The sequence below is a fragment of the Pseudosporangium ferrugineum genome (assembly GCF_003002065.1).
Classification (GTDB): Bacteria; Actinomycetota; Actinomycetes; order Mycobacteriales; family Micromonosporaceae; genus Actinoplanes; species Actinoplanes ferrugineus_A.
The window spans coordinates 1-57,671 of the sequence record NZ_PVZG01000027.1 but is presented as its reverse complement, the minus strand read 5'-3'; the positions used below and the strand labels follow the sequence as shown (position 1 = coordinate 57,671).

32 protein-coding genes (1 of these 32 running past the window's edge) are annotated in these 57,671 nt (G+C 70.5%); 16 read left to right on the top strand and 16 right to left on the bottom strand.

Translation table 11 applies throughout. The features are described from left to right. Both CLV70_RS34710 and CLV70_RS34705 read right to left on the bottom strand, forming a co-directional pair. Nucleotides 1-381 carry the 5' portion of a reverse transcriptase domain-containing protein gene (locus tag CLV70_RS34710; RefSeq protein ID WP_245908677.1) on the bottom strand. It extends 264 nt beyond the left edge of the window, so the window shows 381 of its 645 coding nt (coding positions 1-381); it begins with the start codon at nucleotides 379-381; the stop codon falls past the left edge of the window. Between the two features lie 798 nt (nucleotides 382-1,179). Next, on the bottom strand, nucleotides 1,180-2,043 hold the full coding sequence (locus CLV70_RS34705; protein ID WP_106130860.1) for a transposase family protein: 864 nt from the start codon (nucleotides 2,041-2,043) through the stop codon (nucleotides 1,180-1,182). A gap of 48 nt (nucleotides 2,044-2,091) precedes the next feature. Between CLV70_RS34705 and CLV70_RS34700 the strand changes: the two genes are divergently transcribed. Then, nucleotides 2,092-2,382, top strand: coding sequence for a hypothetical protein (locus tag CLV70_RS34700; protein WP_106130859.1), 291 nt, complete (start codon nucleotides 2,092-2,094; stop codon nucleotides 2,380-2,382). A gap of 82 nt (nucleotides 2,383-2,464) precedes the next feature. On the opposite strand, the gene CLV70_RS34695 is transcribed toward CLV70_RS34700, so the two are convergent. The 14 genes from CLV70_RS34695 to CLV70_RS34630 all read right to left on the bottom strand — a co-directional run bounded on the left by CLV70_RS34695 (nucleotide 2,465) and on the right by CLV70_RS34630 (nucleotide 28,749). Beyond that, nucleotides 2,465-2,980 carry a hypothetical protein gene (locus CLV70_RS34695; RefSeq protein WP_146164272.1) on the bottom strand — a complete coding sequence of 172 codons (516 nt, stop codon included), beginning with the start codon at nucleotides 2,978-2,980 and terminating at the stop codon, nucleotides 2,465-2,467. Between the two features lie 85 nt (nucleotides 2,981-3,065). After that, a complete protein-coding gene (locus tag CLV70_RS34690) occupies nucleotides 3,066-3,932 on the bottom strand; it encodes an alanyl-tRNA editing protein (RefSeq protein WP_106130857.1) in 867 nt (288 codons plus the stop codon). A gap of 83 nt (nucleotides 3,933-4,015) precedes the next feature. Continuing rightward, nucleotides 4,016-5,197, bottom strand: coding sequence for an FAD-dependent oxidoreductase (locus CLV70_RS34685; RefSeq protein ID WP_106130856.1), 1,182 nt, complete (start codon nucleotides 5,195-5,197; stop codon nucleotides 4,016-4,018). Further along, nucleotides 5,194-5,445 carry a phosphopantetheine-binding protein gene (locus CLV70_RS34680; RefSeq protein ID WP_106130855.1) on the bottom strand — a complete coding sequence of 84 codons (252 nt, stop codon included), beginning with the start codon at nucleotides 5,443-5,445 and terminating at the stop codon, nucleotides 5,194-5,196. The genes CLV70_RS34685 and CLV70_RS34680 overlap by 4 nt, the downstream gene beginning before the upstream one ends. Then, entirely contained in the window at nucleotides 5,442-6,185 is a 744-nt protein-coding gene (locus CLV70_RS34675; RefSeq protein ID WP_106130854.1) for a hypothetical protein, read from the bottom strand. The genes CLV70_RS34680 and CLV70_RS34675 overlap by 4 nt, the downstream gene beginning before the upstream one ends. After that, the gene (locus CLV70_RS34670) at nucleotides 6,182-7,720 is read right to left on the bottom strand and encodes an AMP-binding protein (RefSeq protein WP_106130853.1); all 1,539 of its coding nucleotides are present in this window, start codon (nucleotides 7,718-7,720) and stop codon (nucleotides 6,182-6,184) included. Before CLV70_RS34670 ends, CLV70_RS34675 begins: the two co-directional genes overlap by 4 nt. Further along, entirely contained in the window at nucleotides 7,720-8,349 is a 630-nt protein-coding gene (locus CLV70_RS34665; protein WP_106130852.1) for an FMN-binding negative transcriptional regulator, read from the bottom strand. Before CLV70_RS34665 ends, CLV70_RS34670 begins: the two co-directional genes overlap by 1 nt. A gap of 18 nt (nucleotides 8,350-8,367) precedes the next feature. Continuing rightward, complete coding sequence (locus tag CLV70_RS34660) at nucleotides 8,368-9,645, bottom strand: lysine N(6)-hydroxylase/L-ornithine N(5)-oxygenase family protein (protein WP_106130851.1); 1,278 nt, start codon at nucleotides 9,643-9,645, stop codon at nucleotides 8,368-8,370. Then, nucleotides 9,638-11,692: an amino acid adenylation domain-containing protein gene (locus tag CLV70_RS34655; protein ID WP_106130850.1), complete on the bottom strand. Its 2,055-nt coding sequence runs from the start codon at nucleotides 11,690-11,692 to the stop codon at nucleotides 9,638-9,640. Before CLV70_RS34655 ends, CLV70_RS34660 begins: the two co-directional genes overlap by 8 nt. Further along, the gene (locus CLV70_RS34650) at nucleotides 11,679-16,955 is read right to left on the bottom strand and encodes a non-ribosomal peptide synthetase (RefSeq protein ID WP_106130849.1); all 5,277 of its coding nucleotides are present in this window, start codon (nucleotides 16,953-16,955) and stop codon (nucleotides 11,679-11,681) included. Before CLV70_RS34650 ends, CLV70_RS34655 begins: the two co-directional genes overlap by 14 nt. A 23-nt stretch (nucleotides 16,956-16,978) precedes the next feature. Further along, nucleotides 16,979-23,569 carry a non-ribosomal peptide synthetase gene (locus CLV70_RS34645; RefSeq protein WP_106130848.1) on the bottom strand — a complete coding sequence of 2,197 codons (6,591 nt, stop codon included), beginning with the start codon at nucleotides 23,567-23,569 and terminating at the stop codon, nucleotides 16,979-16,981. Next, on the bottom strand, nucleotides 23,566-24,579 hold the full coding sequence (locus CLV70_RS34640; protein ID WP_106130847.1) for a TauD/TfdA family dioxygenase: 1,014 nt from the start codon (nucleotides 24,577-24,579) through the stop codon (nucleotides 23,566-23,568). Before CLV70_RS34640 ends, CLV70_RS34645 begins: the two co-directional genes overlap by 4 nt. Further along, nucleotides 24,576-25,607 carry a TauD/TfdA family dioxygenase gene (locus CLV70_RS34635; RefSeq protein WP_106130846.1) on the bottom strand — a complete coding sequence of 344 codons (1,032 nt, stop codon included), beginning with the start codon at nucleotides 25,605-25,607 and terminating at the stop codon, nucleotides 24,576-24,578. Before CLV70_RS34635 ends, CLV70_RS34640 begins: the two co-directional genes overlap by 4 nt. Beyond that, on the bottom strand, nucleotides 25,600-28,749 hold the full coding sequence (locus tag CLV70_RS34630) for an amino acid adenylation domain-containing protein (protein WP_245908679.1): 3,150 nt from the start codon (nucleotides 28,747-28,749) through the stop codon (nucleotides 25,600-25,602). The genes CLV70_RS34635 and CLV70_RS34630 overlap by 8 nt, the downstream gene beginning before the upstream one ends. Nucleotides 28,750-29,188: 439 nt before the next feature. Between CLV70_RS34630 and CLV70_RS34625 the strand changes: the two genes are divergently transcribed. The 15 genes from CLV70_RS34625 to CLV70_RS34560 all read left to right on the top strand — a co-directional run. After that, nucleotides 29,189-32,326 (top strand): non-ribosomal peptide synthetase, encoded by a 3,138-nt coding sequence (locus CLV70_RS34625; protein WP_106130844.1) that lies wholly within the window; start codon nucleotides 29,189-29,191, stop codon nucleotides 32,324-32,326. A 1-nt stretch (nucleotide 32,327) separates the two neighbouring features. Next, nucleotides 32,328-38,612: a non-ribosomal peptide synthetase gene (locus tag CLV70_RS34620; RefSeq protein ID WP_106130843.1), complete on the top strand. Its 6,285-nt coding sequence runs from the start codon at nucleotides 32,328-32,330 to the stop codon at nucleotides 38,610-38,612. 4 nt (nucleotides 38,613-38,616) lie between these two features. Next, entirely contained in the window at nucleotides 38,617-39,603 is a 987-nt protein-coding gene (locus tag CLV70_RS34615) for a pyridoxal-phosphate dependent enzyme (RefSeq protein ID WP_106130842.1), read from the top strand. Beyond that, on the top strand, nucleotides 39,596-40,585 hold the full coding sequence (gene sbnB, locus CLV70_RS34610) for a 2,3-diaminopropionate biosynthesis protein SbnB (RefSeq protein ID WP_106130841.1): 990 nt from the start codon (nucleotides 39,596-39,598) through the stop codon (nucleotides 40,583-40,585). Before CLV70_RS34615 ends, sbnB begins: the two co-directional genes overlap by 8 nt. Nucleotides 40,586-40,611: 26 nt before the next feature. Continuing rightward, complete coding sequence (gene lysA / locus CLV70_RS34605; RefSeq protein ID WP_106130840.1) at nucleotides 40,612-41,952, top strand: diaminopimelate decarboxylase; 1,341 nt, start codon at nucleotides 40,612-40,614, stop codon at nucleotides 41,950-41,952. Beyond that, the gene (locus CLV70_RS34600) at nucleotides 41,952-43,469 is read left to right on the top strand and encodes an amino acid adenylation domain-containing protein (protein ID WP_106130839.1); all 1,518 of its coding nucleotides are present in this window, start codon (nucleotides 41,952-41,954) and stop codon (nucleotides 43,467-43,469) included. Before lysA ends, CLV70_RS34600 begins: the two co-directional genes overlap by 1 nt. Beyond that, on the top strand, nucleotides 43,466-45,187 hold the full coding sequence (locus tag CLV70_RS34595; RefSeq protein WP_106130838.1) for an ABC transporter ATP-binding protein: 1,722 nt from the start codon (nucleotides 43,466-43,468) through the stop codon (nucleotides 45,185-45,187). The genes CLV70_RS34600 and CLV70_RS34595 overlap by 4 nt, the downstream gene beginning before the upstream one ends. After that, nucleotides 45,184-46,959 (top strand): ATP-binding cassette domain-containing protein, encoded by a 1,776-nt coding sequence (locus CLV70_RS34590; RefSeq protein ID WP_106130837.1) that lies wholly within the window; start codon nucleotides 45,184-45,186, stop codon nucleotides 46,957-46,959. Before CLV70_RS34595 ends, CLV70_RS34590 begins: the two co-directional genes overlap by 4 nt. Beyond that, a complete protein-coding gene (locus CLV70_RS34585) occupies nucleotides 46,956-48,359 on the top strand; it encodes a condensation domain-containing protein (protein WP_106130836.1) in 1,404 nt (467 codons plus the stop codon). The genes CLV70_RS34590 and CLV70_RS34585 overlap by 4 nt, the downstream gene beginning before the upstream one ends. A gap of 45 nt (nucleotides 48,360-48,404) precedes the next feature. Next, nucleotides 48,405-54,287, top strand: coding sequence for a non-ribosomal peptide synthetase (locus tag CLV70_RS34580; protein WP_106130835.1), 5,883 nt, complete (start codon nucleotides 48,405-48,407; stop codon nucleotides 54,285-54,287). Between the two features lie 65 nt (nucleotides 54,288-54,352). After that, nucleotides 54,353-54,565, top strand: coding sequence for an MbtH family protein (locus tag CLV70_RS34575; RefSeq protein ID WP_106130834.1), 213 nt, complete (start codon nucleotides 54,353-54,355; stop codon nucleotides 54,563-54,565). A gap of 105 nt (nucleotides 54,566-54,670) precedes the next feature. Then, nucleotides 54,671-54,916, top strand: coding sequence for a hypothetical protein (locus CLV70_RS39975; protein ID WP_158277897.1), 246 nt, complete (start codon nucleotides 54,671-54,673; stop codon nucleotides 54,914-54,916). Nucleotides 54,917-54,938: 22 nt separating this feature from the next. Beyond that, on the top strand, nucleotides 54,939-56,345 hold the full coding sequence (locus tag CLV70_RS34570) for an NERD domain-containing protein (RefSeq protein WP_106130833.1): 1,407 nt from the start codon (nucleotides 54,939-54,941) through the stop codon (nucleotides 56,343-56,345). Between the two features lie 526 nt (nucleotides 56,346-56,871). Further along, nucleotides 56,872-57,189, top strand: coding sequence for a transposase (locus CLV70_RS34565; protein WP_158277896.1), 318 nt, complete (start codon nucleotides 56,872-56,874; stop codon nucleotides 57,187-57,189). Next, the coding region (locus CLV70_RS34560) for an IS3 family transposase (protein WP_146164271.1) at nucleotides 57,186-57,671 on the top strand (486 nt) is incomplete at its 3' end. The genes CLV70_RS34565 and CLV70_RS34560, both read left to right, overlap by 4 nt.

Sequence of the window (57,671 nt, the reverse complement as noted above, 5' to 3'; positions counted from 1 at the left end):
AATGCCTAACTTGCGGACTTTCCCCGACCCACCCGGTTTGGCGATGGCGCGTTCACGCACCGGCAACGGCCGGAACGTGCCGTCCTTCAACGAGGTCCGCACGCCGTCCAGGAAGCCCGGCACCCCGATGCGCTCTTCCACCATCGCGACGGTCCACCCGTCGACTCCCGGCGTGTTCGCGCCCCGGTTGCCCGCGACCCGAGCGAACGCCATCACCAGCGTCGCCGGGTCATACACGAAGTTGAACAGGTCATCGAACCTGCGGCCGGGATCGGCCGCCGCCCAACGGTGAAGCTTGGCCTGCATCTCCGTTACCCGACCATACGGACCAAGGACACGTCCGGCCGGAGCACCGCCATTCGGCGGCGCGTCTTGCGGCATTGCAGTCTCCTTACTCCTCGAAACCGCTGCCGTCCTTCCCCTTATGCTGGGCTTTCCCCAGCTCCGAGTACTACGACGGCTCCGCCCCGCCCCGGACCGATCAGCCGACGATGAGCCCAGCCCAACCGTCGCCCTGGAAAGGCGACGTCAGGCGGAACCAGGACGGTTCCCGTGTTCGCTGCTGTTCGCTCGACGAAGGAGGAGTCCGACTCTGCCCCAGCAGCATCGCTGTGAGTACGCCGCAGACTTTCCTCGCAGCCTCCCGGTCACCGGTTTCACGACTCCCGGGAGTTCACCGACCACCACAACGGCGGCGGCTCCGCGCTGCTCCCGACCCGCATCCACCAGGTTCGAGTCGGTAAAGCGTTGAGGGGCTTTACAACATCGGTTCCTCGCGTACTCCTCTCCGTCCCGCTCACCGGACCCACGCCATCTGGCAGTGCTGACGCACCCCGGCTTTGTCAGGGCTGCTCCCACCCAGCTCCAGCACCTCCTGGACCGGGCTGCCCTCAGCTCCTATCCGACCGCTGCGACGACCGAACGGTGGAGGTATTTCACCCCCACTCAAACAACAGCGCCTCACGGCGCACGAAGCCGGTGCTGAACGCCTTCGCCATCACCTTCGGTGACCGCTGGCCGGCCGCCGAGACCTACTAACCGAGAGCCGGAAACACCAATCCCGGTACGGACCCGATCTTCCTGCTGTCGGCGTACTGGTGAAAGTGTCCAGTTAGGTACGCGTTCATCCGTACGCGGCTGGACACTTTCGCGCGTACCCCGACACCTGCCGACCTGCAGTTACTGAGGTGATCTCATCGAGCTTCGGGTAGGTAGCGATATTCGAAGTGTGTGAGGTGTGAGGTGGAGTGCGGCTGCGACGATGTCGCCGATTCTTGTCGGGCTGATGGTGTTGTACTGCAGCGTTTTCCAGCGACCGGTCAGCATCGCGAAGCCACGCTCGCCTTGCCAGCGCAGGCCGCGCAGCAGCCGGTTCACGGTGCGGTTAGCGACGGAGAGGGGTTTGCCGTCGGAGGGCTGCCGGGTCGGGGTCTTGATGCCGTGACCTGCGCCTTCGTAGCCGGCGTCAGCCAACGTGGGTAGGTCGAGTTCGGCGCCCGCCCAGTTCAGGGCGGCGGTGACACCGAGTTCCCGGGCACAGCTCAGGTCGTGCAGATGGCCGGGCAAAGCGTCAGCCGTCCAGATGGGAAGGCCGTCGGGGCGCATGACCGCCTGGATGTTCGCGCCGAAGTCGCGGTGCTTTCCTGAGTACCAGGCATCGATCGTTTTGCCTTTGACACTGGTGGCGGTCTCGGCCAACCGGTCGCTGTCGAACAGTTTCCCGTCCAGGATCACGAAGGCCCAGCCCTCGGCGGCGGCGCGGCGCAGGGCGTCGTGCAGGTCGGGATGCTGGGCGGCCAGGACCGCGATGCCCTCAGCGATGTACCGGTAGGCGGTCGCCCGGGCGATCCCGAACCCGGCACCGAGTAGCGCGGTGTCCTCGGCTTTACGGAACCAGGCCAGGATCATCAACGCCTGGTAGTAGCAGGTCAAGGCCCGTGTCCGGCGGCGTGTCCCCAGTCGGCGGCGTTGCGCTGCGAGCAGCCGCGCGAGGTGACGCACGAGTTCCCTGGGCACGTCGAGCATGGCAAGATAACCGATCACGTGGAGCCCTCTCGAAGACCTGTCTCTGTCGCAAGAACATGTCTATCGATGGCTCCACGCCTGTATCCAGCACTGCCCGGCCTGTCACGTTATGCCCGTGTCGATCAGATCAGGCGGCTTTCTATCGCTGAGATCACCTCACTGGCTGAACTGGATCAAGCCGAGTTCGCCGCCCTGCGCTACTTCGCCCTCAACGGCACCGACCACCGCTCACACACCGAACAGGACGCCGCGATCGACGACTACATCCGCTGGCACAACCAGCGAGCCCGACCCAAAACCGGCTACGCCACCGACTCCAAGATCCGCCACCCCGATTACCCGTTGAAGGCGGCATGACGGGGCACTAGTACATGGAGCGGGCGTCCAGGGTAAAATCCGGCTCGCCTCGCGAGCGAGCACGGTCGTCGGTCCGCGGAAGTCAGGTGAACATCCCCGGTTCGCCGGCTCGAAGGTTTGTCATGGGCGTCTCAGCCTCGATGACACAGCGAGTGGATGTGGCCCCCCAGCGTTCAACCTCCGCCGTTAGCATGTCCTGCGCGGCGACCATGCCGTCCGTCGAAACGGCAGTCGCGGACAGCCGCTCCACAGCAAGCACCATCGACTCGGGCAGGACTGCCGCCTGGGCGTTGATGTGCGGCAAGGCCTCGTCGCCCACGTCATTCAAGCTGTAGCGGAAGAGGCTGGATTGCGGCAGGTGGACGTCCGGACTTCCCGGTCCCCCGCTGGGAGCCAGCCGGTCCACCCGAACGGCGCCGTCGAAGGAGCGCCGGTCAAACATCAGAACTGTTACTCCGGCGATTTCCCGGACCCGCTGCATTGTGTTGAGAAGGGAACGAGCCGCTTCGGTTGGAACTTTTTCTGCCACAACGAATCTCACTTGGGCATCGGGAAACTCGGCAGTGACGCTCCGGTTGAATGCGATGGATACGCTCACTTGAATTCCTTAATGGGTTCCACAAGCCATCGACTTCAATCGAGCGGTTGGTCCCGCATCCGACGGCTTCAGGAATGGTCCCGGGTCAGGGGAGCTGACGTTCAGCGTCCATCCGGAGCTCCGATCCGTCGTCGGACAGGATCAAGGACACCTTGGTGAAGCCGATCTTACCCGTACGGGTGACGTGGGTTCCGCCGCAGGGGACCCGGACCGCCCCGTCCGACAGCCCGCAGCAGAAGGTCCGCATGGCGTCGACGCCGGGGCCTTCCGTTTCCACGCCGACCGGTGCGTCCTCGGCCACCCAGCGCTCCATCACAGCGTTGATTCCGGCCTGCAGCTCGGGAAGCTCAGTGGCCAGCCGGTCGGCCGAGAAACCCTTGCGTCGCAGTGACTTCCCGAGCCGGTAGTGGTCGACGCTGCCGGTCGGCTGGATCCGGGACCGGGTGATGGCCAGTTTGTCGAAGTCCGGGTGGCCGAGCGCGTCCTGCTTGACCGGCTTCGTCCAGCGTCCGGCCAGCTGCCGGTTGAGTGCCAGGCCGACCAGCTCGCACATGGTGTGCCCGGCCGACACCCCGTGCCGCCATATCGGATCCACCTCGAGCCCGACCCGCTCGCCGGGCATCGCGCCGGGGTCGGCCGCCACAACGTGCACGACATACCAGTTCCAGTCCGGGTCGCCCCGCCGCACCTCGATGTCGTCACCCGTACTGATCGGGACCGAGCCGTCCCGTGGCGCCGCACCGATGACGCAGTCCTCGACCGCCAGGGCCTGACCGCCGACGGTGAGCGTACCCCGGTCGGCCGGCTGGTCGGGCCAGGTGTGGTCGATCGGGTGGAACGGGGTCGTGGCGCACACGATGCCGTGCCGATCGCCGACCGGGACCGTCAGGCGGATCGTGGTCTCCTCGGTGAGTTCGCCGGCAGGGAAGGTGACGAGGGTGTTCTCGGGCATGGTTCCTATCCGAGGTCTGGACACGGCCGGGCGGAGGTGAGCTGGGGGGGGATGACGGCTGCGCGCGGCGCTGCGGGCGAGGGTCAGAGCAGATCGAGCAGTTCCGGGTCGTCGAAGAACTCCGCCGCGTCGAGGATGCCGAGCACCATCGCGAAGTAGCGTTGGGTCGCGCGGGGAGAGTTTGCCACGGTGCGTAACAGGTCGATCCGGGCGGGGTGCAGCGAGAGCCGCGCCAGGTCCAAGGTGCTGCGATAGGTCGAGCTCGTGGCCCTGTCCCGCTGCGAGCCGAAGCGGGCCGTCGCCGCGTCCGTCGTCCCGTGGTCGTCGAGATCGATGCCCGCCAGTTCGGTGGCCAGCAGGTCGGCCTGCAAGAAGGCGCTGGTGATGCCGCTCGCGGTGATGCTGTCCACATGGTGGCCCGCGTCGCCGACCAGGACCCAGCCCGGGCCGGCCGCCTGCCGGTAGAAGTTACGCTGATCACCGGTGCCGCGGATCCGGTCGGTCGGCACCGTGTCCGCCACCTGGTCGTACAGCTCGGGTGCGTGGCGGCGGATGGCGTCGAGATGCGCGGCGAGCGGATCGCGGCGGATCTGGGCGAACTCCTGCTGCGGGAAGTACGTCGACACGATCGTCACATCGTCGTGGGTCGGGATCCTGGCGATCCAGCTGCCGGGGCGCTCGTGGAAGCCGAAGCCCGTGCGCAGCCCGCTCCACGACGTGAAGTAGACACAGCTGGCCAACGGGTCACTCACCACCGCCGGAGCGCCCACCATCTCCGCGACGGCCGAGCGCATGCCGTCGGCGCCCACCACCAGCCGGGCGGTCAGGTCTCCACCGTCCACCCGGACGCCGGTCACGCGGTCGCCGGAGCGCAGCAGCTCGCGGATCGAGGTGCGGTCCATCACCTCGGCACCGGCCTGCTGCGCGGCCTGCACGAGCAGCCGGTCGAGGACGCCTCGTCGCGGGGCGTACGCGGCGTCCGCGCCGGGCGCCCGCGGTGTGGCCCCGGCGATCCGCACCTCCCCGACGTCGTACTCGATCGTGTCCAGCGGCGGGCACCCGGAGGACACGACCGCGTCGAGCACGCCCCAGTGGGCCAGGAACGCCACCCCGCTGGGCCGGATGTACAGCGTCGACATCGTGTCCGAGCCGACCGCGGCCCGATCCACCAGCAGCACTCGGCGGCCCTGGCGGGCCAGCAGCAACGCGGTCGAGGCGCCCGCGCACCGGGCGCCGACCACGATGACGTCGTACGCCGGGCTCATCCGCGGGCCCCGGCGAGCTCGTCGACCGCTGCGGCGAAGTCGGACAGCACCGGGGTATCGATGATCAGCTGGACGGTGCACTTCACCGACCAGGCCCGCCGGACGTGCACGACGACCTTCGTGGCCAGCAGCGAATCACCGCCGAGCTGGAAGAAGTCATCGGACCGGGAGATCACGTCGAGACCCAGCACCTGCGCCCAGATGGCGGCGATGGCGGTCTCGGTCTGGGTGAGGGCGGCGGCCTTCATGGGGCTACTCCGGTTCTTTTCCTCGAGCGGAGGAAGTCGACGGCGGCGGCAGCGGCCGCCGGGTGACGAGCGATCTGGTCGGGGGTCGCATCGACCCGCATGGTCGTTTCCGCGGTGACGCCGAGCCAGCTCAGGTCGTCCGGCCACCGGGGAGAAAGAATTTGGAGTACGTCGCCATGCGCGACCGGTTCGTGGTGATGCGCGGCGACCAGGCAGGTGAGCCAGCGCTGGTACATCGACAACATCTCGGCGATGGGCTCCTCAGCCTCCGCCATGTCGTAACCGTCGGCCAGGAAAACGGCTCGGGCTCGGGCGGACAGGTCCTCCTCGATCGCGGACAGCAGCACGTCACCGCGGCCGAGCAGCGCCATGACGTCGATCGGGTTCGCGCCCAGCGTCGGATCGCCCTCGGTGACCTGCTCCAGGACCTCGGCGTACGCGGCAGCGATTTCCCGGGCACCGCTGGCCTGCGGGTCGACGAGGACCAGTGGGAGCGGCGGCCCGGGGGCACCGAGCTGGGCGGCGATCGCCGTGCCGAGCGAGGCGGTCGCGCACAGGGCCACCACCGCCTCCGCGTCACCCGGCAGGTCCAGACGGGCGGTGTACGTGGCGGTGTCGGCTGCGGCCGGCAGCGCTCCGGCCAACACGTAATGGCACGTGAAGCCGTGGCCCTCCAGCCCCATGTCGCTGAGGCGGGCCTTGGCCCGTCGTCCGGGGTAGTCGAGGATCAGCAGGGTCACGATGCCCGTACCGTCGCGAGCAGGGATTCGGCGACCGCCTTGCGATCGATCTTTCCGCTCGGGGTGCGAGGCAGGGACGTCACCGCCTCGATCGTCACGGGGATCGACTGCGCAGGCAGCAGTTCGGCCAGCGCGCGACGCAGCTCGTCAGCGTCCAGCGACTGACCGGCGGCCAGCGTGACCACCGCTCGCAGCTGGCGTGACCCGGCCGCCACGTCCACCGGCACGCAGACCGCCTCGTCGACGCCGCGCTGCTCCACCAGGCAGGCGTCCACCTCCAGCGGGTTGACCCGAACGCCCCGGATCTTGACTTCCTCGTCGAGCCGGGAGAGGAACTGCACCTGCCCGTCCTCGATCCGGACGAGGTCGCCGGTATGGAAGACCCGGGTGTTCCCCCGTGGGGTGGGCGGCACCGGGCGGTAGCGTTCCGCGTTGAGTTCCGGCTGGTTGAGATAGCCGACGGCGAGCGGGGCGCCGGCCACCAGCAGCTCACCGACGTGTGGCTCGGCCGGGTCGAGCGGGGCGACCAGCAGCTCGCACCCCGGGAGGGGCCGGCCGATCGGGGGTAGTGCCGGCCAGCTCGCCGGTGGTCCGGACAGGGTGTGCACGGTGACCATCGCGGACTCGCTCTGGCCGTAGTGGTTGTTGAAACGACAGTCCGGCATCCGCCCGAAGAACTCGCGGATCGCCGGCGAGCAGAGCAACTGCTCGCCGGCCACATTGACCTCGCGCAGCGCGAGTCGGTCGAGGTCGTCGTCGGCCGCCGCCAGCGCCAGCATCTGCAGGGCGACGCCGGGCAGGAACAGCCGTTCGATCCGCTCGTCGGCGAGCCAGTCGAGCAGCGCGATCGGATCTCGCCGCAGCAGTTCCGGCATGACGAAGACGGTCCCACCACCGTAGAGGGTGCCGAGCACCTCCTGGAACCACACGTCGAAGTTCATCGGGGCGAACTGGGCGGTACGCAGGTCGGGGCGGATCGAGTGCGCCGCCTGCCACTGCGCCATGTTGTCGATGCTGCGATGCGGCAGCGCGACACCCTTCGGACGACCGGTCGAGCCGGAGGTGTAGATGACGTAGACCGGCCGCTCCGGATCGCAGGGCAGGTGGAGCGGTTCCGCGGCGGCATTCTCGCCCGGTCCGGGGATACGCAGCGACGGCACGGCGCCGGCGAAGTTCGGCCGGTCGCCGGTGTGCAGCAGCAGCGCGGCATCGCAGTCGACCAACATGTGGACCAGGCGCCGGGTCGGATATTCGGCGTCTAGCGGGACGTAGGCGGCGCCCACCGAGGCGGTCGCCAGCATAGCCGCGATCACCTCCGCACTGCGCCGTCCGGTGACCGCTACCCGGTCACCGGCCGTCACCCCGGCCGCGACGAGCTGCCCGGACACCTCGGCGACCCAGGTGCTCAACTCGGCGTAGTCCAGGGTGCGGTCCCCGTCGACGACGGCCGGGCCGGTGCGGTCACCGAGCCGTCGGGTCACCTCGCCCAGGCAGGCGGCGGCGATTGGCTCGGTCCAGAGTGAGGTCACGGTCATCAGGCACCACCCATCAGGGCGGCGATGGCCGGTCCGCCCGGTTGGCCCGGCTTCGCCAGGCGGTCGGCGATCCGGCGGCGTACTGGGGCCGGCTTGTCCTGGCTGAGCTTGAAGGTGCCGTCTGCGGTGGCCACCTCGAAACGGAACGCGCCGACGCCGGCCACGATGGACCGGAAGTAGTCCACCGACCCGTCCTGGACCCAGCCGTCGCCGAAGCTGTGCTCCAGCAGGAGGGCGGTCCGCCGGACCACGGCCAGCGTCTCCTCGGTGGTCGTGACGAGGCGAACCACGCCGGTCACGTGAACCGCCACGAAGTTCCACGTAGGTGCGGCCGGTGCGGCCGGATAGTCGGCCGGCGTGATGTATGCGTGCGGTCCGACGAAGATCAGCTTGGCCGTCTGCCCGTCGGCGAGTGCACCCCATTGCGGGTTGGCCCGGTTCAGGTGACCGAGCAGAACGGCGCCGACCAGTTCGCTGTCGCTGTCGCTGTCGCCGGCCGGCACCACCGGCAGGTGGGTCGCGAACGGCACGTCCGGCCCGCCGGTGACCAGCAAACCCAGCGGATGGCCGGTGATGACCGACCAGAGTTGGGCCGCGGACTCGGCCCGGTAGTCGGATGGGACGAACATGATCCTCCTCGGGGGCGATCAGAGCGAACGGATCGCGGCGAGGATCTCGCCGGCCCGGACCGCGACGTTGGACAGGAGCCCCGCGGAGAGCCCGTGGCTGGGCTCCGCGGCCGCACCGTGGACGTAGATTCCGCAGCGGATGCCGTCCGAGGTGATCACCCGGTAGTCGCGGGCCAGCGCAAGATGGCCCCTATCGTCGGTCTTGCATTCATCGGCCAGATCGCCGAGCAGCTGCCGCGGGTCGGACGGCCGATAGCCGGTGGCGTAGACGACCGCCTCGGCATCGATCTGCCGGACGGTCCCGGTGGGCAGGAACTCGACATCGAGGCGCACGTTGTCGTCGGTGACGGTCTGGCGGGTGATACGCGAGGCGTGGTGGAAGTGCAGTCGGCGGCGACCGGCGATGTGCTCCCGATAGGCGGTGCCGTGCAGGGAACGAATCAGATCGAGGTCGACAACGGAATAGTTGGTGTTCGCGTGATAGCCCATCAGGGCGTCCCGGACCTCGCCCGGAGCGTGGTAGAACTCGTCGACGGAGTCCGGGTCGAAGATCTGATTGGCGAACGGGCTGTCGTCGGACATGCTGTAGCCGAAGCGGCCGAAGATCGCATGCACCTCGGCCTCCGGATGGGTGGCATGCAGGTGCTCCACCACCTCGGCCGCGCTCTGGCCCGCCCCCACCACGGCGAACGTGCGCGGCCTGGTCGGCGTTGGTGCGGCGAGCCGGGTCAGCAGCTCGGCACTGTGCCACACCCGCGGGCCTGGCTGCACGCCGTCCGGGAAACAGGGCGTCATGCCGGTGCCGATCACCAGGTTGCGGGTGCGAAACGTCCGGCCGTCGCCGGTCCGCACGAGCAGCTCGTGGACGACGTCGTCGGTGCGCTCCGGCGTGACCGACACGACCTCCGTGCCGTATCGGACATCGGCCGGCAGCCGGTCGGCGGCCCACTCCAGGTAGGTGTGGAAGTCGATCCGGTAGGGATACAGCGTCTTGCTGTTGATGAAGTCGGTCAGCCGGCCGACGTCGTGCAGGTAGGACGCGAACGTATAGGGGCTGCTCGGGCTGCGCATGGTCGCGAGGTCTTTCAGGAACGACACCTGCATGGTGGCGCCGTGGAGCAGCATGCCCCGGTGCCATCCGAACGACGGCTGCCGCTCCAGGAACACGCACTCGTCGAGCAGGGTGCGGCCATCCACCCCTGCCACCTCGCCGGCCGCGATGGCCAGCGCCAGGTTCGCCGGGCCGTAGCCGACCCCCACCACCTGCCGCACCGTCGCTGAATCGGTCTCACTCATGGGAGGAATCTCCGTTCATCGCTCTCGATGTCGTGCCCCGGGATCGTTCGTAGGCGGCGACCAGCCGGGCTCGGTCGACCTTGCCGGTGGCGGTGGCCGGCAGAGCGTCCAGCGGCACCAGCAGTTCCGGCGTGGCGTACCGAGGGAGCACTTCGGTCAGGAGCCGGAGCGCGCCGGCCAGCGGCTCGCGCGAGCCGACCACGAAACCCACCAACCGGTCGCGGCCGCCGCTGTGGATGATCTGCGCCGCGGCGGCCCGGGCGCCGAGCCGGTCGAGGAGCGCCGACTCGATCTCGCCGAGCTCGATGCGATGGCCGTTGATCTTGGCTTGTCGGTCGTTACGCCCGTGGAATTCCAGATTGTCGTCGTTGCGCCAGCGGACCAGATCCCCGGTGCGATAGACCCGCCGGCCGAGCGGCCCGGCCGGGAGGAACCGCTGGGCCGTCTGATCCGGATCGTTCAGATAGCCCTCGGCCAGACCCGGCCCGCTGATCAGCAGTTCGCCCACGGCTCCGCGCGGCACCGGCCGGAGCTCGTCGTCGACCACGAAGAATTCGAACCCGGGCAGTGGCCGGCCCAGCGGCGGGGTCCGCGGCCAGCCCGGAGCGCAGTCCATGACCGACACCTGGACGGTCGCCTCGGTCGGCCCGTAGCAGTTGAGGAAGCGACGCCGCTCGGTCGCCCAGCCCTCGACCTGGCGGCCGTTGAACGCCTCGCCGCCGGCGGTGACCAGTCGCAGCCCGGGCAGCTCGGCCGGATCGACGAACGGCATCAGCGACGGCGGAAGGTCGGCCACCGTGACCCCTTCGGCCCGCAGCAGCTCGGTCAGCAGATAGGGGTCGAGCCGGTCGTCGTCGGTGGCCACACACATGCTCGCACCAGCGCCGAGCGTGGCGAAGGTCTCGAGCGCGGACACGTCGAAGTACAGGGGCGCCAGCGCGAGCACGGTGTCATCCGGCCGGAGCTGATAGACCTCGGCCGTCGTTTCGCACAGGTGGGCCAGGGCCCGGTGCGAGACCTCGACGCCCTTCGGGACGCCGGTGGTGCCCGAGGTGAAGATCACGTACGCCGATGCGCCGAGGCCCGCCGTCGTCACCGGGCCGGTGCCCATCTCGGCGTCGATCCCCGCATCCACGTCGGTCGGAACGCCGGTCAGACCGGCCGCGAGCAACAGGTCGGTCGCCGTCTTCTCTGCGTGGACGAAGACGGCGGCCCTCGTCGCCTCGATCACCCGGCGCAGCCGCTCCACCGGCCATTGCGGATCGACCGGCACGGTCACGGCGCCGGCCAGGAGCGGGCCGAGCATCGCCACCACGCCGTCCACCGACCGGCCGGTGGCGATGAGGACGTTCTCCCCGGCGCTGACCCCGGCCACCCGCAGGCTGTGGGCGAGGGCGTGCGCGGCGGACCATATCTCGGCGTACCGGTATGTCCGGCCGAGGTGCCGCACGGCCGGAGCGTCCGGGGTGCGACGGACCCAGCTCTCGATGCGGGCCAGCACATGCGGCGGATCGGGTGCGGCCGGACCGCCGGAGGCCAGCGCGATCAGCTCGCCAGTGAGCGGGCCGGCCGGGTCCGCCCCACCCTGTTCCAGCGACCGGGCCCAGGACGCCATCGTGCGTTCGCCGTACCAGTCAGTGCAATGCACCAGGTCCCAGCCGTCGCCGTCCCGGCTCAGAACGACTGTCGAGCGCGCCTCGGCGAGCAGGCTCGCGGTCTGCCCCCCGGTGCCGTCGATGACCACACCACCCCGCAGGTCGCCGGGTGCCGCGGCAGCCCGCTGCACGACGGCGGCGCCGCCCGGCGTCAGCTCCACCTTGACCAGCGCCGCTTCCTGGTAGTGGTCCACCACGCCGATCGTCGCCGACTCGGCCCGCACCCAGCGGCTCAGGTGGCCGCCGACCGCCTCGGTCACCGTCGCGACATCGGCCGGCAACGTCAGCCGCATCCGCGCGACCCGTCCGGCCGTGGTGTTCGGGACGAGGTCGTGCGGCAGTGCGGTCGCGACGAGCGATCCGGCCGCCGCCAGCTCCTCAATGGTCGTCATGCGGCACGTCCACTTCGGCGATCGCCCGGGCGAGACGGTCGCGCGCGTCCACCGACATCTGTGGCTCCAGGGCGGCCGCGAGGGAACGGGCCGTCGGGTGGTCGAACAGCAGCCGCACCGGCACCCGCTGCCCGATCAGCTCGGTCAGCAGCGCGGCGAACTGCATGGCCAGCACGGAATAGCCCCCGGCCTCGAAGAAGCTCTCGTCCGGGCCCGGCGCCGGCCGGTCGAGCACCTCGCCGAACAGCGCGGTGATCAGCTCGGCGAGCGGGTCGTCGAGCTCGGCGGCGGGCGTGTCGGACTCCACGATCAGCCGCGGCCGCTGGTGGTGCGGCAGCCGGCTACGCAGGTATTCGTCGAGACCGTCGCGCCCGGTTGCCGATCCGAGCTGTACCTCGGCGATCAGCTCGCCGCCCGCCACCGCGACCGTCGAGGCGTTGACCTGTGGCGCGGCCGCCAGCTCGCGGCGCACCAGCTCGACGTCGACCCGGCTGCCACCGATCCACAGCTCCTCCTCCGAGGTACTCACCGGATCCCATCGGCCGGCACGGCGGCGGCGGCCGAGCCGACCGGTGGCGGCCAGCGATCCGTCCGGTCGGCGCTGATACACCTCGCCCACGGCGCCGGCCGGAACCGGCCGCTCGCCGTCGCGGATCGACGTCTCCGGGTCGGTGGCGTCGAGCGTCGCCGCCGAGGGCAGCACGTGCGCCATGATCGGGCGATCGGGTTCGGCCAGCAAGGCGGCGGCCAGGGCCAGCCAGTCGTCGGTGATGGCGCGGACGGTGTCCTCGTCGAACAGATCCCGCCGGTAGAAGAGGCCACCGGCGACCCCGGCCGCCGTCTCCTCGAGCGACAGGTCCAGGTCGAACTTCGTCGTGGTGAGGTGGCCCGGCTCTGCGGCGACGGCCAAGCCCGGCAGTACGGCCGCGTTCCGAGCCGGCTCGTCCAAGGCGAAGCACATCTGGAACACCGGGTTCTGCAGGCTGTGCCGGGCCGGAGCGAGATTCTCGACGATTCGCTCGAACGGCAGATCCTGGTGGGCGTACGCGTCGACGGCGGTTTCCCGTACCTGGTCGAGCAGGTCACGAAACGTCGTGTCGGCGTCGATCCGAACGCGCAGCGGCAACATGTTGACGAAGAAGCCGATGAGCCGCTCCACCTCGACCCTGGTGCGGTTGGCGCTCGGCACCCCGATCACCAAGTCGGCCTGGCCTGTGTAGGTGCGCATGACGGCGCCGTAGGTGGCGAACAGCGTCATGAACTTCGTCGCGGCGTGTTCCCGGCCCAGCTCGGTCAGGCCGGTGACCAGCTCGTCTGGCACGGCCACCGGCAGGTAACCACCGGCATGGCTGGTCCGCGCGCCGAACGGCCGGTCGGTCGGCAGGTCGGCGACGACCGGGGCGTCGGCCAGCCGGCGCACCCAATAGGCGGCCAGCGCCTCGCCCAGCTCGCTGCGGACCAGGTCACGCTGCCAGACTGCGAAATCGGCGTACTGCACCGGCAACGTCGGGAGAACGGCCTCCTCGTCGGCCAGCCGGGCGGCGTAGACCGCCGAGATCTCCTCCAGCAACACGTGCCCCGACCAGCCGTCGGTGGCGATGTGGTGAAGGGTGACCAGCAGCAGGTGCTCGTCGTCGGCGAGGGTGACCACGGCGGACCGGGCCGGCGGATCGCGCCAGAGATCGAACGGGCGGTGCGCGTCCGCCTCGACATAGTCGGCCGCGGCGCGCTCGGCGTCGGAGCGGCCCCGCAGGTCCAGCACGGTCACGGGTTGCGTGGCCGGCGCGCTCACCCGCTGCCGGACCTCACCGTTGACGTGCGTCAGCGTCGTGCGCAGCACGTCGTGGCGGCTGCGTACGGTGTCCCAGGCGGCTTGCAGGGCCGGAAGCGACAACTGGCCCCGCAACCGCAGCACCGTCGGCACCAGATAGGTGGCAGTTCCCGGGTCGACCTCTTCGTGGAACGCCAGCTGCTGCTGCGGATAGGACAACGGATGGGCCGCATTCCACTGCCTCGGCCCCGCGGTGACGGCCGGAGCGGTCGGCAGGCTGTCCCTCTCGCGCCGGGCGCGCTCGATCTCGGCGCTCAACGCCGCGACCGTCGGCGCCTGGTACAACGCGCGAATCGGCAGCTCCACGCCGAGCGCGTGTCGGACCCGGGCGACGATCTGGGTCATCAGCAGCGAACTGCCGCCCAGCGCGAAGAAGTTGTCCTCCGGACCGATCTCGGCCATGGCCAGCACGTCTTGCCAGATGGCGACGACCATCTCCTCGGTCGAGGACAGCGGACGCCGTTGCACGGCACCGACCCGCTCGACCGGCTCCGGCAACGCGCGCCGGTTGAGCTTGCCGTTGGCGTTGAGCGGGAACTCGTCGAGGACCACCACCAGCGCCGGAACCATGTACGCCGGCAGTGTCTGCCGGAGGTGCTCACGCAGCGTCGCGTCGGTAGCGCGCTCACCGGCCCGCAGCGTGGCATATCCGATGAGGCGAGCGTGCCCGGCCGGCCCCTGGTGTACGAGGATCACCGCCTGGTCGATCGCCGGGTGGGTGCGCAACGCGGACTCGATCTCACCCAGCTCGATGCGGTACCCGTTGACCTTGACCTGGTTGTCGGCCCGCCCGATCACCTCCAGGACGCCGTCCGGCCGATAACAGGCCAGGTCACCGGAGCGGTAGAGACGGTCACCGGGCCGGTCACCGAACGGGTTCGGCACCAGCCGGTCGGCGGTCAGGTCGGCGCGTCGGTAGTACCCGCGGCCGACCGCGGAGCCGGCCACGTACAGCTCGCCGACCACGCCCACCGGAACCGGCTCGAGGCGGTCGTTGAGGAGGTAGATCTGGGTGCGGTCGGCCGGCCGTCCGATCGGCACGATGCCGGTCAGATCGTCGCCGACCTCGACGCCGTCCAGCGTCGTGTTGTCGATCGAGGTCTCGCTCAGCCCGTAGGCGGCGATGATCCGGGTGTCCGGGCGGCACAGCGCCCGGGCACGGAGGTAGTCGCCGGCGTACCAGATGTCGCTGCCGGCGATCAGCAGGTCCAGGAAGTCCAGCCGGCCCCCGACCGACTCCACGTGGTCGACCAGGGCGGCCAGGATCGGCGTGATGAACTCGGCGCTGTTCACCTGTTCGCGTTGCATCAGCGCATACAGCTGGTCCGGGGCCATCACCACCTCATGCGGGCAGACCACCAGCGTGGCCCCGGTGAACAGAGCGCGGGTGGTGTCGGCGATGAAGATGTCGAACGCGTGGCTGGTCATCTGCAGATGCACCCGCATCGGCGTGTCATCGAGGTAGCGCCGTTGCCAGAACGTCACGTAATGCACGTAGTTGGCATGGGTCAGCATCGCGCACTTGGGCGTTCCGCTGGAGCCCGAGGTGTAGAACATGCACGAGAGATTGGCGGGGGTGGTACGGCTGACCGGCGCGGTGTCCGGGTGCCGGGCGATCTCCGCCGCGTCCCGGTCGACGCACAGTTGGCTGGTCACCCCCGGGGGCGTCAGCTTCGCCACCGATGCGTCCACGACGAGCACGTCGACCCGGGAGTCGGCGAGCATGAAGGCGACCCGGTCGGGCGGATAGCCGGGGTCCAGCGGCACGTACACGCCGCCGCTCTTGAGCACCCCGAGGAACGCCACGATCGTGGCCGCCGTGCGGCTCATGAACACGCCGACGCTGGTCTCGGTCCCGACACCGCGAGCCTGCAGCGCGTGGGCCAGTTGGTTGGCCCGCCGGTCCAGCTCGGCGTAGGTCAGCCGGTCCTCACCGGCCACCACCGCCACGGCGTCCGGGGTGGCCCGCACCTGTGCCTCGAAAAGGTCCTGCAGGCGCGCCTCCGGGATCGGCGGTGTCCCGGTGTCGTTCCAGTCGACGAGCATGGTGGCCCGTTCGGCAGGGGTCAGCAGGCCCAGCTCGTCGATGCGCCGGTCCGGTCCGGCCATCGCGGAGCCGAGCACCTGGGTCCAGTGGCCGACGAGCCGGGCGGCGGTGGCCTCGTCGAACAGGTCGGTGCAGTATTCCGCCTCGACCCGGGTCCCGTCGGCGCTCTGCACCACGTCGAGGCTGAACTCGAACTTCGCCGAGGTCCGCTCGTGGTCGATCGCGTCCATCGGGTGGGCGGCCAGCCGGGGCACGCCCAGCACATCGTCGTCGAGCAGGCCGAAGGACACCTGCGCCAGCGGCGCGAAGCTCGGATCCCGCTCGGGGCGGATCGCCTGAACGATCTGGTTGAACGGCACGTCACCGTGCTCCAGCCCGCCGGCCAGTCGTTCCGAGACCTGCTCGACGAGCTGCCGGAAGGTCAGGGCACCGGTAGCGTCGATCCGCACCGGGATCGTGTTGATGAAGCAGCCGATGAGCGAGTCGTACGCAGCCTCGGGCCGGCCGAGGAGGGGCACGCTCACCGCGAAATCGTTCTGCCCACTGTGCCGGGCCAGCACGACGGCATAGCCGGCGAGCAGGACTGCCGGCAAAGACGTGCCGGCCGCCGCGGCGAAGTCGACCAGCCGGTCGATCAGTTCGGCGTCCACCTCGGCCGTGAGGACGGCGCCGCGGTAGGACTGCACGCTCGGACGCGGGTGCGTGGTCGGCAGTTGCAGCCGGGCGGGCGGGTCGGCCAGCTCGGCCTGCCAGTAGGCCAGCTGCCCGGAGAGGTCGGCCGACCGCTGCCGCTCCACGAATGCCGCGTAGTTCACCGACAGCGGGGCCAGGGCCGGCGAGTCACCGGCCGTGTAGGAAGTGTACGCGGTGTTCAGCTCGTCGAGCAGCACCCCGCGGGAACCGCCGTCGAACACCAGGTGATGGCAGACCACCACCAACAGGTGGTCACCGGGAGTGACCTCGACGATGGCCACCCGCACGAGCGGCCCGGCGCTCAGGTCGAATGGCGCCTCGGTGACCCGGTCGATCAGCGCGGCCAGCGCCGTCTCCCGCGCCGGGCCGTCCAGCGCCGCCAACGAGTGCCGCTCCACCAGATCGTCCGGGACCTGCGGCTGGATCACCTGGACCGGGACGCCGTTCTCTTCGGGGAAGCTGGCCCGCAGCGGATCGTGCCGGCTCACGATGTGCCGCACGCTGGTCTCCAGCGCGTCGGCGTCGACCCCGCCGGCCAGCCGGAACAGCATCGGGATGTGATAGAGCGACGTGCCCGCCTGCATCCGGTCGGCGAGCCAGATCTGTTCCTGGGACAGCGACAGTGGCAATCGCCGCAGTGCAGGTCGCGCCCGGCGCGGTATCGGCCCGGCCAGGACGGTGTCGGTGCTCATGATTGCTCCTCCGGAGATGGCGGTCACGCGTCGGCCAGGGCCAGCAGCTCGCGCATGTTGCGCGCGACCACACCACGGGTGCCGGGGTATCGGTCGAGGTCGGTCATGCCTTCCATGCACGCGCGCCAGGACAGCGCGCGCATCAGGAAGCCGGTCGGCTTGGCCAGGTCGACGGCTGCCGTCAGATTGCGCACCGCGTCGTCGCCGCCCCACCCGGTGAGGTACGCCCCGATCAGCCGGGTCTCGATCTCGGCTCGATCGGCCCGCCCTTCCAGGGCGTAGTCCCGGCGCACCGTGGTCAGCGAGCTGAGCGGGTTGCCGTACACGCTCTCCGCCCAGTCGAACAGAACGAAACCGCCGTCGGTGACCGCGATGCAGTCCCGCCAGAAGTCGGTGTTCTGGACCACGTCCGGCAGGCCGAACTCGGCCAGCTGGGCACACCGGTCGGCGAACCACGGCACACAGGCAACCAGCCGGCGCCGTTCGTCCGGCGTCAGCGCGCTCGGGTCGTCGGGGCTGAGCACACGGTCGTCCTCGGCCAGGCGGGCCAGCAGCTCCGGCAGGACGCCGAGCCGGCGGTCGGGCACCCCCAGCGCGAGCACGTCGGCGCCGGTGTCCACTAGGTCGCGCTGCATACCGGCGTAAGCCGAGACCACCTCGGAGTAGAGGTCCAGCTCGGTCATCTCACTACCGATCTCGCGGTAGGCGCCGATGTCCTCGGTGGCCAGGAAGCCCCGGGCGGCATCGATGGCGAGCACCCTCGGCACCCTGCCCGGGAACGTGCGGTGCAGCAGGTCGACCAGCGCCGGTTCGTGCCGGAACGGGACCGGGGCGGCCTTGAACCAGATCGTCCCGCCGTCGGTCGCCATGCGCGCGGTGTACGAGTACGGCGAGACGATGAACTGCTCGACCGGCCCGGTCGGCCGCCGGCCCGCGCCGGCCGCGACCTGGTGGAGCCACTCGGCCATCTCGGAGCGCCACTGCGGCTTCCCCCACTGCCCGGTGCGCAATTCGGGGCCGCCGGGCTGCCGGCTCGCCGACCAGTCGTCCAGTGCACGCCGGTGCGCCGGGACGGCCAGCGGCAGCGCGCCGAGGTCGGCTGCCGGGATCCACCGGGCGCCGGCCGGGTCCGGAGCCGGTCCGTCACCGGCCGGTGCGGCCAGATAGCCGTACGGCGTCGCCCAGTCACCCAGCTCCCACGCTCGCGCCTCGACGACCACCGGCAGTCCGTGACGCTCCCGCAGATCACTGACCACGCAACCGGCCTCGTGCCGGGCATGCGGTGGCAGCGTCCAGCCCGCTTCGGTCTCCACCATCAGGACCCGGTCGCCGTCGGCCGTGACCGAGTAGCTCTCCGGCTCGGACGTGAGCCGCTCCTCGATGAGCGCGGAGAGCCGGGCCGGCCGGGAGTCGCGGACGACCTCGGCAAGGCTGATCGGCACCCCGAGCCGCTGACGCAGGCGGGTGGTGAGACGCAAGGCGAGCAGCGAATCGCCGCCGTCGTCGAAGAAGGACACGTCGCCCCGGGGTTCCCGGCCGAGCACCTCGGCCCACACCCGTGCCAGGATCGGGTCGATCGCCGACGCTGTTGCGTGCTCGACGTCCGGCTCCGGCCCGGCCGGCGCGGGGAGGGCCGTCACCGCCGTTTCGGGCAACCTGGTCTCCGGCTCGGCGGCGAACCGGGCCAGCGTCTCGTGATACCGCTCGGCGAAGCCGGCCGCACGGTCGGGTGGCCAGATCTCCGCGTCGAACTGCAGCGTCAGGTTGAGCCCCGGCTCGGTGTCGATCGCCACGTCCACGGCCAGAGCAAAGGCCACGTCGACGGTCCCCTCGCGGGTCGCGACCACGCGCGTACCGTCCTCGGTGCTCGTCCGCACCGACGAGAAGTCGGTGAAGTTGAAGAACACGTCGAACAGCCGCCCGCCGCCGGTGGCTGCCTCTATGTCGACCAGCGGCACCAGGTGGCGCCCCATCAGATCGCGCTCCGAGCGCCACGCCTCGGCGGCCAGCTCGGCCGGTGTCACCCCGGCGGCCGGCAGCCGTACCGGAAGGGTGGTGATGAACAGCCCGAGCGCGAGGTCCGCGCCCTGCTCGCCGGGACGCTGCCCGACGACCAGACCGGTGACCACCTCGGGCGACCCGCCCTCGGCGCCGAGCGCACGAGCATGCGCGGCCAGCAGGACCGCCTTGAGCGGCACCTCGTGCCGCGCCGCGAACGCCCGCAGGTCGGCGGTGAGCCCGGGGTCGATGCGGCGGCTGAGTTGTGCGGTCATGTGCGGCGGCCGTCTGCCGGCCGGCGCCGTGCCGCTCACCCCGGCCAGCACCTCCCGCCAGGCCTGCACCGCATCCGGCTTCTGCCGGGCCTGGCGCTCCAGTTCGACGAGCCGCCGGGGCGACAGGGCCGGCCCGGCGACCGGCGGCGTCGCCCCGGTCCGGGCGGCGGCGTAACGCTTCAGTAGTTCGGCCAGCATCAGGTGGAGGCTCCAGCCGTCCATGGCGGCGTGGTGGTGGGCCACGATCAGCTCGAACTCGTCGCCGGACAGGCGCACCGCGCGGAACCGCAGCGGAATGTCGGCGGTGGCATCGAACGGACGGCCGCGCTCCTCGTCGAAGGTCGCGGCAGCGCGTTGCTCGCGCTGCTCCGGGGCCAGGTCGCTGATGTCCTCGACGGTGGTCTGCACGGCGACCGACTCCCGGACGAGCTGCATCGGTTCGGAGAACGTCGCGAGGTCGAAGACCGTACGGACGGCGGGGTGAGCAGCGGCCAGACCGTCCACTGCCACCCGCAACGCGGCCGCGTCGAACGGCGCCGCGACCCGATGCCCGGTCACCACGTGATAGCTGTGGTGCTCCGGGATCAGCGTCGAGTGGTAGACCATGCCCTGCTGGAGCGCCGTCATCGGGTAGGCGTCGACCACACCGGCCGGAACCAGCTTTCGATCCTTGCTGTTCAGCAGGGCGAAGGCGGCCTCGGCGACCGGCTGTGCCTGCTGCTCGTGCACACTTTCCCGTACCAGCTCGCGTACGGTCTGGTAGCGGAAGATGTCGCGCAGCGGGAAGGCCAGGCCACGCTGGACGGCCGCCGCCCGCGCGCGGATGGCCCGGATGGAGTCGGCGCCGGCCTGGAACACGTTGTCGTCGACGCCCAGCCGCGGGACACCGAGCGCCTCCTGCCAGATCTCGATCAGGAGCTGCTCGGCCGGATTGGTGGGCGGGGCGTAGTCGGTGGCCGACTCGGTCTCCGGGTCCGGCAGGGCGGCGCGGTCGAGTTTGCCGTTGCGGGTCAGCGGCAGCCGGTCGATGGTCTCGATCGAGTCCGGCACGAGGTAGGCGGGCAGTTGCTCGGCCAGCCAGTCGCGCAGTTCCGGACCACGAACGGCGGCCGCCGGAGCCGGAGCCGGGGCGGTGGCCGAGCGATAGGCCGGGCGGAACGCGTGCAGATTGAAGCGGTCCGTGCCCACCAGGAGCTCATCCTGTTCGAGCAGGACGGTGAACCCGTGCTTCTCGAGCATCTCGGCGATCTGCCGTCCGCGGCCCGCGGTGGGACCGTCGGGGTCCTCGTGGACCTCCATGGCGATCTGCTGGACCAGGGGCCAGTGCCGCTCGTCGAGGCCGAGCAGCACGTCCAGCTCGGCCCGCTGCACATCGATCTTCAGCAGGTCGATGCGGTCGACGCCCTCCTCGTCGATGACCTGGGACAGCCGGCGCAGCCGGCACCGCTGCTCGATCGGGTCGAAACGCTCGGCCAGGAGGTCGTCCAGGTTGGACAGCAATTCGTCGTCCCCCATACGGCCGGACTGGTCCCGGGCGTTGGTCAGATAACGCCGGACCACCCGCTTCTCGGCCTGAGGATCGGCGTACGCGTGCTCGCCCGACATCATCGAGTAGCCGGGGTAGTAGGCGAACGTGGTGTCTCGCTCGATGTCCGAGAGGCCGTGCGCGAATATTCGCACGTTGCCCTCGAGCGGGGCCACATTGACCCGCAGCGCGTCGAACACCGGGGCGACCGGCTCGAAGGCGTAGATCCGGGCGTCGGCGACCAGGCTGGTCACGAACAGCGAGAACATGCCGATGTTGGCGCCGACGTCGAAAACCACGGCGCCGGCCGGCAACGTGACGCCGCCGCGCAGGTACGTCTCCTGGGTGAAGATCTCGTCGTAGAGGTATCGGGTCTCGTGCGGGTTGATCCCGGCCAGCCGGTCCGGGTCGACTGCGCGCGCCCGCGGCACCGCGTATGCGACGAGCCGGCGGCTACCACCCTCGCCGTGGGTGGTGACCGCGGCGGTCCGCACCGACGGATGCTTGCGCAGCGCCGCGACGATCTCGGCCGGCTCGATCCGCGTACCGCGGATCTTGATCTGGTCGTCGGTGCGGCCGAGATAGTCGAGCCGGCCGTCGGGCCGGAGCCGGACCCGGTCGCCGGTCCGGTAGGCACGAACCGGAGTGCCGCCGGGATCCGCCAGGGTGACGAACCGGGCGGCGGTCGCCGCCTCGTCGCCGAAGTAGCCGTCGGCGAGCTGGCCACCGGTGATCAGCAGCTCGCCCGGCGCGCCCACCGGCAGCGGCCGGCCGGCCGCGTCGGCCACCATGAAACCGACACCGGGCAGCGGGCGTCCGATCGTCGGCGAGGTGCCGGCCCGGACGGTCGCGAACGTGCTGTCCACGGTGCATTCCGTCGGGCCGTACAGGTTGATCGCGCGAACGTCGTCCAGCCCGGCAAGCTCGGCCCAGAGCGCCTCGTCGATGGCCTCGCCGCCGATCAGCAGGAGCCCGGGCAGGGTGTCGCCCGGCTGGTGCGCCTCGAGCAGAAGGCGAAGGTGCGACGGCGTGCAGTCGAGCACATCGATCCGGTGCTCGGCCAGGAATCGCAGCATGCCGGGCGGGTCCTCGCGGACGCCGGCCGGCACCGGGCACAGGGTGTGCCCACTGGCGAGCTGGATCAGCTGCTTGACGGACGCGTCGAAGGTCGCAGGCGCGTTGACGCTCACCCGCAGCGGACCGTCCGTCGCGGCATAGACCGTGGTCGCCAGCGCATGATGCAGCCGGGCGACTGCCCCGGAACTCACCAGCACCGGTCGCGGGACCCCGGTGGAGCCCGACGTGAAAATGATGTACGCCGGGTCGGTGGGCGCCCGATCGACAAGGTGACGGGGGCGAGACGGCTCGCTCACCCGCTTGACGGGGAAGGACTCGTCCCCGATGACAGCGACCGCACCGGCCTGCGTGACCAGCGCGGCGATGCGGGCGGCGGACTGATCCGGGTCGACCGGAACGTAGACCGCGCCCGCTCGCATGACGGCGAGGAAAGCCACGACCGTGCGCCAGCCGCGGTCGACCAGCACGGCCACCCGGTCGCCGGCCGCGACGCCGCGCGTGGCGAGTTCGCCTGCCAGGTCGGACGCGCTCGCGTCGAGTTCGCCGAAGGTCAGCGACGTCTCGCCGTCGATCACCGCCGGACGGGCCGGGTCGCTGCCCCGGACGCCTCGCTCGAGTAGTTCCTGAATGGTTGTCGACGAGGGCGGCGTCAGGGTCGGGCCGTGGCCGAGCTCGGCCAGCGCCGCGGCCTCGGCGGCGCCGAGAGCGGGCGGGCCGGGCTCGTCGTCGAGCAACGCGACGAGCGTGCCGACCACGGAGTCACACAACCAGGGGGCATACGTACCGGCGTCGGCCTGAACACGCAGCGTCATCGTGTCGACGCCGGTCACGCACTCCAGGTGCGGGGCGCCCAGGCTTGCCGGACCATCGACCTCGATCTCGTCGTCGCCGGTGACCGAACCGGCGAACGTCGCGATGAGATCGGTGGGCTCGGCCACCGGGGACACAGCCTCGATACCGGCCGGCTCGGTCAGCGTGACCGCCTCGTAGCGGCCGAGCGAGCCGAGGACCGCGCGCGTTCCCTCGAGGCTCCGCCCGTCGTGATAGCGACCGACCATGAGGGTGGCATCGGTGTCGGCCGCGTAGCGGGAGAGCACCCGGATCCACGCCGCCAGCACCAGGTCGTCTGCCGTCGTCTTGTCATCGGCGGCCCGCTGCTGGAGGCGGTCCACCAGGACAGGGTCGAGGACAGCCTCGGCGCTCCCGGCGGGGCCGTCCGGCGGCAGCACAACCGGCGCCCGCGTGCCCGGGGCGGCCGCCGCGGCCGCCGCGGCCGCCGGAAGCTGCTCCAGCTCCCATTCCGAGATGTCGATGAACTGGAGACGGTCCTCGTCGTTGTCCGGCCGGTCGGCGCCGAGCCGAGCGCGCAGCTCGGCCCCGAGAAGCCGCAGGCTCTCCGGGTCGAGCGCGAGCGGAGAGGCGAGAACGGTCAACCGGCCCGGGGTGAAGACCGCGGTGACCGGGTGCCGCAGCCAATCCGCGTCGGCCGCCGGCTCGGCCGTGCCCACCGGCGGCCGGTGCTCGTCGGGCACCTGCTGAAAGGGCTCGTGCCGGCCGACGGTGAAGCGCAGGCGCAGGGCTTCATGCCGGTCGCTCAGCTCGTCGAGAACCCGACGCACATCGGCGAGCGTGGTCGCCGACGGCAACCGGTATCGGGCGCGGTGCCCGGGGCCGGCGGCCCGGCCGGAGGCGAGCCACTGCCGCTGACCCGGCGAGAGCCGGAAATTGTCTGCCGTCATCGCGAGAACCCTGAATTCACGTAGAGATCCGACATGGCTACCAGCACCCGGCGGTCGCCCTCGAAGGGCTCCCGGCCGTGCGTGGCGAGGAAGTTGTCGACCAGCAGGACATCGCCCGCCCGCCAGTCGAAGCGGACCGAGTGGTCGCGGTACAGGTCGCCGATCATGCGCACCACCTCGTCCTCGATGACCGCACCGTCGCCGTAGTAGGCGTTGCGGGGCACCCCGGCCAGGCCGTACTCGCCGACCAGCGCGGCTGCCACATCGGACGGCAAGTTGGTCAGATGGAACAGGTGCGAGTGGTTGAACCAGACCGTCTCGCCGGTCTCCGGGTGCACCGCGGTCGCCTGGCGAACCGCGGTGGTGCGCAGCCCGTCACGGCCGATCCACGCGAACTCGGTGTGGGACTCCCGGCAGTACGCCTCGACTTCGGCCCGGTCGGTCGTCTGGAACACCTGCTGCCAGGGCAGGTCGAGCTCGGGACTGTAGTTGCGGACGTAGCGCACGCCGTGCCGGACGAAGCGCTCGCGGATCTCGGCCGGGATGAGCGGCAGCACGGTGCGTTCGCTGGCCAGCGGCGTCGCGCCGAGCCTGGTGGCCGCGACGTCGCAGTAGAAGTAGAGCAGCGTCGGCCAGTTGTGGGCGTACGACATCTCGTGGTGCAGCGGGATCCACTGGTCGGCGGCCATCTCGGTGGAGGTGAACACGCCCGGCGCGACCTCCTGCCGGGGCGCCGCCCGCTCCAGGTAGTCCAGCAGCACCGGGCTGACCGCCCGTGCCGACGATCCGAAGCCGGCCGGTCCGTCGACCGCGAAGCCGCGGAACAGCACGGCGCCGTAGCGATGAAGGTCGGCCCGGATGGCGGCGTGGTTGTCGGCGATCCAGCTCCGCAGCTGACGTGCCGGGGAGGTGGACTCGACGACGAGCGCGAAGTCCTCGGCGAGGGTGGAACGGCGGACCTGACTTGTGACGCGGGTCGTCCGGCGCATCGGGCCGGTGCTCGTCGTCATGCGTTGCCCACGACGAAGCGGTAGGAATCGCTCATCGCGGCGAGGATGCGCCGCGGTCCGGTGAACGGGTCACGGGCGTGCGCGGTCAGCATGTTCTCCACCACGAGGACATCGCCGGTCTGCCAGTCGAACGAGCGGGTCTCGGCTCGGTACGCCTCGTGCAGTTCGGCCAGCGTCGACCGGTCGATCGGCGATCCGTCGCCGTAGGAGGTGTGGTACGGAATCCCGTCCTCGCCGAGCGAGTCCCACAGGTCCTGCCCGACGCCGGACGGCATCGAGAAGATGTTGAAGAAGTGCGCGTGGTTGAACCAGGTCGACTCACCGGTGATCGGGTGACGATGCACCGCCGGCCGCACCTGAGCGGTGCGCAGCCCACCGTCTGCCGTCCACTCGTAGGTGATCCCCTCGCGGGCACAGTGCTCCTCGACGACCCGGCGGTCGTCCGTCTGAAAGGCCTCGGACCAGGACAGGCTGATTCCGTCGACGTAGTTGCGGGTGTACCGCACCCCCGTGGCGGCGAAGCGGTCCACCGTCTCCCGGCTCAGCCGGGCCAGCACCTTGCGGCTGTCCACCAGGGGAGTGCGGCCGCCGGTGGTCGGCGGTGTGTCGCAGAAGAACGAGATCCGCATGGGCCAGTTCAAGGTGTACGACTGTTCGTTGTGCGGCAGGATGCTCTCCGCGGCCGGGTGCTCGGTCGAGGTGTAGACCTGGCCGCCGATCACCTCGGTGCGCGGGGACGAACGCTCGCCGTAGCTGAGCACCTCGTCGGAGAAGGCTGCGATCGCTTCGTGGAAGGTAGCCGCGTCGGGCACCGCGAAGCCCCGGAACAGCACTGCACCGGACGACCGGACCAGTTCGTCGGTCGTCGCGCGGTTCGCGGCCAGCCACTCGGCCAGCGACAGCAGCGGCTGACGGCAGCTCACCAGGGCCGGGAGCGGGCCGTCCAGCCATTGCTCGCTGACGGTGACAGCCGCTCGCTGCCGTTCACGCCGGGCCACCGGTTTCAGATCCGAGGCGGTGTCAACCATTCCTTCTCCTCCGTGCTATTGGTTGCCGCGTTGCGGCGGCGGCCTGGACCGCGGCAATGGTCTGTTCCGGATCGTGGGCGGTGGACCGCAGCACCGTCTCGAAACGTCGATGCAGGTGCGCGATGCCCTCCCGGCGGAACCGGCGGGCCGGGGCGGTCCAGACCGCCTCGATGGCGTCGCCGTCCGCCTCCAGCCACAGGGTCAGGTCGAGCCGGGCCTTCGCGGCCGGCACCTCACGGCCGCGCAGCCGGACCCCGCCTTGGGCATAGACGGGACGCGCGTCGGCCTGGACGCCGAACGCCACCTGGTACAGCGGATTTCGGCCGGGCACGCGGACCGGCCGTACCCGCTCGACCAACTGCTCGAAGGACACGTCCTGGTGGCGGGTGGCGAACAGTGCGCTGTCGCGCACGCGGGCGACCAGCTTCGAACAGGGGTCGGCCCGGTCGAACCGCACCCGGACCGGAACCATGTTGACGAAGCAGCCGACGTGCGGCTCGTCAGCGACGTCGGTGCGCCCGGAGAAGGCGGACCCGATCAGCAGATCGTCCCGGCCGCACCAGCCGCCGAGCGCGACGCCGAAGGCGGCGAGGCCCACCATGTACAAGGTCGCACCCTGGGCCTGGCCGGCCGCCCGGACCGCCGTCGCCAGCTCGGGATCGAGTGTCCGGCGGTACTGAACGGCGTCGTTGCCCTCCGCCTCGCCGTCCGTCCGGTCCGCCGGCAGGTCGAGGACGGCCGGGGCATCGCGTACCGACGAGGCCAGCCGTTCGGCTGCTGTGATCGCCGCCTCGGTGCGCGCGCGGGCCGTCCAGCGCCGGGCGCTCGCTGCGATCCCGCCGGGTAGTTCGCCACCGTCCTCGCCGGACAGCAGCTGGCCGAGGTCGTTCACCAGGATCGCGAGCGACCAGCCGTCGAAGATGATGTGATGCAGGGTCAGCACGAGAGCGACCGGCACGTCATCTTTGGCCAGGATGCCGGCTCGCCACGGGCCGGGCCGGGCCAGCGGAATGGAGCGGGCCGAGTCGGCGGCAGCGAGCCGGGCGGCGCGCTCGGCGAAGTCGTCGGCGGGGCCGATCTGCTCGACCCGGGGCCGACGGGCCGGGGCCGGGGCGACCAGCTGGGCCGGTTCGCCGGTGGGGCCGGCGACAAAGGCCGTTCGTAGCGCGGTGTGCCGACGGGCCAGCCGGTCGAGCGCATCGGTCAGTTCCGCCACTGTACCGACGCCGTCGACCTCGACCACCACATTGATCAGGTATGCGGTGTCCTGCGGATCCATCTCCTGCAGGACCCAGAGCCGCCGTTGGGCGCCGCTGAGCGGGGCAATGTGGTCGTCGTCCGCCGGGTCGTCCTCAGCGGCCGCGGGCGGGGCCGACCGGATCGAAGCCGTGGCCGCGGCCAGGGTCGGATGCTCCAGCAGCAGCGTGTACGGCACGGACCGGCCGATTGCCGCGCCGACCCGCGCCGCGAACCGTAGCGCGGTGAGCGAGTCGCCGCCGTCGGCGAAGAAGTCGGAGTCGGGCGCGGGCACGGTGCAGAGCAACTCCCGCCAGACGCGCCCGACCGCAGCCTCCACCGGATCGCCACCTTCCGCGGGTGCCTCAGCGACGTAGCGCGGTGGGGGCAGAGCAGCCCGGTCGATCTTTCCGCTCGGTGTCACCGGCAGGCGGTCACACCAGACGAGCAGGGTCGGCACCATCGCGGAAGGAAGGAACGTACGCAGGTGGGCGAGCACGGCGGCATCGTCGGTCGCGCCGGGCCGGTCGGCGACGAGATAGCCCGCAAGCCGAAGATCGCCGGACGGGCCGGTCACCACCGTCGCGCAGGCCGTCCGCACCCCAGGTACGCGATGCAGCGCGGCGCTGACCTCTCCCAGCTCGATCCGGAAGCCCCGCACCTTCACCTGGTCGTCGGAGCGTCCGATGTATTCGAGGACGCCATCCGCCCGGCGCCGCACGCGGTCGCCGGTGCGGTACATGCGAGCTCCGGGGGTGCCGACGAACGGGTCGGGCAGGAAAGCGGCGGCAGTGTCGCTCGGCCGGCCCAGATAGCCGAGCGCCAGTCCGTCGCCGGACAGATACAGCTCCCCGGGTTCGCCGTCGGTGGTCGCCCGCAGGTCGTGGTTGAGCACATAGCCACGGGTGCCCGGCAGCGGGTGGCCGATCGGCGGTTCGCCCGGCGCCCCGGGCACCAAGTCGGCCCAGGTGCTGTAGGTGGTGTCCTCCGACGGGCCGTAGAGGTTGCAGACCCGGGTAACTTCCGGCAGCCGCCACAGCGCCTCGGCCAGCGTCGCCGGGAACCGCTCGCCGGCGAGGCAGACCGTCCGCACCGATCGCGGCAGCGCGCCGCTGTCGATCACCTCTCGTACGGCCGAGGGAACCGAATTCACCAGCCGCGCGCCCGCGGTCTCGTCCAGCGAGACGAGGTCGAGCACGTTGTCGACCAGAACGAGCCGTCCGCCGCCGGCGAACGTCCCGAAGATCTCAAAGATCGAAAGGTCGAAGCAGATCGAGGTGGACGCGAGGACCCCGTCCATGTCCGCGGCGAATGTGCCGGCGGCCCAGTCGGCGAGGGCGCGGGCCGATCCGTGCCCGATCAGGACGCCCTTCGGCCGTCCGGTCGACCCCGAGGTGTAGATGACGTAAGCCGGTTCCGCGTCGGTGGTGTCTCTCGCTGGAGGCGGCTGCGTGACGGTGGTGGTCAGGACTTCACCGCCGGTAGCGGAGCGTAATCGAGGCTGGCCAGGCTCGTCGTCCTCGAAAACCACTCGCGCTCCCGAATCGGCCAGCATGTAGGCGGTCCGGTCCGGCGGATAGGCGGGATCCAGAGGCACGTAGAAACAGCCGGCTCGGAGTATCCCGTGGAGCACTCCGATGAGCGTCGGGGATCTGGCCATGCACACGCCCACGGCGGATCGCGGCGGCAGTCCCATTTTTGAAACGGCCGCTCGGGTGTCCTCGGCAATGGCATCTATCTCGGCATAGCTGTAAGTCGAACCACGCCAATGCACTGCGGGGCGGCCAGGATCCTGTGCCGCCCAAATGGCGAGGTTTTCGTGTATCAGCCGACCGCCCGGGTCTTGTCGAGATTTGACAAGAATGCAGGTCGGCGTATTTGTCCAAGGCAGCGCAGCGCCCACCATCGGCATCACTTCTCCCCGTTGAATTTCACTCTCGCTCAGCGAGACCCAGGCACCATACCTCGGCCTCCGCCTTTTTGCTACCCGGCATCGGCGCCTCCGCTGCATGGTCGCTGACCTGGCTGTATTGATGACTGTCTAGCTATATGCAGGACTAGATAACTGCACGGCGATGGGCGAACGAAGACCTAGGTCAATGCCTAGTCGCACCGCCTCGTAGCAGGAGAATCGGCTCGGCGAGCCCGCCCCGCGTCCCTAGTCGGACCCGCTGTCGGCGGCGCGGCAGCCGGGAGCGCGGGGTTGCGAACCCCGCGCTCATCACCTAGGGTTGACGCCGGAATGCTCCAAATGGCACATCACCAGAGAGTCCGTTGATCGCGAACCGGTGTCAATTTCCGGAAGCGATTTGGATTGACGATCAGGCGTGCGTTATTGCGTTCTGATGTTGGTATACACGGGGAGATATCGGAATGAGAAGTGCCGCCGGATGAGCGTTGCCTCGTCCATAGGAGCTCTCTTCGTCGGCCAGGTGACTCGATCGCCAGAGGCTCTTGCAGTAACTGACGGTGGAGATGCTCGGCTTACCTACCGTGAGCTTTACCATCGGGCCTGTGATGTGGCCAATGAACTGACACGTCAGGGTGTTTGCCCCGGGCATCTGGTCGGCACGGTGATCGACCGGTCGATTGACGCGGTCGCGGCGATAGTCGGTGTGACCCTCGCCGGCGCGGTGTACGTGCCGCTGAGCCCTCGGGAACCGGCGGCGCGACTGCGCCGGATCCACGCACTGGCCGGTTTTCGGCACATGCTGGTCGGGTCGGCCGCGGCCCGCGATCAGGTCGCGGAAGCACTGTCCGGCCGCTGCCCGGTCACCGACGTCACCGGCATCCCGGCCGGATCCCCGCCGGTCGAGCCGGCCACGGGCTCCGCCTCCCGGCTCGCCTACGTCATGTTCACCTCGGGTACCACCGGCACGCCCAAGGGCGTGATGGTTGAGCACCGCGGGGTCGTCCGGCTGGTCACCGGCACCGACTATGCGCCGTTCGGTCCCGACCAGCGGATCCTGCACGGTGCCGCGCTGGAGTTCGACGCCGCCACCTTCGAACTGTGGGGTGCGCTGCTCAACGGTGGCAGCCTGCACGTGATCTCCGACGAGGCGCTCGTCGTCCCCTCCGCGCTCGGTGCACTCCTCCGCGCCCGGCAGGTCACCATGGCGTGGTTGACCGCACCGTTGTTCCATCAGATCGTCGACGAGGCGCCGGCCGAGCTGGCCACCCTCAACACCTTGATCACCGGCGGCGACGTGGTGTCCGCGGCGCACGTCCGGCGGCTGCGGGCGATCAATCCGGAACTGAGGCTGCTCAACGGGTACGGTCCCACCGAGAACACAACCTTTTCCACTGTGTATCCGGTGCCGGCCGAGGTGCCCGACCCCCTGCCGATCGGCCGGCCGATCCGCGGCACGACGGCCCTGGTCGTCGATGACGGCGGGGCCCCCGCGCCGGACGGCACCGAGGGCGAGCTGTGGGTCGGTGGCTCCGGCCTGGCCCGCGGCTATCTCGGCGACCCGGTCCTGACCGCGGAGCGGTTCGTGGTCCGCGACGGCGCCCGCTGGTATCGCACCGGCGACCGCGTGTGCCGGCGGGCCGACGGCGTGCTGCTCTTCCACGGCCGCACCGACGACCAGGTCAAGATCTCCGGACGCCTCGTGCAGCCGCGCGGGGTGGACGCGGTGCTGCTCCGGCTGCCCGGTGTGCGATCGGCGTGGACCCGGCTGTTCGACACCCCGGGGACGGGCCCGCGACTGGTGTCGTACGTGGTCGGTCCGGTCGAGCCGCAGGCCGTCCTGGCCCAGCTGCGTGCCCAGCTGCCGCCCTATCTGTGCCCGCAGCGCGTGGTGGTGCTGCCCCGCCTTCCGCTCGGGCCGACCGGCAAGGTCGACTGGCGTGCGCTGCCCGATCCCGGCCGTGGCGACACGGGGACCGCTCCGGCCGACCGGCCGGGCCGCGTTCCCGACAGCGACCCGAGCACCACGTTGAGTGCCCTCGCCGGCTTGTGGGCCGAGATCCTCCGGGTGCCGGCGTCCGACATCGGTCCGGCGTCCTCGTTCCTGGGACTCGGTGGGGATTCTCTGGCCTTCGGCCGTCTGGCCGGCCGCATCGCCCACCGCCTCGGCGTCGAGGTGCCGCTCGGCGCACTGATGGGCGCCCGCGACCTGGCCGAGATGACCAGCCAGATCGACCGGGCGGGCGTCGCCACCCGGCCGGGGCCCGCGCCCGCGCCGCCCACGGCCGGACTGCACCCGGCGCAGCGCGCCCTCTACACGCGGTGGCTGACCGATCCGGATTCCCTGGCGTACAACATCCCGTTCCGGATCGACCTGCGTGGACCGGTGGACCCGGACCGGGTGCGCGACGCGTTGTCAGCGGTGGTTGCGCGGCACGATGTGTTCGATGGCCACTTCGAACTGTCCCCCGAGGGGCCACGCCGGGCGGTCGGCGAATCGGCGCCGCCGGCGTTCGAATATCTTCCCCGGCCGGCGGCCGGGGACGACCCGCCGTTCTTCCGGCCGTTCGCGCCCGGCGACTCCCCGCTGGTGCGGGCCCGGCTCGTCCGGCTCGGCCCGGAGCGGCACGAGCTCCACATCGATGTTCACCACGTCGTGTTCGACGGGATCTCGCTGCGGCTGTTCGTCGAGGACTTCCTCGGCGAATACGCCGGGACGACCCGGCCGGCGCCCGCGCCGACCTACCGGGAGGCCACCGCCTGGCATACCCAGCGACTGGCCGCAGACCCGCACGGCGACGCCGCCTTCTGGACCGGCGTGTTCCGGGACCCGCCACCACGTCTCGCCCTGCCCTACGACCGGCCGTTGCCGGCTCGGCGCGACGACCGCGGCGGGGTGGTACGGCGGACCCGGCCGGTCGAACGATCGGCCGCCGTCGACGCCCTCGCCCGCCGCCGGGGAACCACGCCGTTCACCGTGCTGTTCGCCGCGTACGTGACGTTGCTGGCCCGCATCGCGAAGGCCACCGACATCGCGGTCGGCGTGCCGATGCACGGCCGGGTCGATCCCGCCTTCGAGCGCACCGTCGGCATGTTCGTCAACACCGTGTGCCTGCGGGTGGACGTGCCGGTCGGCGCCACCGTGGCCGAGCTGCTGGCCGAGGTCGACCGCCGGCGCCGCGCCGCGCTGGACCACCAGGCGTACCCGTTCGACGTGTTGGTCGACCGGCTGGGCCGGCACCGGGATCCGGCGCGTACGCCGCTCTTCGACGTGTTCTTCGCGCTGCACGCGATCCCGATGTATGAATTTCGGTCCGGCGCGCTGACCGCCTCGGTCGACCTGCTGCCGACCGGGCACGCGCGTTTCGACCTCAACCTGCAGGTTCATCCGATGCCCGACGCGCTGATCGTCGACCTCGAGTACGCGTCGGCCGTCTTCGACCGGGACCACGCGAGCCGCCTGCTCGACGAGTATCTGGCCGTGCTGGACGAGATCGTCGACGACCCGGACGTCGTGGTCCACCGCCGCCTGCCGGTGTCCGATCTTCCGGCATTCGATTTCGAGGACTGTTGAGATGACGATCGATGCGGCCGGCGGAGTGTCGGCGCTCTCCCGCGACCGGCTGCCCGACGGCGGTCCGGCTCGGTTCGCACACCTCGAGCATGTCCACGACGATGGGGTCTGCGCTGCGCTGACCACGCTCACCCGGTCCGATCGCGCCCTCGCGCGGTTGGTCGCGCTGGCCGCCGCGGCTGTGACCGCGGCCCGGGCCACCGGAGCCGGCACCGTGTCCGTGCTCGCCGCCGGCCCGCGTCCGGGTGACCCGGTGATGGCGATCAGCGTGCCCGTGCCGGCCGGTGACACCTTCGCGGTCCGGCTCGTCGCGCTCAGGACGGCGATGCTCGAGGCCGCTCCCGGTCCGGCGACCGCCGACTTCGCGGTGTCGGTCGACGGCGAGATGACGTCCGACGCGGCCGCGAACGCCGGTGCGGTGGCGTTGTTCGAGGTGGGGACCGGCGATACCGCCCGTGTCCGCCTCACCTACCGCTGCGATCTGCTGACCGAGGACACCGGCCGCCGCCTGCTCGACGGTTTCGCCGCCGCGAGCGCGGCCGCCGCGCTCGACGTCCAGACGACGATCGGCGCGGTGCTGGCGGCCACCCCGGAGGAACTGATGGTCGTCGCCGCGGCCAACGACACCGCGACGTCGTTCCCCGGCGATGCCGTGCTGCACGGGTATCTGCGCGCGGCGGCCGAGCGCAGTCCCGGCTCGCCTGCCGTCCTCGACGACGGTCTGACCTACGGCGAACTCGACCGGCGGGCCGACCAGCTGGCCCACCGGCTGGTCGGATGCGGCGTGGGCCGGGGCGACGTCGTCGGCGTCAGCGTGCCCCGATCGGCCGGCTTCATCGTGGCGGTCCATGCCGTGCTGCGGGCCGGCGCCGCCTACCTCCCGCTGGACCCGGCAGCGCCGGTCGCGCGCCGGGAGACGATGCTGCGTCAGGCCTCGGCGCGAGCGGTGGTGACCGGTGCGACCGGCACCGGACCGGCGCCGGCGGGCGTCGTCGAGGTTCCGCTCGACGACGAGTCGATCTGGACCGGGCCGGCCACCGCCCCGGCGGTGACGGTCGGACCGGACGACCTGTGTTACGTCATTTTCACGTCCGGCTCCACCGGACGCCCCAAGGGCGTCGGCGTGAGCCACCGGGCCGTGGTCAACCGCCTGAACTGGATGCAGCGGATGTTCCCGCTGACCGGCGACGACGTCATTTTGCACAAGACCTCGACGAGTTTCGACGTGTCGGTGTGGGAGCTGTTCTGGTGGTCGATCGCCGGAGCGGCGGTGGTGACGCTGCCCGAGGGCGACGAGCGCGACCCCGCCCGGATCGCTGCCCGGATCGCTGCGGACCGGGTGACCGTGACCCACTTCGTGCCGTCGATGCTGGGCGCCTTCACCGGTTATCTCGAATCGGCCGGCGGAGGCGACTCGCTCGGCTCGCTGCGGTGGGTCTTCGCCAGCGGCGAATCGCTGACCGCGCGTCAGGTGGCGGGCTTCCGCGACACGGTCGCAGCCGGCGGCGACGCCCGGCTCGTCAACCTGTACGGCCCGACCGAGGCCGCCATCGACGTGACGGTGCAGGACACCACCGATCTGCGGCTGGACCGGCCGATCCCGATCGGGCGGCCGATCGACAACATTCAGCTGTACGTGCTCGACCCGACCGGCGCACCGGCTCCGCTCGGCGCTCCGGGTGAGTTGCACATCGGGGGAGTTGGCCTGGCCCGCGGCTATCTGGGTGACCCGGCCCTCACGGCCGCCGCGTTCGTACCCCATCCGTTCGGTGCCGGCGAACGGCTCTATCGCACCGGCGACCTCGCCCGGTGGACCGGCGACGGCACGCTGGAGTTCCTGGGCCGGATCGACCACCAGGTCAAACTGCGCGGATACCGGATCGAGCTCGGCGAGATCGAGCACGTCGCGGCCCAGGTGCCGGGTGTAGGCCAGGCGGCCGCCGTCGTGCTCGGCGAGTCGGACGCCGCCCGGCTCTGCCTCTATCTGGCGGCCGAGGCGTCGGTGGTCGGCGCGGTCCGAGCCAAGCTGCTGGCCACGCTTCCGGCGTACATGGTGCCGGCGTCCATCGTGGCCGTGCCGGCCATCCCGACCGGCCGCAACGGCAAGCGCGACCCGTCCGCCCTGCCCCGCCCGGCCGCGGAAGCGGTCTGGGAGGCGCCGCGTGACGACCGGGAACGGCTGCTGGCCGAGATCTGGCAGGCCGCCCTCGGAGTGGAGAAGGTTAGTATCCGGGACAACTTCTTCACCCTGGGCGGCGACTCGATCCGGTTCATCTCGGTGCTCGCCGCGCTGCGGTCGGCCGGGCTGGACCTCAGCTTCCAGCAGCTGTTCGCCCATCCGACGATCGCCGAGCTGGCCGGGCTTCTGCAGGTGAGCGCGGCGGCCGAACCGGTGGCCGTGCCGTACCGGCTCGTTTCCGACGCCGACCGCGCCCAGCTTCCGCCGGGCGTCGAGGACGCCTACCCGTTGAGCGTGTTGCAGGCAGGAATTCTGTACGAGTGCGCGGCCGGCGACGACGATCTCTACCACGACGTCGCCACGTTCCGGGTCGCCGGAGAGCTCGACCCCGATCGGTTCACCGCCGCGGTCGACGCGCTGGTGGCGCGGCATCCGATGCTTCGGACGTCGCTGCACCCGAGCGGATACAGCCAGCCGTTGCAGCTGGTGCACCGGGCCATCGCCCGTCCCCTGACCATCGTCGACCTGCGCGACGCCCGGGCGGACGTCGCCGACCGTTCGGTGGCCGGTCTGGCGGCGGCCGAGCTGGCTCGTCCGATCGTGCTGGAGCGGCCGGGCCCGTTGCGGATCATCGTGCACCGGTGCGACGGCGAGTACTTCGTCCATCTGAGCTACCACGCCGCCGCCCTGGACGGCTGGAGCGTGAGCACACTCGTCCGGGATCTGTTCGCCGCGTACGCCGGAGCTGGTACGCAGGCGCCCGGCGGTCCCGGCTACGACCGCTTCATCGAGCTGGAACAGGCGGACGAGCGCGACCCGTCCCACCGCGACTTCTGGTCGGGCCTCCTTGCCGGTGGCGCACCCAGCCAGTTGCCGCGCCTGGTGGCCGACCCGGAAGCGCCGTCCCTGGTGATGCACCAGGCCGTTGTGCCGGGCGCGTTGTCCGACGCGGTCGTGCGGCTGGCCGGGGACCTGCGCGTACCGGTGAAGTCGGTGCTGCTCGCCGCGCATGCGGCCGTGTTGTCGTTCGTCACCGGCGAGGACGACGTGCTCACCGGCTACGAGCACAGTGGCCGCGTCGAGGAGCACGGCGGCGAGTCGGTCGCCGGGCTGTTCCTCAACACCGTGCCGTTCCGGGTGACGGCCGACGGCGCCTGGCGCGACCTCGTCCAGGCGGTGTACGCGGCCGAGTCGCGCCTGCTGCCCTATCGCCGATACCCGATGGCGCGCATGCTCCGTGACCAGAACCGGCGCGAGCCGCTGTTCGAGACGGTCTTCAACTTCACCCACTTCCACGTCCTGCGCGAACTGCGCGACACGTGGGGCATCGAGCCGCGCCGCACGGCGATCTTCAGCCGCACCGGCTATCCGTTCCGAGCCGAGTTCTGGCAGGACGCCGTCGCCGACGACGTGGGCTTCGCGCTCCACTACGACGGCCAGCAGTTCACCGCCGGTCAGATCGAGCGGTACGCCGGCTATTACCTCCGCGCGCTCGAACTGATGACAGCGGCGCCGGAAGCCGGCATCCGGTCCATGACGCTGGTGAGTGCGGCCGAGCAGCGCTTTCTGGCCGGCGCCCGAAGCGGTCCTCGCGTGCCGCTCGGCGACGAGACGGCGGTCGACCTGATCGCCCGGTGGATCCGGGAGCGGCCGGGGGAGGTGGCCGTCTCCTGCGGCCCGGCGTCGCTCACCTACGCGCAGCTCGATCGGCGGGTCGATCAGGTCCAGGCGCTGCTCGCCGGCGCCGGGGTGAGCGCCGGCGATGTGGTGGCGGTCCCCATGCGCCGCGGCCTCGACTGGGCCGTCTCGGTGCTGGCGGTGCTGCGTCGTGGCGCGGTCTATCTGCCGATGGATCCCGACGACCCGATCGAGCGGCTGCGCGGCATGCTGGACCGGGCCGGTGGCCGGCACGTGCTGACCACCGCCGGGCTGGGACAGGCCCTGACCGGATTGGGCGCTCAGTGCCTGTTCGTCGAGGACGCTCCAGTCGATGTCCGGGTGGCGGCCCGCCCGGTACGCCCGGACGACATCGCGTACATCATCTTCACCTCGGGCTCGACCGGCCGTCCGAAGGGCGCCGTGGTGAACCACCGCGGCATGCTCAACCATCTCCGGTCCAAGGTCGAGGACCTTGGGCTCACCGGCCGCGACCGGATCGCCCAGCTCGCCCCGGCCTGCTTCGACATCTCGGTCTGGCAGCTGCTGGCCGCGTGGCTGGTCGGCGGCCGTACGGTGATCTACCCGGACGACGCGGTCCGTGACCTGGGCGCCTTCGCCGATGGGCTGTCCGCCGACGCCGTGACCGTGGCCGAGACAGTGCCCTCCTATTTGGACGCGCTGCTCGAGGCGGCCGCGCCCGCGGGCTGGCCCGACCTGCGCTACATGGTGGTCACCGGCGAGGCGCTGCCGGTGCAGCTGGTGTCGGACTGGTTCTCCCGCTACGAGATCCCGCTGGTCAACGCGTACGGTCCGACCGAGGCCTCGGACGACGTGACCCACCACGTGGTGCACGGACCGGTCCGGGGTGACCGGGTGCCGGTCGGCCGGCCGATCCGCAACACCGCCATCCACGTGGTCGGGCCCGACGGCCGGCCCATGCCGACCGGCTCGTTCGGCGAGGTGTGCGTCACCGGGGCCGGCGTCGGGTACGGCTACATCAACGACCCGGCCCGCACCGCCGCGGTGTTCGGACCCAACCCGTACGACGACCTGTCGCCGGTGCTCTACCGCACCGGTGACATCGGCCGCTACCTGCCCGACGGCACGATCGACGTGGCCGGGCGCGACGACCACCAGGTGAAGATCCGCGGCTATCGCATCGAGCTGACCGAGGTGGAGTCGGTGCTCGCCGCCCAGCCGGGCGTGGCCAACCCGGTCGTCATCGTGGCCCGCAAAGGTGACCAGCCGCGCCTCGTCGCCTTCCATACCGGACCGGCGGGCGACGACGACCCCGGGGTCATGGCCGGTCTTGCCGCCCGGCTGCCGCACTACATGGTGCCGGACCGGCTGGTCGCCCTGCCCGCGTTACCCCTGACCGCCAACGGCAAGATCGATCGGGCGACGCTGACGCTCCGGGCTCCGGCGCCGGCGCGGGTGGCACACGAACCGGCCGCCACGGCGTACGAGGCCGAAGTGATCGCGCTGTTCGCCGAGGTGCTCGGGCTGCCGGCCGACCAGGTCGGCGCGACCGACAGCTTCTTCGACCTCGGCGGTCATTCGCTCGCCGCGATGCGGGTGGCGGCCCGGCTCGGGGGTCTCGGGCACGTCGCCGAGTTGATCCGCCATCCGGACGCACGGTCGTTGTGCCGCCGGCTGGCCCGACCGCACGAGAGCGCGCTGCTGGCCGAGGTGCCCGGCGTGTCCGGTGACAGTGGCACCGGCCGTCACGCGCTGGTCTACGTGCCGTTCGCGGCGGGTGGTGTGGTCACCGCCGTGCTGCTTGCCCGGGCGGCCCGGGCCCGACCCGACCCGGTGCCCACCTACGCGGTCGATCTCCCGGCCCGTGCCGCGGGCGACGAGCAGACCCACCCGGGAGTTGCCGCCCTGGCCGACCGCCTGGCGGCCGAGTTGTGCGCCACCGCCGCGGACCGGATCACCATCGTCGGTCACTCGGCCGGCACGGCCCTGGCCCTGGCCACCGCGCTGGCCCTGCAACGGCTCGGCCGCCCGGTCCGGCACCTGATGCTGGTCGGCAAGGTCCTCGGCGAGGCGGACCGGACCGGCGCGGTCGACGACATGGTCGGGCTGGGCGACACCGATGCGGTCGGCTGGCTGGTTCGCAACACCGGTTTCGCCTGGGCCGAACACCTCTCCGCCGCGGACCGGCGGGATCTGGCGACAGCCCTGCGAGCCGACGTGGTGTCGGCCCGGGCCTATCTAGCCACGGTGCTCCGCGACCCGGCGGCTCACCGGCTGACCGCTCCGACCACCGTGGTGCTCGCTTCGGACGACCCGGTCACCGCAGGTCGGGAAGCGGCCGCCGCCGATTGGGCCGAACTGGCTGCGGACCTGCGCACCGCGGTGCTCGAGGACGGCGGCCATTACCTCCAGTCCACCCGTCCGGAAGCGCTCGTCGAGCTGGCGCTCGCGCAATTCGAGGGGAAGTGACGCGATGCTGGTCGGATCGCTACTCCAAGGCGCCCTTGCCCGGCACTATGCCGAACTGCCCGGTTTCCTGCCGCACGCGAACACCTTCGTCAAGCTCGAGGGTCTCACCGTCACCGGCTCCATCAAGCACCGCACCGCACTGTCGATGCTGGACGCGCTGGAGAGCGCGGGCCGGATCAGACCCGGGTCCGAGCTCATCGAGTCGACCTCGGGCAACCTCGGCGTCGCGCTGGCCTCGATCTGCGCCGCCCGCGGATACCGGATCACTCTGGTCACCGACCCGAACGCCAACGCGCAGAGCGTGCGCTACATGCGTGCACTCGGTGCCGAGATCGTCATCGTCGGCACCCGCGGCGGGTACGACGGCTACCTGCACAGCCGGATCGCCTACATCGAGCGGCGCCTGGCTGAGTCGCCCACGCTCGTCTGGCCCAACCAGTACGCGAGCAGGGCCAACATCGACGCCCACCGGCTCGGTACCGGCGCCGAGATCGTCGCCGAGTTCGGCCGGCCGGACTGGTTGTTCGTCTCGGTCGGCACCTCGGGGACGCTGATGGGGCTGGTCGCCCACATGCGGGAGATCGGCGCGGCCACCAAGGTGATCGGCGTCGACGTGGTCGGCTCGATCGTCTTCGGCGGCGCCGCCGGCCCCCGCTGGTTGCCCGGCGCCGGCGCGAGCCGCCGGCCGGAGATCTTCACCGACGACGGCTCGTTCGGCAAGATCACCGTGCCGGAGGCGGAGGCCGTCCGCATGTGCCGGCGGGTGGCTCGACGGCACGGCCTGCTGCTCGGCGGGTCCACCGGGCTCGTCCTGGCCGCGGCCAGCGCCCTCTCGTCGTCGATCCCGCCCGGCAGCACGGTGCTGGCGGTCTCGCCGGACATGGGCGAACGCTATCTGGAGACGGTCTATGACGACGGCTGGGTGAGCCGGAACTTCGGCCCGGACCTGCTAGCCAACGAAGCCCTGGAAGGACTTCCCACCCATGACTGACTTAATGGCGATACCGCGGGCGGTCGTCGACGCGGCATTGCAGAACAACGAGAAGGCAGTGCTGACCCGCGTCGAGCAGGCCTACCGCGCCCATGCGGCCGGCCGGACCGTGAATCCCGACAGCCACTTCCTGCGGTTCCCGGCCAAGCCGGACTCGCGGATCATTGCGCTCCCGGCGTTCATCGACGGCGACGAGCCGGTCGCCGGCATCAAGTGGATCTCCAGCTTCCCGGCCAATCACCGGCGCGGGCTCGATCGCGCCTCCGCCGTCCTGATCCTCAACGACTACGAAACCGGATATCCCGTCGCCGTCCTCGAATCGGCCGCGATCAGCGCCGCCCGCACGGCGGCCTCAGCCGCCCTCGCCTGCGAGCGCCTGGGCGGGGCAGCGGCCGACACCGTCGGGGTCGTCGGCTGCGGAGTGATCGCGCGCGCCACGTTGCGTTTCCTGGCCGAGGTCGGCGTACCGATGAACGGCGTGACGGCGTTCGACCTGGACCGGTCCGCAGCCACCGGGCTCGCCGCGGCGATCGAGGGGCCGAGGGCCCGCACGAGCGTGGCCGCCTCGATCGACGAGGCCCTCGCGGCGGACGTCGTGGTGCTCACGACCACCGCCGGCACGCCGCACATCGGCCCGGACCAGGCCCTGCGGCCCGGGCAGATCATCCTCCACCTGTCGCTGCGCGACCTCGCCCCGGAACTGCTGCTCCTGGCCAACAACGTCGTCGACGACATCGATCACTGCCTCAAGGCGAACACCTCGCCGCACCTGGCCGAGCAGCTGACCGGCAACCGCGACTTCGTCAACGGCGACATGGCCGCCCTGCTGGACGGCTCGGTGACCCTCGACCCCGAGCGGCCCACGGTCTTCTCCCCGTTCGGCATGGGGATCCTCGACCTCGCCGTCGGCGCCTTCGTCCTCGAGGACGCCCGGCGGCGCGGCCACGCCACCGTTCTGCCGAACTTCTTCGCCGGCGCCTGAAAACCCCGTTCAGCCAGAAGGAAACTATGTTCTCCATCGACACACCCGCGCCACCGCACGGTGCCAATGGGCTCGAGCCCAAGCTGTGGTCGCGGCACACCGTCCGCCGCCCGGACGGCGTCGTCACGATCGGCGGCGTCGCCCTGACCGACGTCGCCGAGCAGTACGGGACGCCGGCGTACGTCTACGACGAGGCCGAGTTCCGGCTCCGCTGCGACGAGTTCCGCCGCGCGTTCCACGACTTCGACGTCTACTACGCGGGCAAATCCTTCCTGTGCCGGGCGGTGGCGCGCTGGGTGGCCGAATCCGGAATCGGTCTTGACGTCTGCACCGAGGGCGAGCTGCGGCTGGCGCTGTCGGCGGGGTTCCCGGCAGAACGGATCGTCCTGCATGGCAACAACAAGTCCGCCGTCGAGCTCGAACTCGGGGTCGAGCATCGCGTAGGCCGCATCGTGGTGGACTCCTTCGACGAGATCGAGCGGCTGAGCACCCTGGCCGCCGATCGCGGCGTACGCCCTGCGGTGCTGGTGCGGGCGACGGTCGGCGTACGACCGGACACCCACGACAACATCGCCACCGCCCACGAGGACCAGAAGTTCGGCTTCTCGGTCGCGTCGGGCGCCGCAGCGGAGGCGGTCGAGCTGATCCGTGCCGGCGGCGTCCTCGACCTTCGTGGCCTGCACATCCACCTCGGGTCGCAGATCTTCGGCACCCGGGAGTACGAGTTCGGGATCGGGTGTGCCGTCGCGTTGCTGGCCGACCTGGCCAAGACCGGCGACGAACTGTCAGAGCTGAGCCTGGGCGGCGGGTTCGCCATCGCCTACACCCCGGACCAGACGGCGTTGCCGGTCACCGAGCTGGCCGAGCGGCTGAGGAGCTCGGTGGGCGACGCCTGTCGCGCGGCCGGGATTCGCGTCCCCCGGCTCGCCATCGAGCCGGGCCGGGCGATCAGCGGGCCGTCCGGCGCCACCGTCTACCGCGTCGGGACGATCAAACACCTGCCCGGACTCCGGACCTACATCGCGGTCGACGGGGGGATGAGCGACAACATCCGTCCACCGCTGTACGACGGCGTCTATGTCGCGGTCGTCGCCGGCCGTGACGTGGATGGCGACGACACCCCGGTGCGGGTGGTCGGCCGGCACTGTGACGCGGGGGACGTCGTCGTCCGCGACGACGTCCTGCCCAGCGGGGTGCGCCTGGGCGACCTGCTGGCGGTGCCGGGAACTGGGGCCTACTGCCGCAGCCTCAGCAACAACTTCAACCACGTGCCGCGCCCGCCGGTCGTCGCCGTCCTCGACGGCCGGGCCCGGCTCATCGTCCGGGGCGAGACGTTCGACGATCTGTTCGGGCTGGACGTGGGTTGATGGGCGCGCCTTCCTCGCTTCCCGCCCGTTTCGCGGCGGCGCGGAACCTGTACCCGGACCGCCCGGCCGTCGTCCTGGGCGACCATGTCCTCTCCTATGCCCAGCTCGACGAGGCCGCTCGCGCGCTCGCCGCCGAGTTGGTCGGCCGCGGCGTCCGCCGCGGTGAGCTCGTCGGGCTTCAGGTGACCCGGTCGGCCGATCTGCCGGTCGCGATCCTCGGCATCATGATGGCCGGCGCGGCCTACCTGCCGCTCGACCCGCAGGTGCCGATCGCGCGGCTGCGCCTGATGGCCGAGGAGGCCGAGGTCCGTTGCCTGGTCGGCACGATGACCGACGACCTCGGGCCGGGCATCGCCCACCGGGTGCCGGTCCGGGGCCACCCGGCGGATCCGAGGTTCCGGCCGGTGGACCTCGGGCCCGGGGACCGCGCCTATGTCATCTACACCTCGGGGTCCACCGGGCGGCCGAAGGGCTGCGTCATCACCCATGGCAACGTGCTCGAACTGCTCGACGCGGCGCTGCCGCTGTTCGACGTCGGCCCGGAGGACCGGTGGAGCCTGTTCCATTCGGTCAACTTCGACTTCTCCGTCTGGGAGCTGTGGTCGCCCCTGATCACCGGCGGCGCACTGGTCGTCGTGGACGCGACCGCCGCGCTGGACCTGGAGGAGTTCGTCGACCTGCTGGCCGCCCAACGAGTATCGGTGCTGTGCCAGGTGCCGTCGGTGTTCCGGGCGCTCGCCCGGGCTCACGAGGGTGCCGGTCGGCCGGCGTTGGCGTTGCGCTACCTCATCTTCGGCGGCGAGGCGGTCGACCTCGACGTCGTCGCAGCCTTCCTCGACGGATTGCCGGGCGACCGCCCGGTCGCGGTGAACATGTACGGGATCACCGAGACCACCGTCCACGTCACCTTCAAGGAACTCGACCGGGAGACGCTGGCCGGGACCGTCCGATCGCCCATCGGACGGCCGCTGCCGCACCTCGACGTCACGCTGCGCGATAAAGCCGGCGTTGAGGTGGCGGCCGGTGAGGTAGGCGAGATGTGGGTGTCCGGCGGCGGGGTCGGCGCGGGCTACCTGCGGCGCGACGATCTCACGGCGGAGCGGTTCGTGACCGTCGACGGCGTGCGGCACTACCGGTCCGGCGACCTGGCTCGCCGGTTGCCCGGCGGTGAGCTCGACTACGCCGGCCGGGCCGACCGCCAGGTGAAGGTGCGCGGGTTCCGCATCGAGCTGGGCGAGATCGAGTCGGCCCTACGTCAGTGCACCGGCGTACGGGATGCGGTCGCCGACGTGCGCACCGGGCACGACGGCAACTTCCTCATCGGCTACCTCGTGGCCGACAACGATGTGGACGTCCGCCGGATCAAGGCCGAGTGCGGGCGGCTGCTGTCCGCACACATGATTCCCAGCCGGTACCAGCGGATCGCCGAGATCCCTGTCACGGCCTCCGGAAAGCTCGACCGCGTGGCGCTGGCCACGGCCGCCCACAGCCCCGCCCGAGGAGAGGAAATTCGATGACCCGGCACCGCGAACTCTTCCGCCGGTACGTACGCCCGCAGTGGCCGCGGCTGATCGTGCTGACCGTGCTGTTGTTCGGCAACATCGCGATCGAGCTGATCGCTCCGCTCTGGGTGAGCCGGTTCATCGACGGCGTGCAGTCCGGGGCGACCAACCGCGCGCTGATCACCATCGCCATCCTGTTCATGGTGTTCACCGCGGCGCGACCGATCGTGATGGGCATCGCCGGTTATCTCAGCGAGGACGTCGGCTGGCGGTCGACCAACCGCCTGCGTACCGACCTCGTCCGCCATTGCCTCAACCTGGATCTGTCGTTCCACCGCAAGCACACCCCGGGTGAACTCATGGAGCGGGTGGACGGGGACGTCTCCGAACTCGCCGAGTTCCTGTCGTTCTTCGTGTTCGGGGTGGTCGGCCGGGCGCTGCTGTCGATCGGCATCATCGTCATGGCTTTCCTCGTCGACTATCGCATCGGCTTGACCCTGGTGGTTGCCGCGGCGGCCGTGCTGATCATTCTGCGGACCACCCAGCGACTCGCCGTACCGAAGTCCCAGGCGCTGCGCGCGGCCAAGGCCGACATGTCGAGCTTCCTGGAGGAGCGTCTCGGCGGGCGGGAGACGATCCGGGCGAACGGCGGCCGTGCCCACTTGTTCGAGGAGATGGACGGCCGGATCGGAGTGCTGGTCCGGCGTACCCGCGCCGCGATGGTCGCGTCCCGCTACTCGTCCAGCCTGCTGGAGCTGATGGTCGCGCTGTCGGCCGTGGCTGTGCTGGCCCTCGGCGCGTATCTGCTGCCCTCCGGCTCCATCAGCCTCGGCGAGATCTATCTCGGCTACTACTACACCGACCTGCTCAGTTTCAGCCTCATCGTCGTCACGATGCACATGGAAGGGCTCCAGCGGGCCAGCGCCGCCATCCGGCGGATCGGCGAGCTGACCGCGATCCAGCCCACGGTGGTGTCGGGCCCGGGCCACGAGCCCGACAGGGGCTCGCTCGACATCGAGTTCGAGAACGTCGACTTCGGCTACGGCGGCACGCAGCGGGCCCTCGACGGCGTCTCGTTCCGGCTGGCCGCCGGTCAGACGCTGGGGCTGCTCGGCCGGACCGGAAGCGGCAAGACGACCATCGCCCGGCTGATCTGCCGGGAACAAGACCCGACCGGGGGCGCCGTGAGGATCGGCGGCGCCGACATCCGGGACTACACCCTGCCCCAGCTCCGAGGGCTGGTGACCATGGTGACGCAGGATGTCCAGCTGTTCCATGCCACGCTGCGGGACAACCTGACCTTGTTCGACGACTCGGTTCCCGACGAGCGGCTCCTCGCCGCCCTGGACCAGCTCCACCTGCGCAAGTGGTACGAGTCGCTGCCCGACGGCCTGGACGCGGTGCTCGTCGACGGCGGTGGCTCGCTGTCGGCGGGAGAGGCCCAGCTGGTCGCATTGACCCGGGCGTTCCTCGACGATCCGGACGTCGTGGTGCTGGACGAGGCGTCGTCGCGGCTCGACCCGGCGACCGAGCGCCTCGTCGAAACCGCCACCGGTCGCCTGCTCGAGGGCCGCACGGGGGTGGTCGTCGCACACCGGCTGCACACCGTCCGTGCGCTGGACCACATCGCCGTACTGGACCAGGGACGGATCCAGGAGATCGGCGAGCAGACCAAGCTGTCGGCCGACCCGACGTCGCGGTTCGCCACGTTGCTCGCGGGAGGTACCTCATGAGCCATCTCAAGGCCACTTTCGCCCTGATCCGGCGGGCGCCGGGCTGGTTCGCACTCAGCGCCGTGCTGCAGATCATGCGCAGCGTGTTCCCGCTCGTCCCGGCCTTGGTCGTCAGCATCGCGTTCGACCGGCTGGCCGAGGGCTCCGGGCTGAACGAGGGCATGTGGGTGTTGTTCGCGGTCCTCATCGGAGCCGTCCTGGGCCGCGTCGGGTCGCTGTTCGGCAGCGTGGCGGTCGACGGATGGACCGACAGCACGACCGGCGGACTGCTGATTCGTAACACCGTCGCCCGGGTCTTCCGCCGGCCCGGCGCCGAGGCGCTGCCGCACTCGACCGGCTCCACCGTCAACCGGCTCACCACCGACTCGCAGACGGTCGCCGACATGATGGTGTCCACGATGGTGGTGGTCGGCTCGACCGCACAGGCGTTGTTCGCCCTCGGGGTCATGGCCAGCGTCGACGTCGTCCTGACCGTCCTGGTCGTGGTGCCGGTGTTCGCCGCCGGTCTGCTCATCACCTTCACCAGCAAGCAGATCAAGCGGCACTACGCGCGGAGCCGGGAGGCCGCGGGCGAGGTGAGCTCGATGCTGCGGGAGGTCTTCCGCGCGGTCCAGGCGATCAAGCTGGCTGACGGCGTCGACCGGGTGACCGACCGGGTCCGCGAGCTCAGCGAGACGCGCCGCGCGCGTACCTTGAAGAGCCGCCTGTTCTCCCAGGTCATGCTCGGTGCGGTCTTCAACAGCACCTCCGGCCTGGGCGCCGGGCTGGTGATGCTGCTGGCGGTGAGCCGGTTGCGGGACGGCACGCTCACCGTCGGTGGCATCGTCCTGTTCGTCTCCTACCTGGTCTGGATCACCGAGTTCACCACGTTGTTCAGCCAGAGCCTGGCCGAGTACAAGCAGGCCGCGGTCTCGATGACCCGGCTCGACGAGGTGGTCGACGACGGCGCCGGCCTGGCCGCGCTGGTGGCCGCTCCGACGTCGCGCTCCGCCGTGGCTGCGGTGTCCCGTGATACGTCGCCGGTCGGTCCGCTGACCCAGTTGTCCGCCCGGCAGCTGACTTACCGTCACCCGGGATCGGATCGCGGTATCGAGGGCGTGGACCTGGATGTCCGCCGGGGTGAGCTCGTCGTCGTCACCGGTGGCGTCGGCGCGGGCAAGACCACGCTGCTGCGGGTCCTGATCGGCGCCCTCGACCGGGACGCCGGCACGATCGAGTGGAACGGCGTCGAGGTGGACCGGCCGTCGGAGGTGCTCATCCCGCCGCGGTGTGCCTACACCCCGCAGGTTCCCTACCTGATGACCGGTTCGGTGCGCGACAACATCACGGCCGGCGTCGACGTCACGGAGGCCGACATCGAACGGGCCGCCTACCTGTCGGTCCTGGACGCCGATCTGGCGACGATGCCGGACGGGCTCGCCACCCGGGTCGGCCCTCGCGGCACCACGCTCTCCGGCGGCCAGGCGCAGCGGGTCGCGGCCGCCCAGATGCTGGTCCGCAACCCTGATCTGCTGGTGTTCGACGACATCTCCAGCGCGCTTGACGTGAACACCGAACGGGAGTTGTGGCACCGGCTACGTGCCGACGGCACCCGTACCTGCCTGGCCGTGTCGCACCGCGAGATCGCACTGGCCCAGGCCGACCGGGTGGTGGTGCTGCGCGACGGCAAGGTGGTCGCGTCCGGTCGGTACGAGGACATCCGCGACTCCGTCCCGGAGCTGTCCCACGCAGACCCGACCGATCTGGTCGACAATTTGGTGAGCGGTCAGTGAGTAACGGAACCGCGCGTGGCGCGCGGCTGCTCCGGCGGTTGCACGAGATGGCCGCTGCCGGGCCGGCCTCGGCTGTCGGCGGTCTGGAACCGGCCCCGCTGACCGGTGCGCAGACCGGCCTGTGGGTGATCGACCAGCTCGATCCGGGCGCGTCGGACTACAACGTCCCGCAGGTGTATCGGTTCCGCGGCGCCCTCGACGCCGCGGCACTCGGTATCGCTCTGGACGCGACCATCGCCCGGCAGGCCGCGCTCCGGACGGTCTTCGACTTCGACGGTGACGAGACGGTGCAGCGGTTCGACGGGCCGGTCGGCCCGCTGCGGATCGTCGATCTCACGCACCTGCGCGGAGCCGAGCAGGACGCGGAACTGCGGCGCGAGCTTGACACCGAGGCGAGCGCCGGCTTCGACCTGGCGGCCGGTCCGCTGATCCGGGCCGTGCTGATCCGGCTGTCGCCGGCCGAGCATGTGCTGATGCTGACCATCCATCACATCGTTTTCGACGGCACCTCGGCCGGTGTCCTGATCGGGGACCTGAGCGCGGCCTATCGCGCCGCGGTCACCGGTCAGCCGGCCGATCTGCCACCGATCACCGAGACCTTCGCCGACTACGCGCGGTGGCATCAGGACTGGCTGGCCGGCGCCGACTGCCGGCGGGAGCGCGACTACTGGCTGACCCGGCTGGCCGGCCGTCCAGCGCCCGTGGATCTGGCGACCAAGCCGCGCCGCCGCAACGCCGCCGTGCCGGGCGAACCGGTGCAGCTGTGGCTGCCCGACACCGGCGACGGAAACGGCGGCCTGGCCGCCACCTGTCACCGCTCCGGCGTCACCCGGTTCATGGTGTTGCTCAGCGCGCTGTCGGTCGCTCTGGCCCGGCGGACCGGGTGCCGTGACCTGCTGATCGCCACCCCGATGGTGAACCGTCCGCTGCCCTACACCCGGCACCTCGTCGGCTACTTCGTCAACCTGGTGTTGCTGCGGATCGACCTGAGCGGGGAGCCGACCTATGGCGAGCTGCTGGGCCGGGCCCGCGAGACGGTGGTGGCGGGCGCTGAGCACCAGACGTTCCCGTACTCGGAACTGGTCGACCATCTCGAGCCGGACCGCGACGACACGGCGCCGCCGCTGGCACCGGTGACGCTGGTGCTACAGGACTCCGCCTGGGACGCCGGCGGCGACTGGCCGGGGCTGGACGTGCAGTTCGAGGAGCAGATCGCGGACGGAACCGTGACCGACGTAACGCTCTCGGTCAGCCACCAGCCCGAGCAGTTGCACGTCGAGTTCAGCTTCCGCGCCGACATCTGCGACCGCGCCGACATCGAGCATCTCGCGACGGCCTTCCAATCGGCGGTTGAGGAGTTCACCGCCGACCTCTCCCGGCCCGTCCCCCTCGGCGGTTGACCGGCCGCCAATTCAACCCGCAACCAGACTAAGGAAGACAACGAGATGCAGACGCTGCCCAGCCGGTTCGCGGATCAGGTTCGACGCACGCCCGACGCCGTCGCGGTGGAGGGTCCGGACGAGTCGCTCACCTACGCCGAGCTCGACGCGCGGGCCAACCAGCTCGCCTGGCATCTGACGGGCCTCGGCCTGACCGCCGAGGAGCCGGTCGCGCTGCTGCTGGACCGGTCGGTCGGCGTCATCGTGGCGATGCTGGCCATCGCCAAGGCGGGCGGGACGTACGTGCCCGTCCACACCGCGTTCCCGGCGGGGCGGATGGCCGAGGTGGTCAACGATGCCGGGGCCCGCCTGCTGCTGATCGACGCGGCGCACGACCCGGTGCCGTTCGAGACCGCGGCCGAGACCATCCGGCTGGACCTGCTCGATCTGTCCCGGCAGCCCCGTCACGCTCCCGCCGTCGTCCAGCCGGAAACGGCGCTGGCCTACGTCATGTACACCTCGGGCTCCACCGGCCGGCCCAAGGGGGTGGCGATCAGCCAGGAAGCCCTCGTTCAACTGGCCACGGACAGCTGCTGGCAGCAGAACAGCAGTACCGGCGCGGTGCTGTTCCACTCTCCGCACGCGTTCGACCTGACGATCTACGAGATCTGGACGCCGCTGCTGGGCGGTGGCCGGGTGGTGGTGGCGCCGCCGGAGGCACTCACGGCGGCGGCCCTGGAAGCCATGATCGGCCGATACGGCCTGACCGCGGTGGGCATGACCTCCGGCCTGTTCGAGGCGATGGCGGACGCCGCGCCGTCCCTGTTCGCCCCGCTGCGCGAGGTGTCGGTCGGCGGTGACGTGGTGTCCCCGTCGATCGTGCTCAAGGTGGCCGCCGCGTGCCCGGAAACGGTGATCCGGCACATCTACGGACCCACCGAGGCGACGCTCATCGTCACGCAGGTCGAAGTGAGCGGGCCCGGCCGGCCGGCGACTCAGCCGCAGTTCGCGACCTTCCCGCTCGGCGCGGCCCGGGACGGCATGGCGGTTTACGTCCTCGACGACGATCTGGGCGAGGTCTCCGCCGACGAGGTGGGTGAGTTGTACATCTCGGGCGCCGGTGTGGCCCGCGGCTACCTCGGTATGCAGGCCGCAACCGCCGACCGGTTCGTGCCGTGCCCGTACGGAGCGCCCGGCGAACGGATGTATCGCACCGGCGACCTCGTCCGGCGTACCGCGGACGGTGAGCTGATCTTCATCGGCCGAGCCGACCTCCAGCTCAAGATCCGCGGCAACCGGGTGGAGATCGGCGAGATCGAGGAGGTCATCGCCCGGCACCCCGAGGTCTCCCAGGCCGTGGTGGTGGGCCGCCGGGACGAGTCCGGCAACGTCACCCTGACGGCCTACATAGTCCCGGTGCCCCGCGGCCGGGTGTCGGTGCGGGCCCTGCAGGAGCACGTCCGCGCGTTCCTGCCCGACTACATGGTCCCGTACGAGTTCATGCGGCTGAAGCACCTGCCGCTCACCCCCAACGGCAAGATCGACCGAGCGGCGTTGCCGGAGGCGGTGCGTCGTTCGGGTCGGTCGGCGCGGACGCCGCAGGAGGTGGTGTTGTGTGATGTGTTCGCCGAGTTGCTGGGTCGTTCGCGGGTCGGTGTGGATGAGAATTTCTTCGAGCTCGGTGGGCATTCGTTGATGGCGGTGCGGTTGGCGGCGCGGATTCGGGCTTTCCTGGGTCGTGAGATCGCGGTTCGGGATTTGTTCGAGTCGCCGACGGTGGCGGGGTTGGCTCGGCGGTTGTCGGCGGCGGATGTGGCTCGGCCGCCGATCACGGCGGTGGCTCGTCCGGATCGGATTCCGTTGTCGTTCGCTCAGGCGCGGTTGTGGTTCATCAATCAGCTCGAAGGTCCGTCGGCCAACTACAACATTCCTTACGCCGTACGCATTCATGGTGACCTTGACACGGGTGCCCTGCACGCGGCGTTGGGTGATGTCGTTGCCAGGCATGAAACGTTGCGTACGACCTATCCGGAGCACGATGGTGTGCCGTATCAGCGTATTGAGCCGGTGGTGGAGATCGGTCTGCCGGTCATCGCGGCCTCCGCGGACACGGTGACGGCTCGGGTCAGTGAGATCGCCAATGCCGGCTACGACCTGACCACGGATCCGCCGTTGCGGGCTGCCCTGGTCGAGTTGCAGGACCAAGATCACGTGCTGGTCCTGGTGTTGCATCACATTGCTGGTGACGGCTGGTCGACCGAGCCGTTGCTGGAGGAACTCAGCACTGCTTATGCCGCCCGGCTGGCCGGTGCGGCACCGGATTGGGCGCCGCTGCCGGTCCAGTATGCCGATTACAGCCTTTGGCAGCGTGGCTGGCTCGGTGAGGAGAAGGACCCGGACAGTGTCCTGAATCGGCAGCTCGCGTTCTGGCGCGAGACCCTCGATGGTGCGCCGGCCGAGCTGGCCCTGCCCACCGACCGGCCCCGGCCGGCGGCGGCTACCGGCCGTGGTGATCAGGTCGAGTTCCGGCTGTCGGCGAGCGTGCATCACGCGCTGACCGATATCGCCCGCGCGGGCAAGGCCAGTGTGTTCATGGTGGTGCAGGCCGGTCTGCTGGCGACGCTGACCCACCTCGGTGCCGGGACCGACCTGACGATCGGCACCGTGACCGCGGGTCGCACCGACCAAGCCGTCGAAGACCTGATCGGTTTCTTCGTCAACACTCTCGTCCTGCGGACCTCCACCGCGGGTAACCCGACCTTCGCCGAGCTGGTCACCCGCACCCGCGACACCGACCTGGCGGCGTTCGCGCACCAGGACACTCCGTTCGAACGTATCGTCGAGGCCCTCAACCCGGACCGGCATCCCGCCCGGCACCCCCTCTTCCAAATCCTGCTGGCCTGGCAGAACAACGACCAGAGCCCCCTGAATCTGCAGCACACCACGACCACCGACGAACCCTTCGACTACGACGCCGCCAAATTCGACCTCGTCCTGTCGATCCAGGAAAACCGTGACTCCTTCGGCGTGCCGGAAGGGATCGAGGGCTCGCTGGAGTACGTCCTCGACCTTTTCGACCGGCCGACCGCGCAACGGATGGCCGACACCTTCGTCCAGCTGCTCACCGCGGTCGCCGCCGCGCCGAAGACGCCGCTGGCCGACATCGCCCTGGACGGTGACCAGCTCGCGGACCTCGTTGAGCGGGCCGCCCGGAACGCGGTGTCGGCGAAGGCGTTGCCGGAGTCCGTGCGTCGTTCGGGTCGGTCGGCGCGGACGCCGCAGGAGGTGGTGTTGTGTGATGTGTTCGCCGAGTTGCTGGGTCGTTCGCGGGTCGGTGTGGATGAGAATTTCTTCGAGCTCGGTGGGCATTCGTTGATGGCGGTGCGGTTGGCGGCGCGGATTCGGGCTTTCCTGGGTCGTGAGATCGCGGTTCGGGATTTGTTCGAGTCGCCGACGGTGGCGGGGTTGGCTCGGCGGTTGTCGGCGGCGGATGTGGCTCGGCCGCCGATCACGGCGGTGGCTCGTCCGGATCGGATTCCGTTGTCGTTCGCTCAGGCGCGGTTGTGGTTCATCAATCAGCTCGAAGGTCCGTCGGCCAACTACAACATTCCTTACGCCGTACGCATTCATGGTGACCTTGACACGGGTGCCCTGCACGCGGCGTTGGGTGATGTCGTTGCCAGGCATGAAACGTTGCGTACGACCTATCCGGAGCACGATGGTGTGCCGTATCAGCGTATTGAGCCGGTGGTGGAGATCGGTCTGCCGGTCATCGCGGCCTCCGCGGACACGGTGACGGCTCGGGTCAGTGAGATCGCCAATGCCGGCTACGACCTGACCACGGATCCGCCGTTGCGGGCTGCCCTGGTCGAGTTGCAGGACCAAGATCACGTGCTGGTCCTGGTGTTGCATCACATTGCTGGTGACGGCTGGTCGACCGAGCCGTTGCTGGAGGAACTCAGCACTGCTTATGCCGCCCGGCTGGCCGGTGCGGCACCGGATTGGGCGCCGCTGCCGGTCCAGTATGCCGATTACAGCCTTTGGCAGCGTGGCTGGCTCGGTGAGGAGAAGGACCCGGACAGTGTCCTGAATCGGCAGCTCGCGTTCTGGCGCGAGACCCTCGATGGTGCGCCGGCCGAGCTGGCCCTGCCCACCGACCGGCCCCGGCCGGCGGCGGCTACCGGCCGTGGTGATCAGGTCGAGTTCCGGCTGTCGGCGAGCGTGCATCACGCGCTGACCGATATCGCCCGCGCGGGCAAGGCCAGTGTGTTCATGGTGGTGCAGGCCGGTCTGCTGGCGACGCTGACCCACCTCGGTGCCGGGACCGACCTGACGATCGGCACCGTGACCGCGGGTCGCACCGACCAAGCCGTCGAAGACCTGATCGGTTTCTTCGTCAACACTCTCGTCCTGCGGACCTCCACCGCGGGTAACCCGACCTTCGCCGAGCTGGTCACCCGCACCCGCGACACCGACCTGGCGGCGTTCGCGCACCAGGACACTCCGTTCGAACGTATCGTCGAGGCCCTCAACCCGGACCGGCATCCCGCCCGGCACCCCCTCTTCCAAATCCTGCTGGCCTGGCAGAACAACGACCAGAGCCCCCTGAATCTGCAGCACACCACGACCACCGACGAACCCTTCGACTACGACGCCGCCAAATTCGACCTGCTGTTCTCGATGGCCGACACGTTTGCCGACGACGAGGCGACCGGGATCGAGGGCTCGGTCGAGTACGCCGCAGATGTGTTCGATCGCGCGACGGTCGAGCAGCTGGTCGACGTCTTCACCCAGCTGCTCACCGCGGTCGCCGCCGCGCCGAAGACGCCGCTGGCCGACATCACGCTGGTGGGCGCCGAGGCGCTCGCCGCTCGCGTGGCGCGGTGGACCCCCGCCGCCGCACCCAGCAGCGCCGCATCCCCGCGGCGCGGACCCGGCACGCCGCATGAGACCGCCATCGAAGGGCTGTTCGCCGAGATGCTCGGCGTCGATCACGTCGACGCCCACGACAACTTCTTCGAGCTCGGTGGTCACTCGTTGCTCGCCGTCACCCTGGCCACCCGCCTCCGCGCGCTCGGCCTGCCGATCCGGGTGCGGGACATCTTCAGCGCGCCCACCCCGCACGAGCTCGCCGTCGCCGGCACCACGCCAGCGCGGGCGGGCTCGATGCTGGCACCGCTCATCACCTTGCGCGGTACCGGCGACGAAGCCCCACTGTTCCTGTTCCCGCCGATCAGCGGCCTCAGCTGGGCCTATGCCGCGCTGTTGCCGCACATGCCCGGCGACCATCCGGTGTACGGGTTGCAGATGCCGCGGCTGGAGTTCAGTGACGGCCCGAAACTGATCGCCGCGCTGGCCGATCTGATCCGCAACACCGTCGGCGATCAGCCGGTGCACCTGGCGGGCTGGTCGATCGGCGGCGTCGTCGCGCACGCGGTCGCCGCCGACTTGGCCCGCCGGGGCCAGGTCATCAGCGTGAGCCTCATCGACGCCTACCCGTTCGCCGAGCAGCGCGCCGCCATGGACCTTGGCCCGGACGATTTCGCGGCGGACGTCGTGGCCGGGCTGGCCACCGCTCTGCACGACGACCCGTCGGCACCGATCACCGGCCTGGCCGACCTCACCGACCGGCTGGCCGCAGCGTGGGCGTTGCCCGGTGACGAGGCCGGTGAGGTCGTGAGTGCCGCGCTGCGGTACCGCCAGGTCGCGAACGACCTGGGTGGTGCCGTCTACCAGGGCGACCTCACCGTGATCACCGCCGGTCGAGAGGCGGCGGCCGGTGACCGTGGAGCGTCCATGTGGCGTCCGTACGTGACCGGACACATCACCGAGGAGGTCGCCGATGCCGATCACTTCGGCATGTTGACCGGACCGGCGGTGCGAACCGTCGGGACGGCGCTGGCCGAGGCGCTTGGCGGAGAAGTGCACGGACACCGCGTCGGAAGCTGAGATGACCGCCAGAACACCGCGGTGAGCTGACCGCGTTCAGAAGTCCCATCCGATAGGAGAGTCACATGTTCAGCGATCCCGATCAGATCTTCGACGTGGTCGTGAACCACGAGGAGCAGTACTCGATCTGGCCCGCCGGGCGGGAGCTGCCCGCGGGCTGGCGCACGACCGGTTTCACCGGCGAGCGGGCCGCCTGCCTGGAACACATCGGAACCGTGTGGACCGACATGCGACCGTTGTCCCTGCGCACCGCGATGGCTGAGAACGCCGCCGGGTAGGTCAGCGAACACGCTGTCCAGGCGCGCATCGGCGCAGGCAGCGATCGTCCGTGGATCCTCACCGGGGTGACGGGAAGGATCAGAGGTCGACGTGCTCGGTCAGCGGTGGCCGGTGCCGATCGTGGCGGCTTCCGTGGCCGCCACCGGTTGTTCCATCCGGCGGGCGAGCCGGTCACCGCCCGCGCCGCCGCGGGTGGCGTGCCGTTCATGTCCTTCTTCGATTCCACCGACCGCGGCGCGCACGAGATCCGGCCGGCCTCCAGCTCATGGTCCACAGACGGATCGGCGAGGGGATCGATCGGCTTGCCCGATTCGTCGAAGATACGATGCAAAACCGGATTCCCGGAGTGAACCGTTGAGCCAGGAAGGCGGCATGGCTGTGTCTCGTTGGACGACGATCACACCATGGCCGTATTTCGACGAGCGGGACGCTGCGGACGCCATCCGGGAGGCGCTGCCCGACGTCGCCCCGTTCCGAGCCTGGTCCAACTTCTCGTTCGTGGCCGACTCCGGCCACGTCCACCGCATCGACCTGCTGGTCGCCGCGCCCGGCGGCCTGTTCGTGGTGGAGCTGGACGCCTCGCGCGGCCGGGTCGCCAACCACGGTCCGGTGTGGGTGATCAGCTCCGGCCCGACCCAGGTGGCCCGGGACAGTCCCGGCCGCGTGGCCGCGATCAAGGCCCACGCCCTGGGCCAGGCGCTGAGCCGGGCCGCGGCCCAGAGCGGGCTGCCCATGCCCCCCGTGTTCGGGGTGGTCCAGCTGACCTTCCCGGCCACCGAGATCGACCTCGACCCGGCCGAGGCGGCTGCCGTCTACCGGCCGGACGGGACCGGCGGCGACGGACCCTGGCTGGTGCGGGACCTGCTCGCGCGCACCCCGGCCGACCACCGCGACGCGCTGCCGGACTGGCTCTCCGAGGCGGTGACCGGCCTGCTGGCCCGGATCGGCACGGCCCCTTCCCAGCTGAGCCACCCGGTCGGAACCTGGCGAGTGGTCGAGCCACCGCTCGAGTTGTCGCCGAACGCGCAGGACCACATCGCGTGGAGCACCGTTCTGGACAAGATCTCGGTCCGGGCCCGTGTCTTCGTCGCTCGGCCGGACGCCCCGGTCGCGCAACGGACTCGGCTGGACGAATCCGTCTGCCGGGAGTATCTGCTGCTCAGCGAGCTGGATCATCCGGACATCGCGCGACCCGAGATGATCGGGAACCATGAAGCCGGGCCGGCCCTGCTCTACAAGCACGACCGGCGCGGGGTCCGGTTCGATCACTACCTGGCCCTCTACGGCAACCGCCTCGGCCGTGCGGCGGCCGACGACATGATCGGCCGGCTCGGTGACGCGCTCGCCTACGCCCACGGGCGTGGCGCGTACCACCTGGACCTGTCGGTCCGGGTTCTGACGGTCACGCCCCACCCCGACCATTTCGGCGAGCTCGACGACGGCTGGCTCGATCCGCGCGTGCGAATCACCGACTGGCGCCGCGCGGGCCAGGTGGGCGGCGAACCGGCCCGATACGGCATCGATCCTGTGGCCGCCGACATGCTCGGCCTGGGTGTCGTCGCCCTGGCGGCGCGCACCGGCCGCCCGGCCGACGACGGCGTGGCCGGACTGGTGACCTCTTACCTGGCCCAGGGCGGTCCGGTTCGCCTCAACCCGAGCCACCGCATCGGCGACCTGGTCGACCGGCTTTTGAGCACCGAGGACGCGTCTCAGATCCGACCGGCGATCGAGGCCTTCCTCCGCCTCGACCCCCGCGTCGGCGAGGTGCTGTCGGCCTGAGGCATGTTTCGTCGGTCCAGCAAGAACTTCCGACCGACAACCTCGTGCCCACTTCAGCGGTGGGTCATCGCAAGGTGAGCTGAGGCCGCAGTCTGGGACTGCCACTTGTCCTTACGAAGCCTGGGATTGTTGTCCCACGAAGCCTGGGATTGGGGCCTCCTTCGACGCCCCCAAATGACAGTGGGCACCCGCCGAATAGTCGAAGGATGCCCAGGTCAACCGTGGTGCGGCGCATAGGACTTGAACCTACAACCCGCGAATCAAGAGCCCACGGTCGCTCGTGCCGCCTGGTCCGGCGCTGTGCCGCTTCGGGCCGGGAAATGCGGCTCTTGTGATCGATGTGTGGGCGGGTTGGCGGTCATCGGTCGGGTAACGCGGGTCGGTGGCCGCCGAGGCTGAGCATGGCAAGCGCGATGATCGCGTCGGCGCTGTGGAATCCGAATCCTCGGCGGATGATCAGGCGGATCTTGGTGTTTGTTGCGCCCCGGGTTGAATGGAGACATCGAAACCTGGAGGAACACCGGCGATGCCTGCACCGAAGAAGTACAACGATGATCTGCGTGAGCGTGCGACCCGGTTGGCGGTCGAGGCCCGCCGGGATCCGGTGTCCGCGGTCGGGGCGATCCAGCGGATCGCCGGGTCGCTCGGGGTTCATCCGGAGGCGTTGCGCACGTGGGTGAAGAAGGCCGAGACCGACGCCGGCGTACGGCCGGGCACGACCAGCAGCGACGCCGACCGTATCGCCGCGCTGGAACGGGAGAACCGTGAGCTGCGCCGGGCGAACCAGATCTTGAAGTCCGCGGCGAGTTTCTTCGCGGCGGAGCTGGACCGTCCGTCGCGATGAAGGTCGACTTCGTCGACTCCCACCAGGCCGAACACGGTGTCCAGCCGGTCCTGCAGGCTCTCCAAGACACGCCGGCACAGATCGCACCGTCGACCTACTACGCCGCCAAGACCCGCCCGGCCAGCGCCCGGTCCCGGCGAGACGCCGAACTGATCGAGATGATCAAGCAGATCCATGCCGAGAACTACGGCGTCTACGGCGCCCGCAAGATCTGGCACGAGTTGCACCGTCGCGGTGTGCGGGTGGCCCGGTGCACCGTCGAACGCTTGATGCGCGAGATCGGGCTGCGCGGGCTGCTACGCGACAAAACGCCGCGCACGACCCGCCCCGCCGCTGAGACCGACCGGCCTCTTGACCTGGTCAAACGCGATTTCACCGCGGCCGGTGCGAACCAGCTGTGGGTCGCGGACCTGACGTATGTGCGCACCAGTATCGGCTGGGTGTACGCCGCGTTCGTCCTCGACGTGTACTCCCGCATGATC

What these genes read in the sequence shown, in the direction of transcription:
- CLV70_RS34615 (WP_106130842.1), top strand. Translation starts at nt 38,617, where the DNA reads ATGCTGGTCGGATCGCTACTCCAAGGCGCCCTTGCCCGGCACTATGCC.
- CLV70_RS34670 (WP_106130853.1), bottom strand. Translation starts at nt 7,720, where the DNA reads ATGACCGTGACCTCACTCTGGACCGAGCCAATCGCCGCCGCCTGCCTG.
- CLV70_RS34630 (WP_245908679.1), bottom strand. Translation starts at nt 28,749, where the DNA reads ATGGTGGGCGCTGCGCTGCCTTGGACAAATACGCCGACCTGCATTCTT.
- CLV70_RS34680 (WP_106130855.1), bottom strand. Translation starts at nt 5,445, where the DNA reads ATGAAGGCCGCCGCCCTCACCCAGACCGAGACCGCCATCGCCGCCATC.
- CLV70_RS34700 (WP_106130859.1), top strand. Translation starts at nt 2,092, where the DNA reads ATGGCTCCACGCCTGTATCCAGCACTGCCCGGCCTGTCACGTTATGCC.
- CLV70_RS34565 (WP_158277896.1), top strand. Translation starts at nt 56,872, where the DNA reads ATGCCTGCACCGAAGAAGTACAACGATGATCTGCGTGAGCGTGCGACC.
- CLV70_RS34690 (WP_106130857.1), bottom strand. Translation starts at nt 3,932, where the DNA reads ATGCCCGAGAACACCCTCGTCACCTTCCCTGCCGGCGAACTCACCGAG.
- CLV70_RS34640 (WP_106130847.1), bottom strand. Translation starts at nt 24,579, where the DNA reads ATGACGACGAGCACCGGCCCGATGCGCCGGACGACCCGCGTCACAAGT.
- CLV70_RS34685 (WP_106130856.1), bottom strand. Translation starts at nt 5,197, where the DNA reads ATGAGCCCGGCGTACGACGTCATCGTGGTCGGCGCCCGGTGCGCGGGC.
- CLV70_RS34665 (WP_106130852.1), bottom strand. Translation starts at nt 8,349, where the DNA reads ATGTTCGTCCCATCCGACTACCGGGCCGAGTCCGCGGCCCAACTCTGG.
- CLV70_RS34575 (WP_106130834.1), top strand. Translation starts at nt 54,353, where the DNA reads ATGTTCAGCGATCCCGATCAGATCTTCGACGTGGTCGTGAACCACGAG.
- CLV70_RS34620 (WP_106130843.1), top strand. Translation starts at nt 32,328, where the DNA reads ATGACGATCGATGCGGCCGGCGGAGTGTCGGCGCTCTCCCGCGACCGG.
- CLV70_RS34595 (WP_106130838.1), top strand. Translation starts at nt 43,466, where the DNA reads ATGACCCGGCACCGCGAACTCTTCCGCCGGTACGTACGCCCGCAGTGG.
- CLV70_RS34590 (WP_106130837.1), top strand. Translation starts at nt 45,184, where the DNA reads ATGAGCCATCTCAAGGCCACTTTCGCCCTGATCCGGCGGGCGCCGGGC.
- CLV70_RS34635 (WP_106130846.1), bottom strand. Translation starts at nt 25,607, where the DNA reads ATGGTTGACACCGCCTCGGATCTGAAACCGGTGGCCCGGCGTGAACGG.
- CLV70_RS34655 (WP_106130850.1), bottom strand. Translation starts at nt 11,692, where the DNA reads ATGACGACCATTGAGGAGCTGGCGGCGGCCGGATCGCTCGTCGCGACC.
- lysA (WP_106130840.1), top strand. Translation starts at nt 40,612, where the DNA reads ATGTTCTCCATCGACACACCCGCGCCACCGCACGGTGCCAATGGGCTC.
- CLV70_RS34570 (WP_106130833.1), top strand. Translation starts at nt 54,939, where the DNA reads ATGGCTGTGTCTCGTTGGACGACGATCACACCATGGCCGTATTTCGAC.
- CLV70_RS34645 (WP_106130848.1), bottom strand. Translation starts at nt 23,569, where the DNA reads ATGACGGCAGACAATTTCCGGCTCTCGCCGGGTCAGCGGCAGTGGCTC.
- CLV70_RS34625 (WP_106130844.1), top strand. Translation starts at nt 29,189, where the DNA reads ATGTTGGTATACACGGGGAGATATCGGAATGAGAAGTGCCGCCGGATG.
- CLV70_RS34600 (WP_106130839.1), top strand. Translation starts at nt 41,952, where the DNA reads ATGGGCGCGCCTTCCTCGCTTCCCGCCCGTTTCGCGGCGGCGCGGAAC.
- sbnB (WP_106130841.1), top strand. Translation starts at nt 39,596, where the DNA reads ATGACTGACTTAATGGCGATACCGCGGGCGGTCGTCGACGCGGCATTG.
- CLV70_RS34650 (WP_106130849.1), bottom strand. Translation starts at nt 16,955, where the DNA reads ATGAGCACCGACACCGTCCTGGCCGGGCCGATACCGCGCCGGGCGCGA.
- CLV70_RS34580 (WP_106130835.1), top strand. Translation starts at nt 48,405, where the DNA reads ATGCAGACGCTGCCCAGCCGGTTCGCGGATCAGGTTCGACGCACGCCC.
- CLV70_RS34660 (WP_106130851.1), bottom strand. Translation starts at nt 9,645, where the DNA reads ATGAGTGAGACCGATTCAGCGACGGTGCGGCAGGTGGTGGGGGTCGGC.